This is a genomic window from Rhizobium sp. CB3090, from assembly GCF_029714285.1.
Taxonomy (GTDB): domain Bacteria; phylum Pseudomonadota; class Alphaproteobacteria; order Rhizobiales; family Rhizobiaceae; genus Rhizobium.
Window position 1 is genome coordinate 3,420,059 of the sequence record NZ_CP121662.1, and the last position, 57,671, is coordinate 3,477,729.

The 57,671-nt window shown below is 59.4% G+C and carries 54 protein-coding genes and 1 pseudogene (2 of these 55 running past the window's edge); 33 read left to right on the top strand and 22 right to left on the bottom strand.

Translation table 11 applies throughout. The annotated features are described in order from the left end of the window. Positions 1–367: the beginning of a hypothetical protein gene (locus tag QA646_RS16420; RefSeq protein ID WP_283056470.1), read on the bottom strand. It extends 602 nt beyond the left edge of the window; only the first 367 of its 969 coding nucleotides appear in the window; the start codon lies at positions 365–367; the stop codon falls past the left edge of the window. Between the two features lie 162 nt (positions 368–529). On the opposite strand from QA646_RS16420, the gene QA646_RS16425 reads away from it, so the two are divergent. Continuing rightward, positions 530–967 carry a metallopeptidase family protein gene (locus QA646_RS16425; RefSeq protein WP_283056471.1) on the top strand — a complete coding sequence of 146 codons (438 nt, stop codon included), beginning with the start codon at positions 530–532 and terminating at the stop codon, positions 965–967. 19 nt (positions 968–986) lie between these two features. Here the strand turns inward: QA646_RS16425 and QA646_RS16430 are convergent, their stop codons facing one another. After that, a complete protein-coding gene (locus tag QA646_RS16430; RefSeq protein WP_133708732.1) occupies positions 987–1,193 on the bottom strand; it encodes a DUF1737 domain-containing protein in 207 nt (68 codons plus the stop codon). 28 nt (positions 1,194–1,221) lie between these two features. Beyond that, a complete protein-coding gene (locus tag QA646_RS16435; protein ID WP_283056472.1) occupies positions 1,222–2,154 on the bottom strand; it encodes a CoA ester lyase in 933 nt (310 codons plus the stop codon). A gap of 111 nt (positions 2,155–2,265) precedes the next feature. Between QA646_RS16435 and QA646_RS16440 the strand changes: the two genes are divergently transcribed. From QA646_RS16440 to QA646_RS16450, 3 genes are all read left to right on the top strand, one after another. Continuing rightward, on the top strand, positions 2,266–2,496 hold the full coding sequence (locus tag QA646_RS16440) for a hypothetical protein (RefSeq protein WP_283056473.1): 231 nt from the start codon (positions 2,266–2,268) through the stop codon (positions 2,494–2,496). Between the two features lie 190 nt (positions 2,497–2,686). Beyond that, positions 2,687–3,295 carry a 3-isopropylmalate dehydratase small subunit gene (gene leuD / locus QA646_RS16445; RefSeq protein ID WP_283056474.1) on the top strand — a complete coding sequence of 203 codons (609 nt, stop codon included), beginning with the start codon at positions 2,687–2,689 and terminating at the stop codon, positions 3,293–3,295. Between the two features lie 189 nt (positions 3,296–3,484). Further along, positions 3,485–4,303: a sugar phosphate isomerase/epimerase family protein gene (locus QA646_RS16450; protein ID WP_283056475.1), complete on the top strand. Its 819-nt coding sequence runs from the start codon at positions 3,485–3,487 to the stop codon at positions 4,301–4,303. Between the two features lie 78 nt (positions 4,304–4,381). Here QA646_RS16450 and QA646_RS16455 read toward each other — a convergent pair whose 3' ends face one another. Next, complete coding sequence (locus QA646_RS16455) at positions 4,382–5,347, bottom strand: IS110 family transposase (RefSeq protein ID WP_283056476.1); 966 nt, start codon at positions 5,345–5,347, stop codon at positions 4,382–4,384. Between the two features lie 620 nt (positions 5,348–5,967). Between QA646_RS16455 and leuB the strand changes: the two genes are divergently transcribed. From leuB to QA646_RS16500, 9 genes and pseudogenes are all read left to right on the top strand, one after another. After that, on the top strand, positions 5,968–7,080 hold the full coding sequence (leuB, locus tag QA646_RS16460) for a 3-isopropylmalate dehydrogenase (protein ID WP_283056477.1): 1,113 nt from the start codon (positions 5,968–5,970) through the stop codon (positions 7,078–7,080). Positions 7,081–7,185: 105 nt separating this feature from the next. Further along, positions 7,186–7,968, top strand: coding sequence for a phosphatase PAP2 family protein (locus QA646_RS16465; RefSeq protein WP_283056478.1), 783 nt, complete (start codon positions 7,186–7,188; stop codon positions 7,966–7,968). Between the two features lie 96 nt (positions 7,969–8,064). Beyond that, complete coding sequence (gene lpxE, locus QA646_RS16470) at positions 8,065–8,808, top strand: lipid A 1-phosphatase LpxE (RefSeq protein ID WP_283056479.1); 744 nt, start codon at positions 8,065–8,067, stop codon at positions 8,806–8,808. Between the two features lie 318 nt (positions 8,809–9,126). Beyond that, positions 9,127–9,420, top strand: coding sequence for a helix-turn-helix domain-containing protein (locus QA646_RS16475; RefSeq protein ID WP_107109913.1), 294 nt, complete (start codon positions 9,127–9,129; stop codon positions 9,418–9,420). A 159-nt stretch (positions 9,421–9,579) separates the two neighbouring features. After that, entirely contained in the window at positions 9,580–10,329 is a 750-nt protein-coding gene (locus QA646_RS16480; protein WP_283056480.1) for a glucose 1-dehydrogenase, read from the top strand. A gap of 301 nt (positions 10,330–10,630) precedes the next feature. Continuing rightward, a complete protein-coding gene (locus QA646_RS16485; RefSeq protein WP_283056481.1) occupies positions 10,631–11,140 on the top strand; it encodes a DNA starvation/stationary phase protection protein in 510 nt (169 codons plus the stop codon). A 12-nt stretch (positions 11,141–11,152) separates the two neighbouring features. After that, a pseudogene (locus QA646_RS16490) lies at positions 11,153–11,358 on the top strand (hypothetical protein). A gap of 111 nt (positions 11,359–11,469) precedes the next feature. Further along, on the top strand, positions 11,470–12,504 hold the full coding sequence (locus QA646_RS16495; RefSeq protein ID WP_283056482.1) for an aspartate-semialdehyde dehydrogenase: 1,035 nt from the start codon (positions 11,470–11,472) through the stop codon (positions 12,502–12,504). Positions 12,505–12,793: 289 nt separating this feature from the next. Further along, complete coding sequence (locus QA646_RS16500) at positions 12,794–13,615, top strand: lytic transglycosylase domain-containing protein (RefSeq protein WP_283056483.1); 822 nt, start codon at positions 12,794–12,796, stop codon at positions 13,613–13,615. Between the two features lie 74 nt (positions 13,616–13,689). Here the strand turns inward: QA646_RS16500 and QA646_RS16505 are convergent, their stop codons facing one another. Continuing rightward, the gene (locus QA646_RS16505) at positions 13,690–14,331 is read right to left on the bottom strand and encodes a carbonic anhydrase (protein WP_283056484.1); all 642 of its coding nucleotides are present in this window, start codon (positions 14,329–14,331) and stop codon (positions 13,690–13,692) included. 72 nt (positions 14,332–14,403) lie between these two features. Then, on the bottom strand, positions 14,404–15,279 hold the full coding sequence (gene pdxY, locus QA646_RS16510) for a pyridoxal kinase PdxY (protein ID WP_283056485.1): 876 nt from the start codon (positions 15,277–15,279) through the stop codon (positions 14,404–14,406). A 296-nt stretch (positions 15,280–15,575) separates the two neighbouring features. On the opposite strand from pdxY, the gene QA646_RS16515 reads away from it, so the two are divergent. Then, the gene (locus QA646_RS16515) at positions 15,576–20,363 is read left to right on the top strand and encodes an NAD-glutamate dehydrogenase (RefSeq protein ID WP_283056486.1); all 4,788 of its coding nucleotides are present in this window, start codon (positions 15,576–15,578) and stop codon (positions 20,361–20,363) included. Positions 20,364–20,512: 149 nt separating this feature from the next. Then, complete coding sequence (locus QA646_RS16520) at positions 20,513–21,916, top strand: MFS transporter (protein ID WP_283056487.1); 1,404 nt, start codon at positions 20,513–20,515, stop codon at positions 21,914–21,916. A gap of 141 nt (positions 21,917–22,057) precedes the next feature. Here the strand turns inward: QA646_RS16520 and purH are convergent, their stop codons facing one another. The 4 genes from purH to htpX form a co-directional block, all read right to left on the bottom strand. Then, positions 22,058–23,674 (bottom strand): bifunctional phosphoribosylaminoimidazolecarboxamide formyltransferase/IMP cyclohydrolase, encoded by a 1,617-nt coding sequence (gene purH / locus QA646_RS16525; protein WP_283056488.1) that lies wholly within the window; start codon positions 23,672–23,674, stop codon positions 22,058–22,060. 89 nt (positions 23,675–23,763) lie between these two features. Next, complete coding sequence (locus tag QA646_RS16530) at positions 23,764–25,389, bottom strand: heparinase II/III family protein (protein ID WP_283056489.1); 1,626 nt, start codon at positions 25,387–25,389, stop codon at positions 23,764–23,766. 269 nt (positions 25,390–25,658) lie between these two features. After that, a complete protein-coding gene (locus QA646_RS16535; RefSeq protein WP_283058894.1) occupies positions 25,659–27,059 on the bottom strand; it encodes an RsmB/NOP family class I SAM-dependent RNA methyltransferase in 1,401 nt (466 codons plus the stop codon). Then, positions 27,050–28,036: a zinc metalloprotease HtpX gene (gene htpX, locus QA646_RS16540; RefSeq protein ID WP_283056490.1), complete on the bottom strand. Its 987-nt coding sequence runs from the start codon at positions 28,034–28,036 to the stop codon at positions 27,050–27,052. The genes QA646_RS16535 and htpX overlap by 10 nt, the downstream gene beginning before the upstream one ends. A 108-nt stretch (positions 28,037–28,144) precedes the next feature. Between htpX and QA646_RS16545 the strand changes: the two genes are divergently transcribed. Both QA646_RS16545 and QA646_RS16550 read left to right on the top strand, forming a co-directional pair. Further along, positions 28,145–28,363: a DUF1674 domain-containing protein gene (locus QA646_RS16545; RefSeq protein WP_283056491.1), complete on the top strand. Its 219-nt coding sequence runs from the start codon at positions 28,145–28,147 to the stop codon at positions 28,361–28,363. Positions 28,364–28,436: 73 nt separating this feature from the next. After that, a complete protein-coding gene (locus tag QA646_RS16550; protein ID WP_283056492.1) occupies positions 28,437–29,444 on the top strand; it encodes an alpha/beta fold hydrolase in 1,008 nt (335 codons plus the stop codon). Positions 29,445–29,512: 68 nt separating this feature from the next. Here the strand turns inward: QA646_RS16550 and acs are convergent, their stop codons facing one another. Next, complete coding sequence (gene acs / locus QA646_RS16555; protein ID WP_283056493.1) at positions 29,513–31,471, bottom strand: acetate--CoA ligase; 1,959 nt, start codon at positions 31,469–31,471, stop codon at positions 29,513–29,515. A gap of 222 nt (positions 31,472–31,693) precedes the next feature. On the opposite strand from acs, the gene QA646_RS16560 reads away from it, so the two are divergent. Both QA646_RS16560 and QA646_RS16565 read left to right on the top strand, forming a co-directional pair. Next, entirely contained in the window at positions 31,694–32,401 is a 708-nt protein-coding gene (locus QA646_RS16560; RefSeq protein WP_283056494.1) for a DUF1013 domain-containing protein, read from the top strand. 164 nt (positions 32,402–32,565) lie between these two features. Beyond that, complete coding sequence (locus QA646_RS16565) at positions 32,566–32,982, top strand: hypothetical protein (protein WP_283056495.1); 417 nt, start codon at positions 32,566–32,568, stop codon at positions 32,980–32,982. Between the two features lie 39 nt (positions 32,983–33,021). On the opposite strand, the gene QA646_RS16570 is transcribed toward QA646_RS16565, so the two are convergent. Next, the gene (locus QA646_RS16570) at positions 33,022–33,681 is read right to left on the bottom strand and encodes a YggS family pyridoxal phosphate-dependent enzyme (protein ID WP_283056496.1); all 660 of its coding nucleotides are present in this window, start codon (positions 33,679–33,681) and stop codon (positions 33,022–33,024) included. Positions 33,682–33,881: 200 nt separating this feature from the next. Here QA646_RS16570 and leuS point away from each other — a divergent pair, with 200 nt between their 5' ends. From leuS to holA, 3 genes are read left to right on the top strand one after another with little or no spacing between them, the layout of a single operon-like run. Then, the gene (leuS, locus tag QA646_RS16575) at positions 33,882–36,512 is read left to right on the top strand and encodes a leucine--tRNA ligase (RefSeq protein WP_283056497.1); all 2,631 of its coding nucleotides are present in this window, start codon (positions 33,882–33,884) and stop codon (positions 36,510–36,512) included. Continuing rightward, a complete protein-coding gene (lptE, locus tag QA646_RS16580) occupies positions 36,502–37,023 on the top strand; it encodes an LPS assembly lipoprotein LptE (RefSeq protein WP_283056498.1) in 522 nt (173 codons plus the stop codon). Before leuS ends, lptE begins: the two co-directional genes overlap by 11 nt. A 15-nt stretch (positions 37,024–37,038) precedes the next feature. Then, complete coding sequence (holA, locus tag QA646_RS16585) at positions 37,039–38,076, top strand: DNA polymerase III subunit delta (RefSeq protein WP_283056499.1); 1,038 nt, start codon at positions 37,039–37,041, stop codon at positions 38,074–38,076. A 65-nt stretch (positions 38,077–38,141) separates the two neighbouring features. Here holA and QA646_RS16590 read toward each other — a convergent pair whose 3' ends face one another. The 8 genes from QA646_RS16590 to hemE all read right to left on the bottom strand — a co-directional run bounded on the left by QA646_RS16590 (position 38,142) and on the right by hemE (position 47,027). After that, positions 38,142–39,026: a ParB/RepB/Spo0J family partition protein gene (locus QA646_RS16590; protein ID WP_283056500.1), complete on the bottom strand. Its 885-nt coding sequence runs from the start codon at positions 39,024–39,026 to the stop codon at positions 38,142–38,144. A gap of 31 nt (positions 39,027–39,057) precedes the next feature. Further along, positions 39,058–39,855, bottom strand: a complete 798-nt coding sequence (locus QA646_RS16595; RefSeq protein WP_107106366.1) for a ParA family protein — start codon at positions 39,853–39,855, stop codon at positions 39,058–39,060. Positions 39,856–39,874: 19 nt separating this feature from the next. Continuing rightward, entirely contained in the window at positions 39,875–40,492 is a 618-nt protein-coding gene (gene rsmG, locus QA646_RS16600; protein WP_283056501.1) for a 16S rRNA (guanine(527)-N(7))-methyltransferase RsmG, read from the bottom strand. 25 nt (positions 40,493–40,517) lie between these two features. Continuing rightward, the gene (gene mnmG, locus QA646_RS16605; RefSeq protein WP_283056502.1) at positions 40,518–42,398 is read right to left on the bottom strand and encodes a tRNA uridine-5-carboxymethylaminomethyl(34) synthesis enzyme MnmG; all 1,881 of its coding nucleotides are present in this window, start codon (positions 42,396–42,398) and stop codon (positions 40,518–40,520) included. A 109-nt stretch (positions 42,399–42,507) separates the two neighbouring features. Further along, entirely contained in the window at positions 42,508–43,827 is a 1,320-nt protein-coding gene (mnmE, locus tag QA646_RS16610) for a tRNA uridine-5-carboxymethylaminomethyl(34) synthesis GTPase MnmE (RefSeq protein WP_283056503.1), read from the bottom strand. 148 nt (positions 43,828–43,975) lie between these two features. After that, on the bottom strand, positions 43,976–45,241 hold the full coding sequence (gene rho / locus QA646_RS16615) for a transcription termination factor Rho (protein WP_283056504.1): 1,266 nt from the start codon (positions 45,239–45,241) through the stop codon (positions 43,976–43,978). A 201-nt stretch (positions 45,242–45,442) separates the two neighbouring features. Beyond that, on the bottom strand, positions 45,443–46,036 hold the full coding sequence (gene hemJ / locus QA646_RS16620) for a protoporphyrinogen oxidase HemJ (protein ID WP_283056505.1): 594 nt from the start codon (positions 46,034–46,036) through the stop codon (positions 45,443–45,445). After that, complete coding sequence (hemE, locus tag QA646_RS16625; protein ID WP_283056506.1) at positions 45,993–47,027, bottom strand: uroporphyrinogen decarboxylase; 1,035 nt, start codon at positions 47,025–47,027, stop codon at positions 45,993–45,995. Before hemE ends, hemJ begins: the two co-directional genes overlap by 44 nt. 98 nt (positions 47,028–47,125) lie before the next feature. Between hemE and QA646_RS16630 the strand changes: the two genes are divergently transcribed. From QA646_RS16630 to dnaQ, 6 genes are read left to right on the top strand one after another with little or no spacing between them, the layout of a single operon-like run. Continuing rightward, positions 47,126–47,425 carry a hypothetical protein gene (locus QA646_RS16630; RefSeq protein ID WP_283056507.1) on the top strand — a complete coding sequence of 100 codons (300 nt, stop codon included), beginning with the start codon at positions 47,126–47,128 and terminating at the stop codon, positions 47,423–47,425. A gap of 1 nt (position 47,426) precedes the next feature. Further along, the gene (locus QA646_RS16635) at positions 47,427–48,248 is read left to right on the top strand and encodes a pyruvate, water dikinase regulatory protein (protein WP_283056508.1); all 822 of its coding nucleotides are present in this window, start codon (positions 47,427–47,429) and stop codon (positions 48,246–48,248) included. Positions 48,249–48,280: 32 nt separating this feature from the next. Continuing rightward, positions 48,281–48,880, top strand: coding sequence for a Maf-like protein (locus tag QA646_RS16640; RefSeq protein WP_283056509.1), 600 nt, complete (start codon positions 48,281–48,283; stop codon positions 48,878–48,880). Next, positions 48,873–49,730: a shikimate dehydrogenase gene (locus QA646_RS16645; protein ID WP_283056510.1), complete on the top strand. Its 858-nt coding sequence runs from the start codon at positions 48,873–48,875 to the stop codon at positions 49,728–49,730. Before QA646_RS16640 ends, QA646_RS16645 begins: the two co-directional genes overlap by 8 nt. Then, a complete protein-coding gene (coaE, locus tag QA646_RS16650; RefSeq protein WP_283056511.1) occupies positions 49,730–50,347 on the top strand; it encodes a dephospho-CoA kinase in 618 nt (205 codons plus the stop codon). The genes QA646_RS16645 and coaE overlap by 1 nt, the downstream gene beginning before the upstream one ends. Further along, the gene (dnaQ, locus tag QA646_RS16655) at positions 50,348–51,064 is read left to right on the top strand and encodes a DNA polymerase III subunit epsilon (protein WP_283056512.1); all 717 of its coding nucleotides are present in this window, start codon (positions 50,348–50,350) and stop codon (positions 51,062–51,064) included. A gap of 84 nt (positions 51,065–51,148) precedes the next feature. On the opposite strand, the gene secB is transcribed toward dnaQ, so the two are convergent. Together secB and QA646_RS16665 are read right to left on the bottom strand one after the other, a co-directional pair. Next, on the bottom strand, positions 51,149–51,631 hold the full coding sequence (secB, locus tag QA646_RS16660; RefSeq protein ID WP_107106376.1) for a protein-export chaperone SecB: 483 nt from the start codon (positions 51,629–51,631) through the stop codon (positions 51,149–51,151). Positions 51,632–51,725: 94 nt separating this feature from the next. Beyond that, entirely contained in the window at positions 51,726–52,256 is a 531-nt protein-coding gene (locus QA646_RS16665) for an FxsA family protein (RefSeq protein ID WP_283056513.1), read from the bottom strand. A gap of 144 nt (positions 52,257–52,400) precedes the next feature. Here QA646_RS16665 and QA646_RS16670 point away from each other — a divergent pair, with 144 nt between their 5' ends. The 5 genes from QA646_RS16670 to gyrB all read left to right on the top strand — a co-directional run. Further along, on the top strand, positions 52,401–53,102 hold the full coding sequence (locus QA646_RS16670) for a Tim44/TimA family putative adaptor protein (protein ID WP_283056514.1): 702 nt from the start codon (positions 52,401–52,403) through the stop codon (positions 53,100–53,102). After that, the gene (locus QA646_RS16675) at positions 53,099–54,217 is read left to right on the top strand and encodes a murein transglycosylase A (protein ID WP_283056515.1); all 1,119 of its coding nucleotides are present in this window, start codon (positions 53,099–53,101) and stop codon (positions 54,215–54,217) included. Before QA646_RS16670 ends, QA646_RS16675 begins: the two co-directional genes overlap by 4 nt. Further along, positions 54,217–54,792, top strand: a complete 576-nt coding sequence (locus QA646_RS16680) for a Smr/MutS family protein (RefSeq protein WP_283056516.1) — start codon at positions 54,217–54,219, stop codon at positions 54,790–54,792. The genes QA646_RS16675 and QA646_RS16680 overlap by 1 nt, the downstream gene beginning before the upstream one ends. After that, entirely contained in the window at positions 54,789–55,154 is a 366-nt protein-coding gene (locus QA646_RS16685; RefSeq protein WP_283056517.1) for a helix-turn-helix domain-containing protein, read from the top strand. The genes QA646_RS16680 and QA646_RS16685 overlap by 4 nt, the downstream gene beginning before the upstream one ends. Positions 55,155–55,303: 149 nt before the next feature. Beyond that, on the top strand, positions 55,304–57,671 hold the 5' portion of the coding sequence (gene gyrB / locus QA646_RS16690) for a DNA topoisomerase (ATP-hydrolyzing) subunit B (RefSeq protein ID WP_283056518.1). It continues 68 nt past the right edge of the window; 2,368 of the gene's 2,436 nt are visible here — the first part of the coding sequence; it begins with the start codon at positions 55,304–55,306; its stop codon lies off the right edge, out of view.

Genomic DNA, 57,671 nt, shown 5'->3' on the forward strand with positions numbered 1-57,671 from the left:
CGCCGATCCATAAAACCGGCGATACGGCCGTGGTTTTGCCGGCGGCTTGCGCCCCACGCCGCCCGGCAAACACTCTGAGCCGAGCAGCGAGAGCGAGGGTGAAACCGCTCGCCGCTCCGGCATCACGCAAAGCGAGCGAACGGATCTCCGTCAGCGTATCGAGCGGCACGCCGCCCTGCATCGCCTCGTCGAGATCGGCAACTCCTGTCGCAAGCGGCTGGACAGCATCGGCCGAACCGGCGTTCGGCTCCGCCGCCCGTGCCTCATGCGCCACCGCTGCCAGCGCCGGTATCGGCCTGCCTTCCAGTCGGGCAATGGTTTCACGCAGGGCAAAAAGCGTCTCCCGCGCCACGGCGGCCTCGGCCATGACGTTAGCTCCAGATCAATTATGTTCCTGTTATGTTCTTATGGATTCCAGAGGTCGGCAGAAGAGTCAACATCATTTTATGAGAAAATATTCCTCTGCCTGAATCCTCTCTCGAAAAATCGAAACAAAGGCTCTATATGACAGCTAAGGAAGGAAGCATTCATGGCCCGCATTGACCAGAGCGAGGATTGGCGGGACCGCCATGCCCCCTCGATCAGCACATTCGAATCCTTGGCCGCGGAGGCTTACGGCCACCTGCCGGACGAATTCCGTTCGCTCACCGGCGATCTCATCATCCTCATCGAAGATTTCCCCGACGATGATGTGTTCGAGGACATGGCGCTGGAAACGCCCTTCGACCTTCTCGGCCTGTTCGAAGGCCGTGGCATATCGGAGCGTTTCACCGCCCAGACCGGGGAAATGCCGAACAAGATCCGTCTCTATCGCCGGCCGATCATCGACTATTGGGCGGAAAACGACGAAACCCTCGGCGACATCATCACCCATGTCCTGATCCACGAAATCGGCCACCATTTCGGCCTGAGCGACGAGGATATGGAGCGCATCGAGGCGAGCGCCGAGGAAGCGACGGACCGCTGAGGAAGCGATCCTGTTACGCTTACTGCTCGGAAAGCTTCATTTCCGGATCGTAATCCTTGCCCGCGACTTCTTTGACGACCGCCTGACCGCACTGCATCAGGCCGGTCGCCGCATTGAAGGCATAGGTCGGCGAGCCCGAGAGTTCCCAGCCCTTGTTGAGGGCAGCGGTTACCTTGTGACAAAAGGAGGAATCGTCCGGTCCGCTGAGGAAGCGATAAAGTTTCATCAAATCGCCTTTCGTAGCATGCTGCCCCTCATCCTGAGCTTGTCGAAGGACGAAGGCGCTCTGAAATCAGGCGAGCTTTATGGACCAGTCTCTCCGCCTGGACAAGATGCAGCCGCTCGACCATGCGCCCGCCGAGGTTCACGACGTTGAGGCCGGCCGCCGCCGGATCGGCGAAAGCGGCGATGATGGCTTCCGCTTCGGCAAGAGCGGCCTCATGTGGCCCGAAATGCCGGTTGGCGGCCTCGATCTGGTTTGGATGAATCAGCATCTTGCCGGCAAAACCCATGGCCCGGCCTTTGGCACATTCGGCGTCGAAGGTTTCCACATCCTTGAAATCGTTGAAAACGCTGTCGATGGCGTCGAGCCCGTAGGCGCTGACGGCCAGGATCACCTGCATGAGCCAGGGCACGAGATAGGCGCGGCCCGGCTGCGGCAACACACCGGTTTCCTTGCGCAGATCGTTGAGACCGACGGTCAAACAATCGAGCCGGCTTCCCGGTGTGCGGCCGGCCTCGGCGATTGCTGCGGCATTCAAGACGCCGCGCGGCGTCTCGATCATCCCCCAGATGCGCAGGCTCTCCGGCGCATCCGCCTCGCCGAGCCTGTCGCTGACAACAGTCACATCCTGCGGCTCGTCGACCTTCGGCAGAAGAACCGCATCGGGCTGGAGCGCCAGCACCAGCTCCAGGTCTTCGGCACCGAAGCCGGAGGACAGCGTATTGATGCGGATGATGCGCTCCTTGCCGGCCTCTTCTTTGCTAGTTGGTAGGCTGGAGAAGAAGGCGCGCAAATTCTCCCGCGCTTCCGCCTTTTTCTCGGGCGCGACGGAATCCTCGAGATCGAAGATGACCGCGTCGCAATCGAGATCGGCTATCTTGTGAAGTGCACGGCGGTTGATCGCGGGGACGCTCAGCACCGAGCGGCGCAGACGGACGGAACGGGGAGGGGCGGGACGGCTCATGACGCAGTTTTGCCGCGCTTTGCCCCGTCAGGCAAGACAACAAAAAGCCATGCTCCTCTTGCAGAGAGAAGGAGAGAGGACCACATTGCCGTGAGTAGAGAGGTCTCGACCATGCAGAATATCCGTTCCTTGTTCATCGCGCTTGCCGGCATCACCGTGTTTGCAGCTTTGGCGCTGTTTACCGTTTCGCTCACGCTCGCTGTCGGCGGCATCCTCACCGTGCTTATGGTGGGCCGCGCGATTTCGTTGCGGATGAAACCTGCTCCGGTGCGCGCCAAGGCGAATGCTCAGCGCGAAATGCGCGTTTGGAACGACGGCCGCGGCACGATCATCGATCTCTAAGCCAAGATCAGGGCAGAGCGGCCACCCGCCGCTCTCCAATGCGCTCATGTCAGCGCAATTCCTGAATTGAGGAACTGCGGCCAAGGCGCCCGGTTTCAGAGCATTCCCAAGATTCCCCTTCATTTTTGCAGGGATTTGCTCTATTGGCAGGATAATTCGTGCATAGACGAAAATTGAAGGCAGGACCCCCATGGACAAGTTCGTGAAGTTGACCGGTGTCGCAGCACCCCTCCCGGTCGTGAATGTCGATACCGACATGATCATCCCGAAGGACTATCTGAAGACCATCAAGCGCACCGGTCTTGGCACGGGATTGTTCGCTGAAGCCCGCTACAATGAGGATGGCTCGCCGAATCCGGATTTCGTGCTGAACAAGCCGGCCTATCAGAATGCCAAGATTCTCGTCGCCGGCGACAATTTCGGCTGCGGCTCCTCGCGCGAGCATGCCCCGTGGGCGCTGCTCGACTTCGGCATCCGCTGCGTCATTTCGACCAGCTTCGCCGACATCTTCTATAACAACTGCTTCAAGAACGGCATCCTGCCGATCAAGGTCAGCCAGGAAAATCTCGACAAGCTGATGGACGACGCCTCGCGCGGCTCCAACGCCATCCTGACGATCGATCTGGAAAACCTCGAGATCACCGGCCCGGACGGCGGCTCGATCAAGTTCGACCTCGACGAATTCAAGCGCCATTGCCTGCTGAACGGCCTCGACGATATCGGCCTGACGCTGGAAAAGGCCAAGGCGATCGACAGCTTCGAAAAGACGAACGCCGCATCCCGCCCCTGGGCTGCCTGATCGATTTCATCATCACATTTGCGTGTCGAAGCCGGGCTGAAAAGTCCGGCTTTTTCTTTTGATGCCATGGCAAGCTCACGACTTTGCCGGCTGTAATATGCCCGACAAAAAGGGGGATCATATAACCTCTGCGGAGCCCTTCAGGCCGCTCCCGCTCCCTCCATTTCCTCCTCCCAATCGGAGCATTTCATGACCTCCCTTCCTATTGTCGGCGCCGCCATGACTCTTGCCGACGTCGAAACCCATCGCAATTGGCTGCTTGAAAAGCCGCGCGATCTGGAACTGCAGAGCTTCGTCGAAGCCGATGTCCTGAATGGCGACTGGTCGCCGCTTGCCGAGCGCGCCAGAAAACTGCTCGACGGCCATCAGGGCCGCCTCGGCATCCATGGCCCGTTCTGGGGCTTCATCATCGCCTCGCACGACCCGGAGATCCGCGCCGTCGTCACAAAGCGCCTGCTGCAGGCGCTCGACGTCTGCGCCAATATCGGCGCGACGCAGATGGTCATCCATAGCCCCTATACGTCGTGGTCCTACAACAATCTCGACAACAACAAGAGCGAACGCGAGAAGATCATCCAATACACGCATCTGACGCTGAAGGACGCCGTGAAGCGCGCTGAAGACATCGGGCTCACCATGGTCATCGAGAACATCGAGGATAAGGATCCCCATATCCGCGTCGGCCTCGCCGACAGCTTCAATTCGCCCGCCGTCGCCGTTTCGATCGACACCGGCCATGCCCATTACGCTCACGGCTACACCGGCGCACCGCCGGTCGACTATTATGTCAACGCCGCCGGCAACCGCCTGCAGCATGTCCATCTGCAGGACGCAGATGGCTATGCCGACCGCCACTGGAGTCTCGGCGAAGGCAATATCCGCTGGCATTCTGTCTTTGCCGCCCTTGCCAAGCTCGACAGCAACCCGCGCCTGATCATCGAGATCAAGGACAAGTCCAAGATCCCGGCATCGGCCGCCTATCTCGCTTCGCTTGGATTGGCTGAGTAAGAATAAAGCAACGCAAACCACCCGCCCTCGTGGTTCGAGACGGCCCTGCGGGCCTCCTCACCATGAGCAACCATTAGATCAAGCAGTCCAAGGGATATTTCTGGCAAGAACGGTGTTGACGTAGATCACGAGTTTTCTAGCGCAAGCGACAAGGGCGCATTTGTGCTTCTTGCCTTTTGCGATGAGACGGTTGTAGAGGGCGACGAGCTGCGGGTTCCATTTGAAGGCGGCTGGCAGTGCTGCGGCATAGAGGGCCTTGCGGGGCCTTGCGCGTCCGCCGGCGATATGGCGCAGGCCGCGCTGATTGCCGCTGTCGTGATCGAAAGGTGCCAGGCCGATGAGGGCGGCGGCTTGTTCGCGCGACACATGGCCCAGTTCCGGCATATCGATGACCATCGACAGCGCGGTGGGCTTGCCGATGCCGGGAACGGAGCTTGCCAGATCAAGGCGTCGAGCGAGATCGGGATGGACACGGACTTCTTTTTCGAGTTGGCGGCGTTCACTGGCGATCCGTCTATTCAAGGCAGCGATGTCGTCTTTGATTTCCGCAATTAGACGCGGATCGCGGCGATGCTCGAGGCGTGTCTTCAGGCGGGCGACGTCTTCGACCATGTCGTCGATGTGGACGAGATGGTCGTGCAAGGCCTGCAGGACGGCGTTTTGCGTGACGTCGGCGATCTTAGGCCGCGGCTCGGTGATCGCCGTGAAGGCGGCGATGATCGAGGCATCAAGCCGGTCGTTCTTGGCCCGGCGCAGCTTTAGGCGCGCGTATAGGCGCACCTGAAGCGGTTGATGCACGAGAACTTGCAACCCGGCCCGGTGCAGTGCCGCGACCGCCTCGCGCTCGTAGCCACCCGTCGCCTCGATGCCGACCCGTTCGACACCCGCCGTCGAAAGCCGCTCGACAACCTCGGTGAAGCCCGCCGCCGTATTGAGCGCCCGGAAGGACGCCTGTTCCACCCCTGTCGCCGCGTCGAGGATCGCCACGTCGAGAAATGCCTTGCCGGTATCTATCCCGGCAACTGTCGTGATAAGCTGCTTCATCTTCGTCGACCCATCCTTGCTATGCGAACCCATGGTTCCTGCAACCATCCGGGTCCGATGAAGAAACGGAGACGATCTTGCTCATGGACAGCCAAAGGCTTCGCCAAGGCTAAGGGCTGAACGATCCATCCCCGTCGCCGGGACCTGGACCGTCATCCAGATCCCGGCATCCGTAAGGATGCACCACTAAAACACAGCCGCCTAATACAAGGGCTAATCTTCTCGTCCAGCTTAAAGCTCACTTCGCCCTCAATCCTGCGCTTGTCGAAGGATGAGCTTATCGAGAGATGAACTGGGCAAGGGATCTGGATGTGCCCCGTGATGACGCACTCCCTCCGCCCTAATGGTGAGGTGCGAAGCCCAGAGCGCAGCCTCGAACCACGAGGGTCGGCCCCAAAATCCCGGTTATTTTCGCGCAGGTCCATGCCGAAGCAGCCTTTGGTTAAGCGCAACAGATCAGCCCTCATGGTGAGGAGGCCCGCAGGGCCGTCTCGAACCACGAGGGCGGTGGTTGCTCTCAAAAGCCCCAAAACCGTACCGCTTCACCGCCTTCCTCGCTTGAAAAGCCGCATTTGCAGGTCTAAGAACCCGCAACCTATTTTTTTGCGGAGGCTTTTCCCATGACAGTGCGCAATCTCTTCCTCCTGCCGGGCGACGGCATTGGTCCTGAAGCCATGGGCGAAGTCCGCAAGATTATCGCTTATATGAATGAGGCGAAGAATGCCGGTTTCGTCACCGACGAGGGTCTTGTCGGCGGCAGTGCCTATGATGCGCATGGCGCCGCCATCTCCGAAGAGGATATGCAGAAGGCGCTGGCGGCCGATGCCGTGCTCTTCGGCGCCGTCGGCGGCCCGAAGTGGGATAGCGTGCCTTATGAAGTACGCCCGGAAGCCGGCCTGCTGCGCCTGCGCAAGGATCTCCAGCTCTTCGCCAATCTGCGTCCCGCCATCTGCTATCCGGCGCTGGCATCGGCCTCCTCGCTGAAGCCTGAGCTGGTCGACGGCCTCGATATCCTCATCATCCGCGAGCTCACCGGCGGCGTCTATTTCGGCGAGCCGAAGGAAATCATCGACCTCGGCAACGGCCAAAAGCGCGGTATCGACACCCAAGTCTATGACACCTACGAGATCGAGCGCATTGCCGGCGTCGCCTTCGAACTGGCGCGCACCCGCAACAACCGCGTCTGCTCGATGGAAAAGCGCAACGTCATGAAGTCCGGCGTGCTCTGGAACCAGGTCGTCACCGCGACGCACAAGGAAAAATATGCCGACGTTCAGCTCGAGCATATGCTCGCCGATGCCGGCGGCATGCAGCTCGTGCGCCAGCCGAAGCAGTTCGACGTCATCGTCACCGACAACCTCTTCGGCGACATGCTCTCCGACGTCGCCGCCATGCTGACCGGTTCGCTCGGCATGCTGCCGTCAGCCTCGCTCGGCGCTCCGGATGCCAAGACCGGCAAGCGCAAGGCGCTCTACGAGCCCGTGCATGGCTCGGCACCCGATATCGCCGGCAAGGGCATCGCCAACCCGATCGCCATGATCGCCTCCTTCGCCATGTGCCTGCGCTACTCCTTCGGCCTGGTGGCCGATGCCGATGCGCTGGAAAAGGCGATCGCCAACGTGCTCGACAGCGGCATCCGCACCCGCGACATCATGTCGGCTGGCAGCCGCCAGGTCGGCACCGCCGAAATGGGCGATGCCATCCTCGCCGAATTCAAGGCTCTGTCGGCATAATCGTCACCTGATATTTCACGTGAAACATCAAAGGCCCTCGCTCTCAGCTTGCAGAGCGAGGGCTTTTTGTTGAACTCGTCGCGGCATACTCCTATTTCCCGTTGCATGAGAACGGAAACGACACCGCCGCCAGTAAGCACAATCCAGAGGCAATTACGACTTTGGCAAAGGCTGGCGCGGCGCTATGACCTTCGCCGCAACCGTCATGGCCGCCTTCCTTGGCTCGGCTATGCGCTGACAACAGTCAATATCGTCATTCTCGCCTTCCTCGTCTTCGATACACCGCTTGGGCAGGCTGCAAAAAACCTCTCGCCGCAACTGATCGCGGTCGCAGGCGACATCACCGATATTGGCAGGCTTGCCTGGATCCTCGCCGCGATCGCCGTCGTGTTTGCCGTCGGCCTTTTCATCGCTCGGCGCTCGCCGACGCGTGGCCGTTACCGGGCCGCCCTTTTCATCCGGATGGTCGCCTATGTCGGCCTGTCCGTTCTGACGACCAGCATTGTCGTGAATCTTCTGAAATACGCGATTGGCCGCGCCCGGCCCCTCCTCTATGATCAATACGGCATTCTCGGCTTCGAGCCGTTTCACGGGGGCTTCCTGTTTCAGAGCTTTCCCTCGGCGCATTCGGCCAATGTCGGCGCGCTCTTTGCCGCGCTGGCTCTGCTTTTCCCGCGATTCCGGCTGCTGTTCATTGGCATCGGCATCTGGCTTGGCGCTTCGCGCATCATCATTGGCGTCCATTATCCAAGCGATGTCGCCGCCGGTTTGGCACTCGGCGCTTGGATCGCCTTCGCCGTTGCGATCCTCTTTTCCCGTTTCGGCCTGGTCTTCTCGACAGGACAAGATGGTTGGCCGCGGCTCCGGCTGAACCATGGACTTCGCTGAACTGTCGACCGTCATGGATCCGTAAAAAAACTGTTGCAGGAGCCTGTTACGGGTTACTGTCGATTTAGCGGGAGTATCGACGACAGGCGGGTGTATATGCAGGCAATCTTGGCGTCCCTGGAGAGGCGGTGGCGGCGAAACAAAAACGGTTTCGCACCGTCGCATTGGAAGATCTGTCTGTTCCTGACCGCCAATGTCGTCTTGCTCGCGGCCTTGCTGTTCGATTGGCCGGTCGGCGCGAACATCAAGAATATCGCACCACCCATTCATTTTTTCGGCAAGCTGCTCACCAATTTCGGCGAATCCGGCTGGATCATCCTGGTCAGCGCTTTCCTATTCTTCGAAGGCTGGGCCGGTAGCCGGCTACTGCAATTGCCGCGCTGTCGCTGTCAAGCCCTGCGCATTTGTCAGATCGGCGGCTATCTGCTGACGACCATCGCGCTTTCGGGCATCATCGCCAATCTCCTGAAACGTGCCATCGGCCGTGCCCGCCCCATGCATTTCGAGGATTGGGGCCCTTTCGGTTTTTCGCCCTTCAACGGCCATGCCGGCTTCGAAAGCTTCCCGTCCGGTCATGCGACCACCATCGGCGCTTTTTTCGTGGCGCTTGCCTTTCTCTTCCCGCGCTATCGTTACATCTTCATCGTCTGCGCCCTTTGGCTGGCGACGACGCGAGTGATGGTCGGCGCCCACTATCCGAGCGACGTTATCGCCGGCCTCGCCCTCGGCGGCTGGTTTTCCTTCATGGTAGCGATCGTCTATTCCCGCTACGGCCTGCTCTTCCGCATTGGCGAGAGCGGCTGGCCGGTGCCGAGATGGCCGGTGCTGAAAGGGAAGTAACCTCTTTGTCGTGGCCTTCGGGCCACCCTCGTCCTTCGACAAGCTTAGGATGAGGGTGGAGCGCATACCGCACCCAGCCGCCGGGCATAAGTCCTTCACTCCGAGGAGCGGGAGCCAAAGGAGGTTAGCCCTCATGGTGAGGCGGCGCGCAGCGCCCTCGAACAAGGAGGGCGAATGAGGGAAAAGAAAATTTCCTTCATCAATATGCCATGCAACGCACCATCACACCCCGAATGGTTGCCAAGCATTCGCTGCATTCATATATCTGAAGCGGCGAATTTGCGGGGAAACCAATCCCGTTCGAGTGTGGCGAAGACGATGACCGATGCAGGACAGACGCGACTGAGCGAAAGGCAACTCGGGTTGATTTCCCGGGCGCTTGCCGAGCCGCGCCGTGTGCAGATCCTGAAGGAAATCGGCGGTCGCGCCGAACCCATGCCTTGCAGCATCCTGACGCAGTGCCATGCTGTCAGCGCCGCGACGATATCGCACCACATCAAGGAACTCGAAAACGCTGGCCTTATCGAGATCGTGCGGGAAGGCAAGTTTGCAAACCTGCTGCTTCGGCGCGATGTCCTGAATGCCTACATGGCGGAACTTGCCACCATCTGACAATTCTTTCTCTCCGCGCCGCAATGGTGCCCTTGTATCAGTTAGATGATTATCTAAATATCAAATGGGCGGGATGAAGGCCAACAATGTAGGGCCTCGTCTGCGCCATCAATTCGATAGTTATAAAATTATCTAACAACCTTCTCGATAGGAGATAACATGAGCAAGCTGGCAGGCAAGGTCGCGATCGTGACCGGAGCATCGAAAGGTATCGGCGCGGGCATCGCCAAAGCATTGGGCGAGGCGGGGGCTGCCGTCGTGGTCAATTATGCGTCGAGCCGCGAAGGCGCCGACAAGGTCGTGGCCGAAATCACCGCCAAGGGCGGCAAGGCGATCGCAGCGCACGGCGACGTTTCGAAAGCCGCCGACGTGAAGCGGCTTTTTGCCGAAACCAAGGAAGCCTTCGGCGGCCTCGATATCCTCGTCAACAATGCCGGCGTCTATCAATTCCAGGCGCTGGAAGAGATCACCGAAGAAGAATTCCATCGCGAATTCAACATCAATGTTCTCGGCACGCTGCTGACGACGCAGGAGGCGGTAAAGCATTTCGGCCCTGAAGGCGGCAATGTCATCAACATCGCCTCGACCGCAGTCACCATGAACCTGCCGACCGCCGCGGTCTATACGGCGACCAAGGCCGCCGTCACCTCGATCACCCAGATCCTCGCCAAGGAACTCGGCCCCCGCAATATCCGCGTCAACACTATTTCGCCGGGCGGCGTCGAAACCGAAGGCGTTATCGCGGCAGGCATCATCGGCAGCGATTTCGAGAAGCATATGGTCTCGCAGACGCCGCTTGGCCGCCTCGGCCAGCCGACCGATATCGCCCCGATCGCCGTTTTCCTCGCTTCGAAGGATTCCGGCTGGCTGACCGGCGAAACCCTTTATGCCGGCGGTGGTCTGAAATAACCGCTTATCCGCAGAGCCGCTTTCCTCCCGACGAGGGAAGCGGCCTTCCTCATGCCACGGTTCCGATCCGGTCAGTCGCCTCCGGCGACAATTGCCAAAACGCCCCCGTCTTCATACTATGATTGCCGTTCGGGTTTTTACGTAGACCCGCGGCCGGTTTTGCTGCAAGCGACATCTTGACCGCGAAAACTTTCAAGACAGATCCTATCTGCAATGCGATCCCTGGCGGGCCAACGCCGTGAATTCCCATGAAAGTCTCTGAGAGATCGCTGTTGCGACCAACGAAACGGAGCACGTCATCATGAATACCGCCAATACCAAGTCGAAACTGGGCACCCGCACCAATCTCAGCGAAGAAGCGACACGCGATATTTCCGCAGCACTGAATTCGCTGCTGGCCGACGTCTTTTCCCTTTATCTCAAGACCAAAAATTTCCATTGGCATATGAGCGGGCCGCATTTTCGCGATTACCACCTGTTGTTGGACGAGCAGGGCGAGCAGATCTTCGCCATGACGGACCCGATGGCCGAACGCGCCCGAAAGATCGGCGGCACCACGCTGCGTTCGATCGGCCACATCGCCAAGCTGCAGCGTATCGCCGATAATGACGCCGAATATGTCGATGCTCAGGACATGCTCGCCGAGCTGGCCGACGACAACCTCAGGCTTTCCGCCGAAATCCGCGCCGCTCACGATGTCTGCGATGAATATGGCGATGTCGCCACCGCCAGTCTCCTTGAAGTCTGGCTGGACGAGACGGAACGCCGCACCTGGTTCCTATTCGAATCCACCCGCAACACCAACCGCTGAAGGCCGAAGCCGATTTCCGCGTTCCCGCCTCGGCGGGAACGCAAAATCCTTGACTCCTGTGGAAAACCCCGTAGAACCGGCGGCGGAAAAGGAAGACCTCCATGGTTCGCTTCGAACAAATCGATAATTTCGGTCACCTGGCAGAATTTGCCGGGCAGGAGTTCCGTTTTCCGGTTTCTTCCAAAACCAAGGCCAAAACGACGACGAAAACCGTCTGACGTCTCTGGCCTGCCGCTCTCTCCCCGGCTCGGCCGGGGACAGGAACCGGTCTTCATTGGCCGTGGTTCCCCCCTCGCCGAAGAGGAGAGAAGAGAAAGAGAGCTTGAGAAATGGGTTTCAAAGTTGCAGTTGCGGGCGCGACCGGGAATGTCGGCCGTGAAATGCTCAATATCCTATCCGAACGCGGTTTTCCGGCTGACGAGGTCGTAGCGCTCGCATCGGCCCGCTCGCAGGGCACCGAAGTTTCCTTCGGCGATCGGACATTGAAGGTTTCGAACCTGGAGAATTACGATTTCTCCGACACCGACATCTGTCTGATGTCGGCCGGCGGCGATGTCTCGAAGAAGTTCTCGCCGAAGATCGGCGCCCAGGGCTGCGTCGTCATCGATAACTCCTCGGCCTGGCGCTATGACGCCGACGTGCCGCTGATCGTGCCGGAAGTGAACCCTGATGCCGTCACCCAGTTCACCAAGCGCAACATCATCGCCAACCCGAATTGCTCGACCGCGCAGCTCGTCGTGGCGCTGAAGCCGCTGCATGACTTCGCCAAGATCAAGCGCGTCGTCGTCTCCACCTATCAGTCCGTCTCCGGCGCCGGCAAGGACGGCATGGACGAGCTCTTCAACCAGACCCGCGCCGTCTTCGTCGCCGATCCGATCGAGTCGAAGAAGTTCACCAAGCGCATTGCCTTCAACGTCATCCCGCACATCGATGTCTTCATGGAAGACGGCTACACCAAGGAAGAATGGAAGGTGCTGGCCGAAACCAAGAAGATGCTCGATCCGAAGATCAAGGTCACCTGCACCGCCGTACGCGTGCCGGTCTTCATCGGCCATTCGGAATCGGTCAACATCGAGTTCGAAAACGAGATCACCGCCGATCAGGCTCGCGATATCCTGCGCGAAGCACCGGGCTGCCTCGTCATCGACAAGCGCGAAAACGGTGGCTACATCACGCCTTACGAGTCCGCTGGTGAGGACGCGACCTATATCTCGCGCATCCGCGAGGATGCGACGGTTGAAAACGGTCTCAACATCTGGGTCGTCTCGGACAATCTGCGCAAGGGCGCGGCGCTGAACGCCATCCAGATCGCCGAACTCCTGATCAACCGCGGCCTTGTCAAGCCACGTAAGCAGGCGGCATAAACGGTTTATAAACCATTTACGGTTTTTCAACCTTTGCTGGTTAAGCAGGATCAAAAGAAAAGCCTCGTCATTTCGGATCGAAAGACGAGGCTTTTGCGAAGCTGCGTTAGGTACGATGTTTCACGTGAAGCGAAAATATTGATCGCGGAACCGTGATAATGACAGAATTGCCGGATACTGGCATGGTCCGGTCACAGTAGGACCGCGCATAGGCCTGGAAAATTGGAAGGCTTATGCGCCATCAAAAACCGTTACCGCGTCTCGCGCGGTAAGAATTCGGGGACTCTGAATGCGCATGACAAAGTCTGGAATGGCAACTCTCGTGGCAGGCGGATTGCTGTTGGTGACGCCGTTTGCGGCGAATGCGGCAGCTTGCGGCAACTCATCGGCTGGTTTTGAGAATTGGGTGCAGGAATTCAAGCAGGAAGCCCAAGCCCAGGGCGTCAGCGCCTCCGTTCTCGACCGAGCCTTTGCCAATGTTCACTACAATCAACCGACCATCCGCGCCGATCGCGGCCAGAAAAGCTTCAAGCTCTCCTTCGAAGATTTCATGAGGAAGCGCGGCGGCCAGACGATCATCAGCCGCGGCAAGAGCATGAAGCAGGCCAATGCCGCATTGTTCTCGAGAATCGAAAAGCGCTATGGCGTGCCGGCCGGCCCGATCATTGCCATCTGGGGCATGGAAACCGGTTTCGGCGGCTTTATGGGCGACCAGCATACGCTTTCCGCCGTGTCGACGCTCGCTTATGACTGCCGTCGCTCGGATTATTTCACCGATCAGCTCTATGCCGCCCTCAAGCTCGTCGGCGAAGGCTATCTCAGCCCGACTGCCCACGGCGCAGCCCATGGCGAAATCGGCCAGACCCAGTTCATGCCGAAGAACGTCGTCAATTTCGGTGTCGATGGCGATGGCGACGGCAAAGTCGATCTGGTCGGCTCCCGCGCCGACGCGCTGGCCTCGACCGCAAACTTCCTGAAGGGCCATGGCTGGCAGCCGGGTCTAGGCTATCAGCCCGGCGAGCCGAATTTTGCGGCGATCGGCGGTTGGAACGATGCAGCCGTCTACCAGCAGGCAATCGCCTATATCGGCAAGCAGATCGACGGCCAATAATCACCGCGATAAATCAAAAGAAGGCGCTCGGCCGAATAGCCCGGGCGCCTTTTTCGTTTGCGCCTATCGAACTCTCAGATTTCAGGCCGGATAAAATCGCGCGTCTCCGGATCCATCACCCAAAGCTCGCCCGTCGAGATATCGAACCATGCGCCATGCAGGTTCAATTTCCCTTCCTCTTCCAGCGCCTTGATGTCGGGAAAGCTACGCAAATTGTTGAGCGAATTACGGATGGAGATGCGCTCCAGCGCCGTCTGCCGCTCGGCAGGCGTCATGACGTCATTGCTCTGGATCTGCTCGGCGGCCGGCTTTACGAGGCCCATCCAGCGGCCGATGAAATCGCCCGGCGACAGCGGCTCGGCATTCGGGTCCAACGCCGCACGGATACCGCCGCAACGACCGTGCCCCATAACGACGATATCCGAGACCTTCAGCGACTGCACCGCGAATTCCAGAGCTGCGGACGTCGAGTGAAAATGACCATCCGGCTCGTAGGGCGGCACCATATTGGCGACGTTGCGAATGACGAAAAGCTCTCCGGGCCCGGCATCGAAAATGGTCTCCGGTGCCGAGCGGCTATCGGAACAGGCGATCACGAGGGTTGCAGGCTTCTGCCCTTCCTCAGCGAGATTGCGATAGCGATCGCGTTCATCGACGTAACGCCCGCTCATGAAGTTGCGATAGCCGTTCAGAAGAGAGTTAGGAAAGGTCAGCATGATATTGAATTACAGCGCACTGCGGCCGATGGCAACTATTGCGCTTCAAAAACCTATCGCCGGAGCCGATCGCTATTTCTTCCGCCGTTGCGCCGGGTGCAGCAGGCGCCGCATCTGCACCATAGCCATGGGTGTCGACAGGCTGGAAGCATCGGCGGCGAGCGTCAATTCGTCGCTACCGCGCTTGACCGCCCGCGCCAGTACTTCATAGACGCTGGCGGTCGTCAATTGCAAAGCTCGCTCCTCATCCATCCCCGACAGCAGCCGTGACAGAAACACGGCCGAGAGCAGGTCGCCGAGCCCATTCGGTGCCTTGTCGATGCTGCGATGTTCGGCAAACAACGCGTTACGTCCGCTGAGATAGAGATTGCCGGTGCCGCCGGTCATCATCGGCACGGCCGATGTTACCAGCATGCGGGACGGCCCCAACGCCAGGGCAGCCTCCATGACGGCATTGTTGTCCTCGAGCGGCGCGCCGGCGAGCCAGGCAAGCTCGTGGCGGTTCGGCGTCGCCAGCGATGCGAGCGGAATGAGGTGGTTGCGGATCGCTTCCGCCGTTGCTTCGGGCACGTAAAGCCCCCCGGAATCGCCGATGACGGGATCGCAGGCATAAAAGAGATCGGGGTTCTTTTCCTTGAGCGCCGTTACCAGCCGCGCAACGGAACGTGCCTGCGCGGCATTGCCGAAATAACCCGACAGTACCGCCTTCACCTCCGTGAGCCAAGGCGCGGCGATGAGATCGTTGATCGCATGATCGAAATCCGCCTCGGCAAAGGTCAGCCGCGTCGAGCGGCCGTGACCGGGGTGCCAAGGCAAGACGATAGTCGGCAGCGCCCAAACGGGGTGACCGAGGGTTTCCAGCGCGAAGACGGCGGCGCGATTGCCGACGGAGCCTCTGACGACATGGCTGGAGATGACGATAACGGCGCCTGCCGCAGTGTCCGACATGATGCTTGCTTCCAGTTCCGATCTTCGGGCCTCGATGGCGCCGGTGATGATCTGTTTAGCGTCATTCTGTCAACCACGCTTCACAGAGTCATGAAAACCTCTGTTGAGGACACGATATCGCCAATTCTGCGCCAATTTTCACACGGTTTGCATCAAAGATCACCAAAACCAGCATGGTTTTTCAAAATTTGAGACCAAATCGGTCGAAAAGCGATGAAATCCGCATTCATTTTGCCAGTTTTTTCGATAAACCTTCTGATAAGGTCACCAAAACTCGGAAATAGGGGAGGAATTTCATGGCACCCAGGACCAATCCGAAACGGGAAAAACAGATCGAAGCAGCGCGCAAGATCGCCGCCGCCACCGGCGAGGCGCATCTCGATCCGGAAATCCTGTTCGGCCGGGCGAGCAATGACGATTTGGAGCGCTACAGCCCGGAAATGCTTGCTCTCGCCGCCGTGCATGCGGCGGGTGAGCTGGCGGCCTGGAGCGGCACGTCTCCTCGCGTCACCATCGCGCAGGTTGCAAACATCGACCCCGAAGGCGCGCCCGTCTCGATCCTATCGATAACAGACCATAACATGCCCTTCCTCTACGAATCGGCCATGGGCGAGGTGACGAGCAGCTACCGCGACCTTTATATGGCGGTACATCCGATCCTCGTCATCGAAGACGGCAAGCAGCCCACGCTTTATTCCGCCGATCATCCAAGCAATCCCGCCGATCGCGTCAGCCATATTCAACTGCATCTATCGCCGCTGAGCGCAGCACAGGCAGCAGACCTGATCAAACGCGTGCAAACCGTGCTCGACCAGACACATCTGACCGTTTCCGACTGGAAGCCGATGCTGACGCGGCTCGATACGGTGATAGCGGAGCTTTCCACCTACGAGGCCACCGGCCGCCGCAAGGCGGATCGCGACGAGGCGCTGGCCTTCCTCGCTTGGCTGCGCGACGGCAATTTCACTTTCCTCGGCATGCGCGAATATGTCTATTCCGGCAAGGGTGCAAACGCCAAGGTTGAGCGCGACCGCGGCGCCGGTCTCGGCATCCTCTCCAATCCCGACGTCCTCGTCCTGCGCCAGGGAAAAGACGCCGTCACCACGACGCCGGAAATCCTGGCCTTCCTCGATGGACCGGATTTCCTGATCGTCACCAAGGCCAATGTGAAGTCGGTCGTCCACCGCCGTGCCTATATGGACTATGTCGGCGTCAAGCGTTTCGATGCCGACGGCAACGTCACCGGCGAATTGCGCATCGTCGGCCTTTATACGTCCACCGCCTACACCAGCGCCGCCGCGGAGGTGCCGCTGTTGCGGTCCAAGGTCCAGAAAGTCAAGGACCATTTCGGCTTCGACCCGGCCAGCCATTCCGGGCGCATGCTGGATAACACGCTGGAATCCTATCCGCGCGACGATCTTTTTCAGATCGACACGACATTGCTCGCAAGCTTTGCCGAACAGATCAACGACCTTGCCGACCGGCCGCGCGTACGCGCACTACCGCGCATCGACCATTTCGACCGTTTCGTCTCGGTCATCGTCTACGTTCCGCGCGAAGAATATGATTCCGTCGTCCGGGAGAGGATCGGCAATCATCTGAAGACCGTCTATGACGGCCGCGTCTCCGCCTATTACCCAGCTTTCCCGGAAGGCGGCGTAGCACGCGTGCATTTCATCATCGGCCGCAGCGGCGGCAAGACCCCGCACATTCCGCAGGCGAAGCTTGAAGCGGCGATCCGCGCCATCACCGCCCGCTGGGACGACCGCTTCGAAATGCTGGCCGGACCCAAGGCGCCGCATATCTCCGTTAGCCAGGCCTTTCAGGAAGCCTTTTCGCCGGAAGATGCCGTTGCCGACCTGCCCAATATCACGGCCATTGCCGGTGCCGGCCAGATCCGCATCGCCTTTTACGTCCGCAAGGACGAAGGGGGGGATATCCTGTCGCTGAAGATCTTCCACGGTGAAGGCAATCTGGCGCTGTCGCGCCGCGTGCCACTGCTCGAAAATCTCGGCTTCAATGTGCTGAGCGAGCGGACCTTCGACATATACGTCGCGACCAAGGACAGTAAGAACGGCCATGTCGTTCTCCATGATATGGAGCTGGAAGCCCGCGGCGGCGCGATCGATCTCGCTCGCCACGGTGCGGCGCTGGAAGAAGCCTTTCTCGCAGCCTTCGCGGGCACGATCGATAATGACGGCTTCAACCGGCTGATTATCTCCGCCGGCCTTTCCGCCCGCGAAACCAATGTGCTGCGCGCCTATGCCCGTTATCTCCGCCAGGCCGGTATCGCCTATTCGCAGGATTATATTGCCGCGACGCTGGACAAATATCCGCGCATCGCAGGCTCGATTTTCCGGCTGTTCCACGATACGCTCGACCCGAAGCTCAGCGAGAAAAACCGCACGAAGAAACTCAGCGAATTGCATGCGACGATCGAGATGGAACTCGCCGATGTTCCAAGCCTCGACGACGACCGCATTCTCCGCCGCTATGTCAACGCCGTCGATGCGACGCTGCGTACCAACTATTTCCAGAGAAACCCGGAAGGCACGCCAAAGGCCATGCTTGCCTTCAAGCTCGATCCGAAACTCTTGGATGGCCTGCCGGAACCGCGGCCTTTCCGCGAGATCTTCGTCTATGGCGTCGAGGTGGAAGGCGTGCACCTGCGCTTCGGCAAGGTCGCCCGCGGTGGTCTGCGCTGGTCGGATCGCGCTGAGGACTACCGCACGGAAGTTCTGGGCCTTGTAAAGGCGCAGCAGGTGAAGAACGCCGTCATCGTGCCCGTCGGCGCCAAGGGTGGCTTCTATCCGAAGAAACTTCCGGTCGGCGGCAGTCGCGACGAGATATTCAACGCCGGCCGCGAGGCCTATAAGACCTATATCCGCACCCTGCTGTCGATCACCGACAATATCTCCGGTACCGATATCGTGCCGCCGCCGGACACGGTGCGGCAGGATGGGGACGACCCTTATTTCGTCGTCGCCGCCGACAAGGGCACCGCTACTTTCTCCGACACCGCCAATGCCCTGGCGCAGGAAGCCGGTTTCTGGCTGGACGACGCTTTCGCCTCGGGGGGCTCGGCAGGCTACGACCACAAGAAGATGGGCATCACGGCGCGCGGCGCCTGGGAGACTGTCAAGCGGCATTTCCGTGAAATGGATATCGATATCCAGACGACGCCCTTCACCGTCGCCGGCGTCGGCGACATGTCCGGCGACGTCTTCGGCAACGGCATGCTGCTGTCGCCGAAAATCCGCCTGCTCGCCGCCTTCGATCATCGCGACATCTTCATCGATCCCGATCCGGACATGGCAAAGACGCTCGCCGAGCGCCAGCGACTCTTCAATCTCGCCCGTTCGAGCTGGCAGGATTTCGACAAAAGCGTCCTGTCAAAGGGCGCGATGATCATCTCGCGTTCGGCGAAATCGGTAACGCTGACGCCTGAAGCCGCGGCCGCTATCGGCATCGACAAGACCGTGGCGACACCCTTCGAGATCATGACGGCGATCCTGAAGAGCCCGGTGGATCTGCTGTGGTTCGGCGGCATCGGCACCTATGTCAAGGCGCCGGCCGAAACGGATTCGGAAGTTGGCGATCGCGCCAACGATCCGATCCGCATCACCGCGGAAGAGGTTCGCGCCAGGGTGATCGGCGAAGGCGCCAATCTCGGCGTCACCCAGAAGGGCCGCATCGCCTATGGCCTTAAGGGTGGGCGCTGCAATTCCGACGCCATCGACAATTCGGCGGGCGTCAACACCTCGGACGTCGAGGTCAATATCAAGATCGCGCTGGCATCCGCCATGTTCGATGGCCGCCTGACGCGCGCCAAGCGCGATACGCTGCTCGCCTCGATGACCGACGAAGTGGCGGCGCTGGTGCTGCGCAACAACTATCTGCAGTCGCTGGCGATCTCGCTGACGGAACGCAAGGGCACCGGCAACGGTCTGGAGCTCAGCCGCTTCATGAGCGTTCTCGAAGGCACAAAGCAGCTCAACCGCAAGGTCGAGACACTGCCGGACGACCAGACCTTTGCCGAGCGCTACGCCAATGGCCGGCCGCTCAGCCGCGCCGAAATCGGCGTCCTGCTCTCCTATGCCAAGATCGTCCTGTTCGATGCCCTGGCGGCGAGCGATCTGCCGGACGACCCTTATTTTGCCGCGACGCTCAGCCGATATTTCCCGGCGAAGATGCAACGCGTCCATGCCGCCGATATCGCCGGCCATCGGCTGCGCCGCGAAATCATCGCAACGGCATTGGCAAACGAAGCGATCAACCGCGGCGGACCGGGCTTTGCCGTCAGCATGATGGATGCGACCGCCGCCTCGGCCGCCGAAGTGGTCAAGGCCGCCGTGCTCGCCCGCGACGGCTTCGACCTCGACAGGTTGTGGAACGAGACGGATGCGCTTGATGGCAAAGTCGGCGGCCAGGTGCAGAACCGCGTCTATGGCGAAATCACCGAAGTCTATACGGTGTTGACCCGCCTGCTGCTGAAAACCGGAGCGGCCAAAGGCGACATAACGGAAACCGTTAGCCGGCTTCAGGGAGCATTGAAGCGGCTGCGGCCGGTCTTCCTCAGCCAGATCCCGGCGGATTTTGCAGCCGAGATCGCGACCCGGCAGGCGGATTATCAGGCCGCCGGCTTACCCGAAAGGCTCGCTTCCGAGATCGCGACGATCTACGCGCTCGTCCTCGTGCCGGAGATCATGCAGATCGCCGAGCGCACGGGCGATACGCTCAACCGCGCCGCCGAAAGCTACTTCACCGTGTCGCAGACCTTCCGGGTCGGCCGTCTGCTGCTCGCCGGCAGCCGGATTATCACCGGCGATCATTATGAAAGCCTGGCGCTGGCCCGCAGCCTCGACCAGATTGCCGGCGCCCGCCGCGATATCGTCATCTCGGCGCTCAGCAATCATCCGAAGGACAAGCAACCGATCCTCGCCTGGCACGCCGAAGACCGCATCCGCATCAACCGCATTGCCGAAGAGCTTGCGGGCCTCAGCGAAAGCGGCGATCCGAACCTGGCCCGGATCACCGTTGCTGCTGGCCTCCTGACCGACCTTGCGCATGACCGGGCGAGATGACACAGTCCGCCCGGCGCGATTGAGCAATTCCAGGAAAAGTGCGAAGCGGTTTTCCGTCCGGAATGCGTAAAAACAAAGGACAGAGCGGCGAAGCGATTCTGTGAAACGCTGAGCCGCTCTGGACGCGCTATGGAATCAGGGGCAGGCATTTGGTGGCTACAGAAATAAGGGACGATGCGCCGGCAAAGGTGCCGGCGCGGGGCATCTGGGGGTGGATGTTCTTCGACTGGGCGGCACAGCCGTTCTTCACCGTCGTCACCACCTTCATCTTCGGTCCCTATTTCGTCGCGCGGCTGACGGCGGATCCGGTGGCTGCGCAGACGACGTGGAGCAATATGGCGACGATCTCCTCGGTGATCATCGCGGTGTTGTCGCCGGTACTCGGCTCCATTGCCGACCAGTCCGGCGCACGCAAACCCTGGATCGCCTTCTTTGCCGTCATCAAGATCGCCAGCCTCTTCTGCCTCTGGGGAGCCGCACCCGGTTCGCCGGTGATCTATCCCATCATCTTCATGATTCTCGCTTCCATTTCGGCCGAGTTCTCGATCGTTTTCAACGATTCGATGATGCCGCGGCTCGTCAGCAAGGAAGATATCGGCCGGTTGTCGAATGCCGCCTGGGGGCTCGGCTATCTCGGCGGCATGATCGTGCTCATCGCCGTCGTGGCGCTTTTGGCCGGCAATCCGCAAACCGGCAAGACCATCCTCGGCCTGACACCGCTCTTCGGCCTCGACGCCACACTCGGCGAAGATGCCCGCATCACCGGACCGATTTCCGCTGTCTGGTATTTTCTCTTCATTCTTCCGATGTTTTTCTTCACGCCGGATGCCGCCCGTGGCTTGCCGTTAGAAACCGCGGTTCGCTCCGGCCTGCATGAGCTCAGAATGACCCTCGGCGAACTGAAGCGCCGCCAGGGTATCAGCCTTTTCCTGATCGCGCGCATGGTCTACCAGGACGGCGTCAACGGCCTGCTGATTCTCGGCGGCACTTTCGCCGCAGGTATGTTTGGCTGGGCGACCATCGAGATCGGCATTTACGGCATTATCCTCAACGTCGTCGCGATTTTCGGCTGCTTTATTGCCGGCTATGTCGACCGCTGGCTGGGTTCTAAGAAAACGGTCGTGATCAGCCTGACCATGCTGCTCCTGGCTGCGCTCGGCATCATTTCCACCGGGCCGGGCTTTACCCTCTTCGGCCTCGTGCCGCTCTCGACCGTCGATTCCGGAGGCTTGTTCGGCACTGCGGCGGAGAAGGCCTATATTGCCTATGGCCTGCTGGTCGGTCTCGCCTTCGGCCCTGTGCAGGCCTCATCGCGCTCCTATCTTGCCCGCAGCGTCAGCCTGAGCGAGGCAGGCCGCTATTTCGGCATCTACGCACTCTCCGGCCGCGCAACCAGCTTCATGGCGACGCTATTCTTCTCGCTGATGACCTATTGGAGCGGCTCTGCGCGCCTCGGCATGGCAACGCTGATTATCTTTCTCGCGGGAGGGCTGCTGCTCTTGCTGCCGACACCCTATCCGGCTGATAAGGGAAATAAAATATCCCTCTTTTGATAAGGGATATACCAGCGAGATGATCAGCCCATGGTGAGGAGGCCCGCAGGGCCGTCTCGAACCACGAGGGCGGGTACCCAACTATGGGGTCACCCTCGTCCTTCGACGAGCTCAGGATGAGGGTGGAGTAGCTGCAGGATATTAGTGACGGAAATGGCGTACGCCGGTAAAGACCATCGCGACATTGTGCTCGTCAGCGGCATCGATGACTTCCTGGTCACGCATCGAGCCACCCGGCTGGATGACGGCCGTAGCGCCCGCCGCAATCGCCGAGAGCAGGCCGTCGGCAAACGGCAGGAAGGCTTCGGATGCGACGGCTGAGCCGCGCGTCAGCGGCTCGGCAAGCCCCATGGCCTTGGCAGCTTCCTCCGCCTTGATAGCAGCGATGCGGGCCGAATCGACGCGGCTCATCTGGCCGGCGCCGATACCGGCCGTCTGACCATCCTTGGCGTAAACGACGGCATTCGATTTCACGTGCTTGGCAACGCGGAAGGCAAACTTCATGTCTTCCAGCTCCTGCGCCGTCGGCGCCCGCCTGGTCACGACCTTCAGCTCCATGTCTTCGACCAGTGCATTGTCGCGGTTCTGCACGAGCAGGCCACCGGACACGGTCTTGGCTGTCAGGCCGGATGCCCGCGGATCGGGCAGGGCGCCAACCGAAAGCAGGCGGAGGTTTGGCTTGCGAGCGATGATCGCCTTGGCTTCTTCGCTGACCTCTGGCGCGATGATGACCTCGGTGAAGAGCTTGACGATCTCTTCGGCCGTTTCCGCATCGAGCAGGCTGTTCAGCGCGATGATGCCGCCGAAGGCGGAGACGGAATCGCAGGCAAGCGCCCGCTTATAGGCCTCGACGAGGCTGGGGCCGGTAGCAACGCCGCAAGGATTGGCATGCTTGATGATCGCGCAGGCCGGACCCTTTTCCGGCAGGAACTCGGCAACGAGTTCATAGGCGGCGTCGGTATCATTGATGTTGTTGTAGGAAAGCTGCTTGCCCTGGATGAGCGTTGCCGTCGAAACGCCGGGGCGGTTCTCGCCGGTAACGTAGAACGCCGCCTTCTGATGCGGGTTTTCGCCGTAGCGCATCTCCTCACGCAACATGCCGCCGATGACGCGGTGGCGTGGCGTGGCAATATCCAGCGCTTCGGCAAACCAGTTGGAGATCATTGCATCATAAGCAGCGGTGCGGGCGAAAGCCTTGGCGGCCATGCGCTGACGGAAGGCATAGGCGGTCTGACCCGCATCGGCCGAAAGCTGCTTCAGCAGCTCGGGATAATCGGCCGGATCGGTCAGGATCGTCACATAGGCATGGTTCTTGGCCGAAGCACGGATCATCGCGGGGCCGCCGATGTCAATATTCTCGACTGTCGTCGGATAATCGCCGCCGGCCTTGCGGACATCCTCGAAGGGATAGAGATTGATGACGACGAGGTCGATGCCCTCGATGCCGTGCTCCTTCATCGCCGCCTGATGCTCAGCATCATCACGGATAGCGAGCAGGCCGCCATGCACCTTCGGGTGCAGCGTCTTGACGCGGCCGTCCATGATCTCCGGAAAACCCGTCACGTCGGACACATCGGTAACGGCGAGGCCCGCGGCCGCAATGGTTTTGTGCGTGCCGCCGGTCGACAACAGCCGCACGCCCTTTGCGCTGAGTGACCGGGCAAGCTCGACGATGCCGGTCTTGTCCGAGACGGACAGAAGCGCGGTCTTTACCTTCACTTTGTCGGGGGCTGGGATTTTTTTGGAAACGACGGCCATGGCTTTCTCCAGTCTAGCATGAGGAGATGTCCGGCAAGAACGGTGCGGGACAATATGCCCGCCCCGTTAACACAGCTTAAGCACTTAGCCTATGGCCGATGGGATAAAAACCAGCGGATTTCCGGCTTTTCGGCGATAGGGAAAACGATCTCGAGCTGGTCGGAGGAGCGCATGCCGGAAGCGTCGGCAAAAAAGATATCCTCAGCCACCAGCACCTCGTTGCCCGGCGAGGAGAACACCCAGGTCTCGCCATCCGGCGCAATCAGCAATGCGGCGTCGGTTTCGGTCTGCAGCAGGCTGATGGAAGGATGGATGTGAAAACGTGCGGAGGCCAGACCATCGCCCTTCAGCAGCGATTTCTTGCCTTCCGGCACGAAAAAGCGGTCGCGACCGGCGAGAATGGTGCCGCTGGCATTCAGGCTCAGCTCACGCTCATGGGCATAGCCATAGCTTGAGAGATAGCCGTCATGCACTGCCCGGACATAATCGCGGCCATCTTCAGTTTCGGCGCGCTCGACGATGACCTTCTTCACGCCGCTGACCATCACCGGGCCGAGCGTTTTCGACCTGGAAAACAGGCTCGACGACGTATCGTCGAGTGTCACGGTGGAATGCGCCGCCGTGGCGCGTGCCGCCTGGATATAGCGGTCGCCGGCAAAATTCGGCGAGCCGGAATTGACGATGAAACGGTATTTGCCGGAAGACATTTCGAAGGACAGGCAGCCGGCATGCGCCGTACGGCTGAGGTCGGCGGAAGCAGGGGCCCCGGTATCGATGATGACCACGGCCTGCCCGGCCGCCAGCCGATGATATTTCGTATGCGGCAGCGCCTTGAACACCTGGCCGGCAGTTTCGTCATAGCGTAGCACCGACATCAGCTCGTTGGCGAGCGTCGAGGTCGCGCCGTTGAACAGTGCGAGGTCGCCATCCTGATGCCGGAAGAAGCGCAGGGCTGGATACATGCGGTCGATGCCGGGGATCAACCGCGCCGGCGCATCATGACCGAGATTGACGTAGGTCTGGCGCAGCGGCAACAAATCAAGCAGCAGCTCCAACGCCACGCGCGGATTGCGGGAGATATGTCCGCCATCGGGGAGAATCTGCCGGTCGATTTCGCGGTCGAGCGCCTGGCCGGCGCGCTTCAGCGTCGAGGCACCGTTCGGCATGGCGACCGAGGACATGGCGAGCGCTATCCGCACCCGGAACCGCGTCTCGCCATCCCGTGTCGTTGCCGCCACGCGGCGGAGATACCGGACATGGAAGACCAGCATACGCATGAAACGGCGATAAAAGCCGCCATCCGTGCCCTGCAGCACCACGGGCGAATGCGACAGCCAGGCGATCAGCCGCTGGGCGGCGATATCGGGTCCCCACGCTAATCCCTGCAGCCGACGGCCGTGAACTACCATCCAGTCGTTGAGAATGGAGCGCGCCAAGGCCGAGGCCCGATCGCTTTTTTCCGCCCGCAAATGCCGTAGCCAGCGGAAACTATGCAGGCGGGCGGCGAAGGCCTGCGACGGCAGCTCCAAGGCGAAGGGAGATTTCCCCTCCGTTTCCAGCACGCGGCCGGCCAACAGGATGCGGCCATTCAAAAGCTCTTCGACAAAAAACGGATCAACGCTCCGCAGATCCGTCGGAGCCACGATCAACCGTTCCGGCACACGCATCGTGTGGCGGGTGAGACGCAATCGCGTCAACGCCGCGCGGCGCGACATTCGCCGCCATGCTTCCCGCATGTTTAAACTCACCGAACCCTGCCGGAAAAACTGCATATTTGCTTATGCTTACTCTCTATATCGGTGGTTAAGAAGAGGTTAGGAATATGCCAAATAAGGACATTGTGCCGTCCTTTTGGTCAATCCGAACGTAAGCGCTCCAAAGCATGTCGCGCCAAAGGGTGCAGCGGTTCTGCGATAACGATATGCGCAAAATCAAAAGCGCAGGGTGCGACTCCGGGAGATCGCGATGCCCTTTAGCCTCGCCACTATCGCGTGCGGCGGAGCACCACGGCGAAGAAACCGTCCAGCCCGGAAGCAAAACCGCCGGCAAGCGGCAGCATGTCGGGTGTGGTGCGGAAAGCGCCGAGAGGCGAGATCGCGGCTTCGAGACCGGGCCAATCCTCAGGCTTGATCGGCACCCGCTCAGCCGTGCCCGTGTCAGCCAGAACGCGCGCGACGAGATCCTCGCCCTCTTCCGGATCGAGCGAACAGTTGGAGAACACCACCAGCCCGCCAGGCTTGACCAGGGTCAGCGCGTGACGAAGCAGGCGCTCCTGCAGGGCGGCAAGCTTGGCGATGTCCTCGGGACCCTTGGTCCAGAGCACGTCGGGATGCCGGCGCGTCGTGCCCGTCGACGAACAGGGCGCATCGAGAAGAGCGGCATCGAAGAGATCATCGGGCTGAAACTTGGCCATGTCGGCAACGACGGTTTCCGCTCCCAGCCCGAGCCTTGCCAGATTGGCGGAAAGCCGCTTGAGGCGATTGGCGGATTGGTCGAGTGCGGTCACTTTGCCGCCGGCGAGAATGAGCTGCGCCGTCTTGCCGCCCGGCGCGGCACAGAGATCCACGACGTTGAGCCCGGAAAGCGAACCGAACAGTTTTGCCGGAATGCTGGCGGCAGCATCCTGGACCCACCATTCGCCTTCCGAAAAGCCGTCGAGCGAGGGAATGGAGCCTTCGAAGGCGGCGAGTCGCACCCCGCCGGTCGGCAAAACAACGCCATTCAAGCGCTTCGCCCAGCCTTCGGTATCGGATTTCACGGTAATGTCGATCGCCGCCGGCTCCAGTTGCGTGTCCGAAATCCTGGACGCGGCTTCAGCGCCATAAGCCGCTTCGAGACGCGCCAGGAACCAGGCCGGCATGGCCGGCACATCGGCAACCCGGGTCAGAATCTCCTGCTTCTCCCGCCCGATTCGCCTGAGAATGGCGTTGACCAGCTTGGCAAAGCGGCGATTGCGCGGATCCTGGTTGGCCTGCTCGACGGCGATATCGACGGCGGAATGATCCGGCACGTCGAGATAGAGCATCTGTGCGGCCCCGACCACCAACACATGATGCAGGGCGCGGGCGCCTTCCGGCAGCGGCGAATCCAGCAACGAGGCGATCGCGGCCTCGATGCGTGGCAAATGCCGTAGCGCCGAATTCAAAATGGCACGCACCAGCGCCCGGTCGCTTTCGCCAAGCGCCCTATAGGCAGGATTGCCGCCTTCGGCATCCAACATGCCATCGAGCGGCGTCCTGCGGTCGATGACGGCGGCGAGAATCTTCGTCGCGGCAGCGCGCGCCGCAAATCCCGGTTTGGCCGGACCCGAATCATGCGGCCGGCGATTGCCGGATGGTCTTCTGTCTTTGTTGAAAGGCTTCTTATTGTTGGAATTCAAGACCAGGGTCCCTTCGGCGGTTGCGAACCACCGCGACCCGTATTCGGTACGGAGCGCGATTTGCGCACCGGATTAGCAGTGAAGACCGGTCCCGTCGAGCCAAAGCCGGGCTGCATGTCGGCGGCATGGCCGCCGCCACCGCCGTAGCGCGCCATCTCATGGAGCGCGGCGATGCGGTTTTCCGTATCCGGATGCGTGGAGAATAGATTGTCCATGCGCGCACCGGAAAGCGGATTGATGATGAACATATGCGCCGTCGCCGGATGACCTTCGGCCTCTTCATTGGGGATATGCTCCGCTCCACGGGCGATTTTACCGAGCGCCGAGGCGAGCCAGAGGGGATTGCCACAGATTTCCGCGCCGCGGCGGTCTGCCGAATATTCGCGCGTGCGGCTGATCGCCATTTGCACCAGCATGGCGGCCAGCGGAGCGACGATCATCGCGACCAGCACGCCGACGATTCCAAGGGGATTGTTGTTGTCGCGGCGCCCGCCGAAGAAGAAGGCGAAATTGCCGAGCATGGAGATGGCACCGGCGAGCGTCGCGGTGATCGTCATCGTCAGCGTATCGCGGTTCTGCACATGCGCCAGTTCATGCGCCATCACGCCTGCGACTTCCTCCGGTGTCAGCGCATTGAGCAGGCCGGTCGAGGCGGCGACGGCAGCATTTTCGGGATTGCGGCCGGTGGCAAAGGCGTTCGGTTGCGGGCTGTCAAAGAGATAGACTTTCGGCATCGGCAGACCAGCATTGCGCGCCAGGTCGCGGATGATGCGGTAAAATTCCGGCGCGCTGCGCTCGTCCACCTCCTGGGCATTATAGGTGGAAAGCACCATGCGATCGGAATTCCAGTAGGAAAAGAAATTCATGCCCGCAGCGACGACAAGCGCGATCATCATGCCGGCTTGGCCGCCGATCAAATAGCCGACGCCCATGAACAGGGCAGTCATGAAGGCAAGCAGCATGGCGGTACGCATAAGGTTCATCTGATGTCTCCATCACATCGTCAGTCCGAACCTTTCTCTTTGCGGCCGGACGCACTATGATTTGGCTATTCACCAGCCTATTTCAACGGTTCCGGGCCGCATCACGCCATGCAGACTGCAGATAACGATAATAAAAACGATGTCGACGCCCACACGGCGCCTCGCAAACCACTCTCGCCAGCCGCCAAACGAGCGCTCGCGGAAGCCGAGGAGCGCCGCAAGGCCCAAACGCAACCCGATCTTCCCCCCGAAACCGGCGGCCGCGGCGGCGCCGAGCCCTCCCGCTTTGGTGACTGGGAGATCAATGGGCGCGCAATCGATTTTTGAAAGTGGCTTTAAAAGCCGCTCGGCATGAGCCGTCCTCACGCCGATAATCGGGGTGCCGCTGTAAAGGAACGCAATGCCCGTAGGCTTTCGTCAGGGTCTCTCTTTCGATGCGAATCGAACGAACTGGGATGGCACCGGTCCGCGTCCACTCGCTTGGTCCGCCTGGTATCCTGCGGTCGATGAGGCTATCGAGGTTCCATCATCCACGCCCTCTTGGTTCAAACACCAAACAGTAGCGCTCGGCGCGCCAATCAAACTATCTCCCAATCCGCGACCTCTGGTGCTCTTGTCTCATGGCTCTGGTGGTGTCGCTGCCGGATTGGAATGGCTCGGCCATCGGTTGGCGCAATCCGGCTTCGTAGCTCTGGGCGTCAACCATCATGGTCATACCGGCAGTGAGCCATATAGACCCGAAGGTTTCCTATGTCTTTGGGAGCGGGCGTCCGACCTCAGCGCCTTGCTCGATACTGATGATTGGAAAGAGGCCTTAGGCGGGACATTCGAGAACCATGTCTATGTCGCGGGCTTCTCCGCCGGCGCTTACACCGCCATGCTGGTCTCGGGTGCCCGCGTTGCCTACTCACAGTTCGAGCCGGATAATCCGCAAAAGAGTCCCATACGGGGCCCCAGAGAATTCCCTGATCTGGCCGATCATATTCCTTCGCTGCTTCAGAACGGAACTTTTCTGGAATCATGGAACCGGCGAAGGAACAGCTTCAAGGATGACAGATTCAAGACTGCTTTGGTGATCGCGCCAGGTCGTTCGGTCTTCGGCTTTACCGAAGAAAGTCTCGAGCAGATAAAGATACCTGTTCACATCATCGGAGGCGACGCGGACACCATCGCGCCCGCCACCGAATGCTGTTCTTGGCTCCACAACAAGACGCGGTCGAGTTCCCTGGATATCATGCAGGGAGGAGTGGGCCACTACACTTTTTTGCCAGAACCCACGCTTGAAAGCATGGAAGCAGAGCCGGAAATCTTCCGGGACGCCGCCGGCTTGGGGCGAAAGAGCGTGCATGATCAGCTTGCCCGCAAAGCGGTCGCCTTTTTCAACGCTTGCAGGCGAAACCAAGATTAGGCGAGAGATAAACGCTCGCCTAATCCTGAGAAATCGCTATCCCGCCACCATGGAGCGAGATAACCGGCTCAAGCCGCATCCGCCTTGTTCTGCCTGTTGGCAATCAGATCATCGACAACAGCCGGATCGGCCAGCGTCGACGTATCGCCGAGCGCGCCGAAATCGTCTTCGGCGATCTTGCGCAGGATGCGGCGCATGATCTTGCCGGAACGGGTTTTCGGCAGGCCGGGGGCGAACTGGATCTTGTCGGGCGAGGCGATCGGCCCGATTTCGGTGCGTACATGTTTCACCAGCTCCTGCCGCAGCGCATCCGAACCTTCCTGGCCCGCCATCAGCGTCACATAGCAATAGATGCCCTGACCCTTGATCGCATGCGGATAGCCGACAACGGCGGCTTCCGAGACATGGTGGTGCGAGACGAGCGCCGATTCGACCTCCGCCGTGCCCAGACGGTGGCCGGAGACGTTCAGCACGTCATCGACGCGACCGGTGATCCAGTAATAGCCGTCCTTATCGCGCCGGCAGCCGTCTCCGGTGAAATACTTGCCTTTATAGGTCGAGAAGTATGTCTGGATGAAACGCTCGTGATCGCCATAGACCGTACGCATCTGGCCCGGCCAACTGTCGGCTATGACCAGATTGCCGTCAGCCGCCCCTTCCAGCAGATTGCCCTCATTGTCCACCAATTGCGGCTGGATGCCGAAGAAAGGCAGGGTCGCGGAACCCGGCTTCAGATCGGTGGCGCCCGGCAGCGGCGTGATCATGTGGCCGCCGGTCTCCGTCTGCCACCATGTATCGACGATCGGGCAGCGGCCGTCGCCGACGACATTGTAATACCACTCCCAGACATCCGGATTGATCGGCTCGCCGACCGTGCCGAGCAGGCGCAGGCTGGAGCGCGAGGAGCGCTTGACGAAGTGGTCGCCAGCCCCCATCAGCGAGCGGATAGCCGTCGGCGCCGTATAGAAAATATTGACCTTGTGCTTGTCGATGACTTCCCAAAAGCGGCCCTGATCCGGGAAATTCGGCACGCCCTCGAACATCAGCGACGTCGCGCCGTTCGCCAGCGGTCCGTAGACGATATAGGAATGACCGGTGACCCATCCCACATCGGCCGTGCACCAATAGATATCGCCGGGATGATAATCGAAGACATATTCATGCGTCATCGCCACATAGACGAGATAGCCGCCTGTCGTGTGCAGCACGCCCTTCGGCTTGCCGGTAGAGCCTGACGTATAAAGGATGAACAGCGGGTCTTCCGCCTTCATCTTCGCGGGCGGACAATCCGCCTTCACCGTCGCTACTTCCTGGTGGTACCAGAGGTCGCGGCCCGCCGCCCAGCCGGTCTTGCCGCCAGTGCGGCGAACGACCAGAACCTTCTCGACATTGACATAGTGCCGGCCAGCAATGTGGATCGCCGTGTCGGTATTGTCCTTGAGCGGCACCGGCTTGCCGCCGCGCAGGCCCTCGTCGCAGGTAATGACGAAGGTCGACTGGCAATCGATGATGCGGCCGGCCAGCGCCTCCGGCGAGAAGCCGCCGAAGACCACGGAATGCACCGCGCCGATACGGGCGCAGGCGAGCATTGCGTAAGCGGCCTCGGGGATCATCGGCATGTAGATGGTGACGCGATCACCCTTCTTGACGCCATGCTTCTTCAGGACATTCGCCAGTCGGCAGACATGCTCGTAGAGCTCGTTATAGGTGATCTTCTTGTCGATATAGGGATTGTCGCCTTCCCAGATGAAGGCCACATCATCGCCGTGCTTCTTCAGGTGACGGTCTATGCAGTTGTAGGAAACATTGGTTAGCCCGTCTTCGAACCATTTGATCGAGACTTTCCCGGTGAAGGACGTATTCTTGACCTTGGTATAGGGTTTGAACCAGTCGATCCGCTGGCCGTGTTTGCCCCAGAAAGTGTCGGGATCCTCGACGCTCTGCCTGTACCATTTCTGATATTTTGCCGCATCGATCAAGGCGCGTGCTTTAACCGGCTTTGTGACCGGATGAATCTTTTCCGACATGGTTTCCTCCTCAACCTTGGCACCCTCTGTCGAGATCGCGGGTGCTCATCCCATGCAATCAATAGCAGCTCAAGTTACGACAGCAATTAGACAAAGCGCATTTCATCGGCAAAGAATTGCAATTCCGCAACACTGCGGTTATATAGGGCCATATTTCCCGGACAATGTGGTGTTACACCCCGGACCGCGACACCGGCGCGGACTGACAGAAGGACTATATCCATGGCTCAACAATTGCTCATGCCAAAGGCAACAGCCATCTGGCTTGTCGACAATACGGCCTTGTCGTTCGACCAGATTGCACAGTTCTGCAAGCTGCACCCGCTCGAAGTCAAGGCGATTGCCGATGGCGAGGCCGCCCAGGGCATCAAGGGCCTCGACCCGATTGCAACCGGTCAGCTCTCCCGCGACGAAATCGCGCGCGCCGAAGCCAATCCGAACTACAAGCTGAAGATCTCCGAACCGAAAGTTCGCGTGCCTGAATCCAAGCGCCGCGGCCCACGCTACACGCCGGTCTCCAAGCGCCAGGATCGGCCGAACGCCATTCTCTGGCTGGTGCGCAATCATCCAGAGCTGAAGGACGCACAGATTTCCCGCCTCGTCGGTACCACCAAGTCGACCATCGAGCAGATTCGCGACCGCACGCACTGGAACTCGACGAACCTGACGCCGATGGATCCGGTGACCCTCGGCCTCTGCAGCCAAATCGACCTCGACATGGAAGTGGAAAAGGCCGCCAAGGGTCGTCCGCTGCCGACCGCCGCCGAACTCGGCGCGACGCTGCAGCCGGCCCAGGAAACCGAGAAGCTCGGCTTCAGCTATGACCGCGACGAAGAGAAGGAAAAGGAAATCGACGCCGACGCTGTCTTCGCCAAGCTGAAGTCGCTGAAATCCTCCACGCCCGACGATGATGACGACGACCGCTACTGAGAGACGATCGATCCTATGATTCGAAGCCCCGGTGAGAGCCGGGGTTTTTCATATCGGATTATGGCAATGCTTCTGATCCATCTTGCTGCGTCCTTATGCAGCGAGGACAACCTATGAGGCATTGTATATGCTCTCGCTACACAACCACGCGAGATGAACCTGCAATGTCGATCTTGGCCATCGGATATTACAACTACGCGTCCGGTTTGCTGGCCGCCATGGTGGCCGCATTGCTGACAAGACGGAAGGTCCTGCAAGGGCGTTTTGGAAAATTCGCCATATTCGAGCACATCATACTGCCGGCCATCTTTATTATGGCTGGTGTCATCATCGGCTCGCTTGTCGAAATCGACAAGGTTGCCGTAACCGGCATCATTTTCACATTATCGGTTTATATATTGGCCATGCTGATGTTCTTCGGGCCATACCTGTTCCTAGCGGGTGCATTTCTCGCCTATGCTTTCATCACCTCCTGGGAACAGATAGCACAGATTGCCGCCGCCTCCTTCGTCGGCGTAACGATAGGAAACATGATTGGCTTTGGATTGGGATTCCGGGCTCGGACGGCGGCGGCACGATAGCGGAACCCCATTCCGACATTTTTGGCTTTAACAGCGGATCTACCGCGCCCCGAAAATCGCGGAACCGACGCGAACGCTTGTTGCGCCAAAGGCAACGGCAATTTCGTAGTCGCTCGACATGCCCATCGAAAGCTTTTCGACGCCAGCCTTGGCCGCGAGTTTGGCGAGCAATGCGAAATGCGGCCCCGGATTCTCATCCGCAGGCGGAATGCACATAAGCCCCTCGATCGAGAGTCCAAGCTCCTTCCGGCAGAAATCGACGAAAGCAAACGTGTCGTCAGGTGCAATCCCGGCCTTTTGCGGCTCCAGGCCGGTGTTGACCTGCACATAAAGCCTCAGCACCTTGCCCTGACGTTTCATCTCATCGGCCAGGGCGCGGGCGATCTTTTCCCGGTCGACCGTTTCGATGACGTCGAACAGCGCCACCGCGTCCGCCGCCTTGTTCGATTGCAGCGGCCCGATCAGGTGCAGCTCGATGCCCGGTGTTTCAGCCTTCAATTCAGGCCACTTGCCTTGACTCTCCTGCACACGGTTTTCGCCAAACACCCGCTGGCCGGCCAAAATCGCGGGACGGATCGCTTCGGCATCGAAGGTCTTGGAAACCGCGACGAGCTGCACGGCACCCGCCGGCCGGCCGGCCTGACGCTCCGCCGCCGAGATATGGCCATGAACCGCGTTCAATCGCTCTTGAAGTTCCATCTTTTCGCCTCGATATTTGCGACTGTTCCTGACACTTTGCAGTAATGAGGCAGTCGGCCTTTGCCAAGGCCCGATGCCACGGAATCCGGCTTTGCTTTGCAAGATAAGGCACTTGCCGCCCCCACTAAACTTGACGCTTGGTTGGTTTCGTGATGAAGGTCACGGCCAACTCCCCATGATTTTCCGGAATACAAGATCAGATGGCTACCGAACGTTATAATCCGCGCGATGCCGAGCCTCGCTGGCAGCAGAAATGGAACGAGGAAAACGTCTTCCTCACCGACAACGCCGATCCGCGCGAGAAATATTACGTCCTCGAGATGTTCCCGTACCCGTCGGGCCGCATCCATATGGGCCATGTGCGCAATTACGCCATGGGCGACGTCGTTGCCCGCTACAAGCGCGCCCGCGGCTATAATGTCTTGCATCCGATGGGCTGGGACGCCTTCGGCATGCCGGCGGAAAACGCCGCCCGCGACAATAAGGTGCATCCAAAGGAATGGACCTACCAGAACATTGCCTCGATGAAAGCACAGTTGAAGGCCATGGGCCTGTCGCTGGACTGGAGCCGCGAATTCGCCACCTGCGATGTCGACTATTACCATCGCCAGCAGATGCTCTTCATCGACATGATGAAGAAGGGCCTGGTCTACCGCAAGAAGTCCAAGGTCAACTGGGACCCGGTCGACAACACCGTGCTTGCCAACGAGCAGGTCATCGACGGCCGCGGCTGGCGCTCCGGCGCTTTGGTCGAACAGCGTGAGCTGACGCAATGGTTCTTCAAGATCACCGAATTCAGCCAGGAACTGCTGGACGCGCTGGATACGCTCGACCATTGGCCGGAAAAAGTACGGCTGATGCAGAAGAACTGGATCGGTCGTTCCGAGGGCCTGACGATCCGTTGGGAGATCGTGCCGGAGACCTCGCCGAATTCCGACCGTGAAATCACCGTCTATACGACTCGTCCGGATACGCTCTTCGGCGCCTCCTTCCTGGCGATTTCGGCCGATCACCCGCTGGCGAAGGAAGCCGCGGCAGTGAATCCGGCTATCGATGCCTTCTGCGAAGAATGCCGCCGCGCCGGCACCTCGCTTGCCGCGCTGGAGACCGCCGAGAAGAAAGGCATGGACACGGGTATCCGCGTCCGCCATCCGCTCGACCCGTCGTGGGAGCTGCCCGTCTATATCGCCAATTTCGTGCTGATGGACTATGGCACGGGCGCCATCTTCGGCTGCCCCTCCGGCGACCAGCGCGACCTGGATTTCGCCCGCAAATACGGCCTGCCGGTCGTGCCCGTCGTCATGCCCAGGGATGGTGACGCAGCCAGCTTCACCATCGGCGATATCGCCTATGATGGCGACGGCATCATGATCAATTCCCGTTTCCTCGACGGCATGAGCATCGAAGAAGCTTTTGAGACTGTGGCAGCAAGATTGTCGGCGACAAGCCTCGGTAATGCACCGCAGGCCGAACGCAAGGTGAATTTCCGCCTGCGCGACTGGGGCATTTCGCGCCAGCGCTATTGGGGCTGCCCGATCCCGGTGATCCACTGCGACGATTGCGGCGTGCTGCCGGTGCCGAAGCAGGATCTGCCCGTCAAGCTGCCTGATGATGTCACCTTCGACCAGCCGGGCAATCCGCTCGACCGCCATCCGACATGGCGGCATGTCGCCTGCCCGCAATGCGGAAAGGATGCCCGCCGCGAAACCGACACCATGGATACCTTCGTCGATTCGAGCTGGTATTACACGCGCTTTACCGCGCCATGGGAAAACGAACCGACCGACAAGGCCGCGGCCGATCGCTGGCTGCCCGTCGATCAATATATCGGCGGCATCGAGCATGCGATCCTGCATCTGCTCTATTCCCGCTTCTTCACCCGAGCCATGCGCGAGACCGGCCATGTCGAGGCGAAGGAACCCTTCAAAGGCCTGTTCACGCAAGGCATGGTGGTTCACGAGACCTATAGCCGCGGCAATGGCTTGACGCGCGAATGGGTATCACCGGCCGACATCCGCATTGAGGAAACCGATGGTCAGCGGCGCGCAACTCTGCTGTCGACCGGCGAAGAGATTGCCATCGGGGCCATCGAGAAGATGTCGAAGTCGAAGAAGAATGTCGTCGACCCCGACGATATCATCGCTTCTTACGGCGCCGATACGGCTCGGTTCTTCGTGCTGTCCGATTCGCCGCCCGATCGCGACGTGATCTGGTCTGAAGCAGGCGTTGAAGGCGCGCATCGTTTCACGCAGCGCACATGGCGCCTGGTGTCGGAAGCAGCGGACGCGCTGAAAACTGTCACCTCGACTCCGGCTAAGGAAGGCGAGGCGCTGGCGGTTTCGCAAGTTGCCCATCGGACGCTGAAGGCGGTTCAGGGCGATTACGACAAGCTCGCCTTCAACAAGGCCGTCGCGCGCATCTATGAATTCGTCAACGCACTGGCTGCGCCGCTGGGCAAGGTCGCTGCCGGCAACACGGATGCCGGCTATCGTTCGGCAGTGCGTGAAGCGGTCGAGATCCTCATCGCCCTGGTCGCACCGATCACGCCGCATCTGGCAGAAGAATGCTCCGCAGCGCTTGGCAACACGCATCTGGTCGCCACGAGCGCTTGGCCGAGCTACGACGAAGTGCTCGTCATCGAGAATGAGATCGTGTACCCGGTGCAGGTCAACGGCAAGAAGCGCGCCGAATTGACAATTGCGCGCGATGCAGATCAGAATGCCGTACAAGAGGCTGTACTCGCCCTGGATGCCGTCGGAAGCGCATTGAATGGTCAGGCGCCAAAGAAGATCATCGTCGTTCCACAGAGGATCGTGAACATTGTCGTCTGATAATCTCTTCAAGCTCGCTCGCGTTGCAGGCGTAGCGTCTCTGGTTGCCGTTGCCGGTCTTTTGTCCTCCTGCCAGGTGCGGCCGCTGTACGCGGAAAGCACCGGCGTAACCCAGAAACTCGCCGACGTTGCCTTTTCCGACGCCGGCACGCGCGTGGGTCAGCAGGTTCGCAATCAATTGATCTTCATCGCCGGCCGCGGTGCCGGCGAAACGAAGACGCCGAGATATACGGTGGATCTGAGCGTCAGCTCGGGCACGGGCGGCGTTATCTACCTGCCGTCTTCCGACACCTCGGGCGCAGGCCGCACCACTGTCACGGCATCCTTCACGCTGAAAAATGCCAGCGACGGCAAGGTTCTGAAATCCGGCAGCCGATCGGTCACGTCGCTGGTGGACTTCCCGACCCAGGAATTTGCCAAGTCCCGCGCCATCCGCGATTCGGAAGACCGCGCCGCGCGCGAGGTTGCCGAGCTGGTGGGAGCCGACATCGCTGCCGCGCTCAGCCGCTGATATGAGCTGCGCGGCATGGCAGAAATCAAATCTCACGAGTTTGACGGATTTCTTCAAAACGCCGCGCGCAATTACCGCCTTTTTGTCATCTACGGTCCTGACCGCGGCCTTGTATCCGAGCGGGCAGGGCAGATCGCCGGCAAGACCGGCGTCGATTTGAATGATCCTTTTTCCCTGATCAAACTCGATGTGAGTGATCTTCAGAGCGATGCCTGTCGCTTGCTCGACGAAGTCAATGCTATCGGCCTGTTCGGCGGGCAAAAGCTGGTATGGATCCGCGGTGCCGCCAACGAGAAGGTTCTTGTCGATTCGCTGCAGATCATTGCCGACAACCCGCCGGATGCCAGTTTTGTCGTCATCGAGGCCGGTGATCTGAAAAAAGGCTCCGGCCTGCGTAAGGTGGCCGAGACCTCCAAAGCCGTCGCAACCATTCCTTGCTATACCGATGACGTTCGCGCATTGAACGGCCTTATCGACACTGAACTGGCCAATGAAAATCTGCGTATCACACCTGCGGCGCGTCAACTCCTATTGGAATTTCTGGGCGGCGACCGCATCGCCTCGCGCAATGAGGTCCGCAAACTGGCGCTGTACTGCCGAGGGCAGGGGACAATCGAAGAGGATCATGTCACCGATATCATCGGCGACGCCAGCGCCATTTCGGCAGACGATGCCGTCGACGCCATTCTCAAGGGCGATTCCGAGGCGTTTCTGCATGCCATGCAGAAAATCGCTTCCTCCAAGACACCGATGTTTCTCGTTTTGCAGGGTTGCCTGAGGCAATTTCAATTGTTGGACGTGATGCGTACGGAAATGGACGAAAAGCGCGTGTCGCCGGCACAAGTCATGCAGACACTCGGCCGGCATCTGCACTTCCGGCGCAAGCCGATCATTGAGCAGGCTCTGAAGAGCTGGACGGCTCCGGCAATTGCGCGAGAAATGAACCGATTGCAAGCCGCTATTCTTCAAACACGGCAGCGGGCCAGTCTGGAAGATACGATCGCCACACAGACACTGCTGGCGACCACGCTGCAATCAGCCCGCAAGGGCTAGAGCAGCCCGCTTTCAGGCGGCATCACCTGCAAGCGGATAAGATGCTCTAGTTCACGCGAAACAGCTCAACGCCGCTCCAGCAACCGGCAAATTTCTTCGAGCTGCTCCAGGGTTTTGTATGAGATCTTAACTTGGCCACCGCTGCCGCGATGATTGATCGTGACATCCAGCCCCAGCGTGTCGGACAAGGTTCTTTCCAACGCCAGCGTATCGGAATCCTTCTCATCCTTGCGAGCACTTGCAGGGCGAGGGTCGTTCTGGGCCTTGATATCGTTCTGCGCCAGCCGCTCGGCATCACGCACCGACATGCCCTTGGAAACGATCGTACGGGCTAGTGCGGCCGGATCAGAGGTGGAAACAAGCGCACGTGCATGGCCCGCCGAGAGGCTGCCGCCGGCAAGCATATCGCGAACCGGCTCCGGCAGCTTCAGCAGGCGCAGCGAATTGGCGACATGGCTGCGGCTTTTGCCGATGATCTCGCCAAGATCGTTTTGCGTATAGCCATGTTCGGCAATCAACTGCTCATAGCCCAGCGCCTCTTCCAGGGGATTGAGATCGGCGCGCTGAACGTTTTCGACAATGGCGATTTCCAGGGCGGTTTTGTCATCGACATCGCGCACGATAACAGGAATTTCGACCAAGCCGGCCAGTTGCGCCGCGCGCCAGCGCCGTTCTCCGGCTATGATTTCATAGCGATCGATCGAGACGGTGCGCACGACCACCGGCTGAACGATGCCGTGCTGCCGAATGGAGCTGGCAAGATCATGCAGCTCGGTTTCGTCGAAATAGCGACGAGGGTTCTTCGGGTTGCGACTGATGAATTCGATCGGCACCAGGCGATCCGGATTGACGCTCGGCCTGCCGGCATCTACCGGTGTCGGCTGATCCATCTCTCCGATGAGAGCTGCCAAGCCTCGGCCAAGGCGCCGTTTCGAAAGATCATCATTCATCGCAATTACTCACTCCAGAACAAACAGTGAATCAAGCCGCCGCCTTACGCTGCCGCTCGCGCTGGATCACTTCCGACGCGAGCTGCAGATAGGCTTGGCTACCGGCGCATTTCAGATCGTAAAGGATCGCGGGCTTGCCATAGGAGGGCGCTTCTGACACGCGAACATTGCGCGGGATCAACGTATGGTAGACTTTCTCGCCCAAATGAGTCCGCACGTCGTTGACGACCTGTTGCGCAAGATTGTTGCGCGAATCAAACATGGTTAAAACGATGCCCTGAATATCGAGCAACGGATTAACGGTGCGGCGCACTTGGTCGACCGTTTCCAGCAACTGGCTGAGACCTTCCAAAGCGAAGAATTCGCACTGCAGCGGCACCAGAACCGAATGGGCCGCCGCCATGGCATTCATGGTCAGCAGATTGAACGATGGCGGGCAATCGACCAGGATATAGGAGAAAGCGGTGGCGCCTGCACCATTCAGAGCGCGACGCAGCCGGAAGACGCGGTCGGCTTGCTGTGCGATTTCCATCTCGATGCCGAGCAAATCCATCGTCGAGGGAACGATGTAGAGATTGGGAACCGCCGTCTCCTGAACCGTATCGAGGATCGTATGGGTCCCTACCAAGAGATCATACGATGATACTTTTCGATCCCGCCGCTCGATGCCCAAACCGGTGCTGGCATTCCCTTGCGGATCGAGGTCGACGATCAGGACACGTTCGCCGATAGCGGCCAGCGCCGTGGCCAGGTTGATCGCCGTGGTTGTCTTGCCGACACCGCCCTTTTGATTTGCGATAGTAATAATCCGGTTTCGCTCGCCGATCATCGCCGCATATCCATTTTGGTTAAATTCGACGTCGAGGGCGATTTAACTCCAAGATAACTGATTCTCGCTCGACAACGCTGTTGTGTTTTACCAGATCGAATTCCCACCGACCACGGGCTTTCTCCAGTTCGCGTTCGTAATCCCGGCCTTTATGTAGCAGCAAACATATATTTTCGTTGCGTTCCGCCCAAGGCGCTACGTAGTCCAGCAGCACGTCCAGCTCGGCGAGCGCTCTTGCCGAGATCAGGTCACAATGAGGAATGACTTTCGGTGCTTCTTCGATGCGGATAGCATGGACAACGCCGCGGGCTTCACATTCCCTAAGGCAGACCCGCAAGAAAGCAGCCTTTTTCTGGTTACTCTCCACCAGGTCGACATGGCCATCTGCCTGTTCCGCCAGAAGAATCGCCGTGATGACGCCGGGAAATCCGCCGCCGCTTCCGAGATCGACCCATCGGGCCGGCTTCGGGTGAAGTTGAAAGATCTGCGCGCTATCGGCAATATGTCTCTGCCAGAGATCATTGATCGTGGAAGGCGCGACCAGATTGATGGTCTTTGCCCACTTCTGAAAGAGCTCAGCAAAGTGCTGCAGACGCCTTTGTGTTTCACGTGAAACACGCACACCGTTTAATTCCATGGCAGGACTCTCACACCTTGCAATATCAAGAAACGAGCTTCTGCTCTTCCGCTCCGATCTGCTTCCGCAGATGAGCCAGCAAAAGCGATATTGCTGCCGGCGTCATCCCGTCGATCCGCGACGCCTGCGCAATATTTTTGGGTCGTGATACCGTCAATTTCTGTTTGAGCTCATTTGACAGACCGGATAAGGCAGAGAAATCAAAGTCCGCGGGAATCTGCCGTTCTTCCTCGCGTCGTACCTGTACGATGTCGGAGGCTTGGCGGTCCATATAGACCGCATAGGCAGCCTCGATTTCAACGGCTTCAACAACACGTCCCTCGATCGAGCGCAATTCCGGCCACAAAGCAGAAAGCGATTCGACGGACTGTCCTGGATGGGACAGGAGATCATAGGCCGATCGACGCTGGCCATCCTTATTCAGATGCAACCCGGCTTTTGCCGCTTCCGAGGGCGTGACGTTCAAACCCTTCAATTGAGCGCGCGCCCGCTCCAGCTTCTCCATATGTCGATTGAACCGCACGGCACGATTCACGCCAACGCAGCCAATGGACATGCCAAGCGGCGTCAGGCGAACGTCGGCATTATCCGCACGCAGCGATAAGCGATACTCAGCGCGCGATGTGAACATGCGATAGGGCTCGGCCACGCCGCGAGACGTGAGATCGTCAATCATAACACCGATATAGGATTCTGTCCGGCTGAGCTGCACAGCCTCCCCACCGGATGCCAGGCGAGCAGCATTCAACCCAGCTACCAAGCCCTGCGCCCCAGCTTCTTCGTAACCGGTCGTCCCATTGATCTGTCCCGCCAAAAACAGGCCCGGAATTTTCATCACTTCAAGCGACGGCTTCAACTCACGTGGATCGACATGGTCATATTCAATGGCATAACCGCTTTGCAGAATCCGGACTCGTTCCAGGCCCGGAATGGTTCGGATAAAGGCGTCCTGCACCTCCTCGGGAAGCGAGGTCGATATTCCATTCGGATAAATGGTCGTGTCGTCCAGTCCCTCGGGTTCCAGAAAAATCTGGTGACCGTCCCGTTCGCCGAACTTAACGATCTTATCCTCGATCGACGGACAGTAACGTGGCCCGACGCCCTCGATCTGGCCTGAATACATCGCCGAACGCATGAGATTGTCAGCGATGATCCTATGGGTTTCTGGGGTGGTCCGCGTCACCCCACATTCAATTTGCGGATTGATGACAACATCCGTCATGAATGAAAACGGCACTGGCTCATCATCGGCGCCCTGACGACCCACTGCATCCCAATCAATAGTCGTGCCATCCAGCCGCGCCGGCGTACCGGTCTTCAAACGGCCAAGCGTCAAGCCATAGCGTTGCAGTGTGGCGGACAGGCCTATCGAGGGTTCCTCGCCAACGCGGCCGGCCGGAATCTTTTTGTCGCCAATATGGATCAAGCCACGGAGAAAAGTGCCGGTCGTCAGAACGACAGCACCACATCGCAGAACACGGCCGTCCTTCAGAACAACCGCCGAAATGCGATCGTTCTCGATGCCAAGATCAAAGGCATCGCCTTCGATCACATCCAAGTTCTCGATTGCACTGATCTCAGCCTGCATGGCGAGACGGTAAAGCTTACGATCGGCCTGGGTACGGGGGCCCCGGACAGCGGGCCCTTTCTTCCGGTTCAGCATACGGAACTGGATACCCGCCGCATCGGCGACTCGACCCATCAAGCCATCAAGCGCGTCGATCTCACGAACCAGGTGACCTTTGCCAAGACCGCCAATCGCCGGGTTGCAGGACATTACGCCGATCGTGTCGCGCTTATGGGTAACAAGAGCTGTTAGCGCGCCCAAACGAGCCGCCGCGGCCGCAGCTTCACTGCCCGCGTGCCCACCACCCACGACTATTACGTCATATATTTTGTCGAGCATTGTCAAAACCTCGGTATTGCCGTCTGTTTGGCACACCAAATTCAGGAGTCAAGAAGGTTTCACGTGAAACGTTTTTCGACGATGTTTCTGACGTTGTGTTTCACGTGAATCATTTGCCGATACAAAATTCCGAGAAGATGACATCCAGCAGATCCTCGACGTCAACCCTTCCGGTGATCCGGCCCAAACTGTGCGCCGCTCGTCGCAGGAATTCTGCTCGTATATCCAACCCTGCAGAAACAGAGGTGACGGCCTGACCCAATGTTTCAAGGCTATCCGCCAACAGCCTCCGATGCCTTAACCGACTCGGCAGCGCCAGTGACAGCGCTGCGGATCGCGTTAGCAAATCATTAACCAACAATTGATGCAGCTCCGTCAGACCTGAGCCCGTTGTTGAGGAAATGCAGAGATCGTAGTTCTCATCATCGATGGGATGGATGTCCGACTTCGTCCCAACACGAAAGACTTTCCCACAAAACCCAGGAAAGTCAGTTTGCGCGGCAATCCCTATCTCCGCGAGCGACAGGATAATATCCGCTTCCGCCGCCGTTTTCAGCGCTCGCCTAATCCCTTCTCGTTCAATGACTTCCTCGGTATTTCGCAAGCCGGCCGTATCATACAGCCGAACCGCATATCCTTCGATATTGAGATCGATATGCAAAACATCGCGTGTCGTCCCGGCAATATCGGTCACGATCGCCACCTCGCGACGCGCCAATGCGTTCATCAGGCTCGACTTGCCGGCATTTGGCGCACCGGCAATGACCACCTTCAAGCCATCGCGGACGATCTCGCCGAAGTCGGCGCCGGCGAGGTGTGCAGACAACTCGGATTGCAGTTTCGCCATATCTGCCCAGACCAGATCGGATACTGATCCTGGAACATCGTCTTCATCGGCAAAATCCAACTCCGCCTCGATCAGGGCACGCGCACGCGTCAGACGATCCGCCCATCCCTCATAAAGCTTGGAAAGGCCACCCGCGGCGTGTTCCACGGCCAATCGCCGCTGCATTTCCGTCTCGGCGGCAATGAGATCCGCCAGGCCCTCAATTTCGACGAGATCCATCTTGCCATTCTCAAGGGCGCGGCGCGAAAACTCGCCATGTTCCGCCATCCGGCATCCTTGAAAGGCTGCAAGCTCTTCCAGAAGCGCAGCAACAACAGCTTTACCTCCATGAAGGTGAATCTCGGCACAGTCCTCGCCGGTAAAGGAAGCCGGAACAGGGAAAACAAGAACCAGACCACGGTCGATGATAAGACCGTTTCGAGCCCGAATCGTTTTCAGCGCCGCTTGCCGTGGCTTAGGTAAGGTCCCCACCAGAGCCTTGGTCGCAACCAGCGCCTGGGGGCCGCTAATCCGCACAACCCCGACACCAGCCGGCAGGCCGCCGCTGGAAAGCGCAAAGATCGTGTCGTTGAAATTCTGCATTGGATTGATCCGCATCCGAATCGATTTGGCCGAGAAGACCTTCGAAGCTTAGACTCTTGCTTACAAACAAAATCGGGCCGCATAAAGCGACCCGATAGGTTCCATTCAAATTTCCTCGCTCCGGAGCGAGGATGAATCCGGCTAAGGATTACGTATTCATCGAGTCGAAGAAGTCCGGATTGTTCTTCGTCTGCTTCAATTTGTCGATGAGGAATTCGATCGCATCGGTCGTACCCATCGGAGCAAGGATACGGCGAAGAACAAAGATCTTCTGCAGATCCTGGCGCGGCACGAGCAAGTCTTCCTTACGGGTGCCGGACTTGAGAATATCCATTGCCGGGAAGATACGCTTATCGGCAACCTTGCGATCGAGAACGATTTCCGAGTTGCCGGTACCCTTGAACTCTTCGAAGATCACTTCGTCCATGCGGCTGCCGGTGTCGATCAGGGCGGTCGCGATAATCGTCAACGAGCCGCCTTCTTCGATGTTACGGGCGGCACCGAAGAAGCGCTTTGGCCGCTGCAATGCGTTGGCGTCGACACCGCCGGTCAGAACCTTACCGGAGGAGGGAACGACCGTGTTGTAGGCTCGGCCGAGGCGCGTGATCGAGTCGAGGAGGATAACGACGTCACGGCCGTGTTCGACAAGGCGCTTGGCCTTCTCGATGACCATCTCGGCGACCTGCACGTGGCGAACGGCCGGCTCGTCGAAGGTGGACGAAATGACCTCACCGCGCACGGAACGCTGCATGTCCGTCACTTCCTCAGGGCGTTCGTCGATCAACAGAACGATCAGATAGCAGTCTGGATGATTGGCAGTAATCGAATGGGCGATGTTCTGCAGCAGCACCGTCTTACCGGTGCGCGGCGGTGCAACGATCAGACCGCGCTGGCCCTTGCCGAGCGGCGCCACGAGATCGATGACGCGCGGCGACAGATCCTTGGAGGTCGGAATGTCGAGTTCCATGCGGAACCGCTCGTTCGGATAAAGCGGCGTCAGATTGTCGAAATGAACCTTGTGACGGATCTTTTCCGGATCGTCGAAATTGATGGTGTTGACCTTCAACAGGGCGAAATAACGCTCGCCTTCCTTCGGTCCGCGGATCGGCCCCTCGACCGTATCGCCCGTCTTCAGCGAGAAGCGGCGGATCTGCGATGGCGAGATATAGATATCGTCCGGACCGGGCAGATAATTGGCGTTGGCGGAGCGCAGAAAGCCGAATCCGTCCTGCAGAACCTCGACAACGCCTTCGCCGATAATTTCCACGTCCTGGCTGGCAAGCACCTTCAGAATGGCAAACATCAGTTCCTGTTTGCGCATCGTGCTCGCATTCTCGACCTCGAGCGATTCGGCAAAGGCCAGGAGATCGGTCGGGGACTTATTCTTAAGTTCTTGAAGCTTCATTTCAGCCATGAAGGGATTTACTCTGTTTTAGAAGGGGAAAGGCAATGTTGGTCGTATTCAGAACCGCGAGGGGGGATGTTCGCGAGCGACAGAACTGAGACATGCCACGAAGAAGAGATGGCGGGAAAATAGCGATTCACTTTGTACCCCGCAAGGGGGGCTGACAAAATGAAGGAAATTTAACGTCAGCGCTAAGTTCTGCTTCTTATTTCATGCAAACGGCTTCACCACAACCAAAATGACGATCAGTATCATCAATACGGTCGGCGCCTCGTTCATGAACCGCCAGTAACGGGCCGAATGTTGGTTTTCATCGCGTGCAAAGGTGCGAACGGCGCGGCTGAAGACCATGTGGACGCCCGTCAGCAGCACGACAAGGCCAATCTTGGCATGCAGCCATCCGCCGTGGAAATCATAGACCGACCAGGCGAGATAGAGCCCGAAAATCCAGGTCAACATCATGGCCGGCGTCATGATCACCCGCAAAAGCCGCCGCTCCATCACCTTGAAGGTCTCCGACTGCTGCGAGCCGGGCTCGGCATCGGTGTGATAGATGAAAAGCCGCGGCATATAGAAGAGCCCGGCCATCCACGAGATCACCGCAATGATGTGGAACGCCTTGATCCAGAGATAGAGATTGTCCGGATGCCAGGCAAATAGGCCGATCGCCAACGCCGCGAATAGCAGGATCATGAAATAGGCGCGCCGGCTGGCATAGGCACCCGGACGAGGATCTATCTGCTTTTCCTCGTTCACCTCGTCACCCTTTCCATGCACGCACATGCTCGACCAGAGCAGTGACATGAGACGGATCGGCCTGCGGGGTAATGCCATGGCCAAGATTGAAGATCAGCGGGCCATGGCCCAGGTTCTGCAGGACCTCGTCGATCCCATCCCTGAGCGCCTTGCCGCCGGCGACGACACGCATCGGATCGAGATTGCCCTGCACCGGTCCTTCCCGTTGAAGCTCCCTGGCGAAGGCAAGTGGCACAGACCAGTCGAGACCAATTGCATCGGCCCCTGTCTTCCGCCGGTAGGTCTTCAGCAGATATCCGGCGCCCTTGGCAAAGGCGATGATTTTTGCTTGCGGCCTCCGAGCCTTGATGGAGGAGATTATTCTCGCAACCGGCTTGACGGCGAAAACTTCGAACTCCGTCTCGCCGAGCACACCAGCCCAGGAATCGAAAATCTGCACGGCATCGGCGCCGGCGTCGATCTGCGCCACCAGGTAATCGGCGGATATATCGGCAAGCAGCATCAACAGATGCTCGAATGCCTTTGGGTGCCGATAGGCGAAAAGCCGGGCAGGGGCCTGATCGGGGGTGCCGTGGCCTGCAATCATATAGGTCGCAACGGTCCAGGGCGCTCCACAAAATCCAAGCAGCGTTGTCTCCTCAGGCAGCTCGCTGCGCAAGCGCCGCACCGTCTCCATGACGGGAGCCAGATAATCCACTACGCCGTCGCCCTTCAGCGCCTGAATGCCGGCTTCATCGATGGGATCCATCTCCGGACCATGCCCCTCGGTATAGCGGACATTGCGCTTCAGCGCGTCGGGGATCACCAGGATATCGGAAAACAGGATCGCCGCATCAAAGCCATAGCGCCGGATCGGCTGCATCGTCACTTCGACCGCATGCTCCGGATTGTAACAGAGGTCGAGAAAGCTCCCAGCCTTTGCCCGGGTTTCCCGATATTCCGGAAGATAGCGGCCAGCTTGGCGCATCAGCCAGAGAGGGGGAGGGGTCAGCGTTTCTCCGCTCAGCACCCTCATGATCTTCCGGCGTTCATCGCTCAATGGCGTCATCCCTTATAAAACCAAACATATATTTAAGGTTTCTATTTCTTAGAGTCGGTGACTATCAAGGATTAAAATCCATCCACGACCGATCCAAAATGTCGCGCACCCGCCAGCATCCAACAAAGAGTTCGGGCCAAGCGCTGGATATGTGGAAAAGAGAAAACTTCGCTCAATCATTTGAAGGACTTGGCTTGTATTTTATTTCAGAGTCACTTGGGGATAAATTGGGGAGGCTTGCTGGCGAGCGCAAATTATCCACATTGCCCACAATCCCGGCAAACCGTCTTCGTCAAAATTCGAAATGTGGAAAAGTTGGCGGTTTTCCACTTGCCCCGGACGGGCTGGTTCCCGTACCTCTCTTCTCTCCCGAGATATCAACAGGTGATGGAAAGTAGCGTGGAAAACCGGACAAGCTTCTTTCATCTGCATCTGATTTCTGACTCAACGGGCGAGACTCTGATTTCCGCCGGCCGCGCCGCTTCGGTGCAATTCCACACCAGCCAGCCACTCGAGCACGTCTACCCGCTGATCCGGAATCGCAAGCAGCTCCTGCCGGTTCTGGAAGCGATCGACCACAGCCCCGGTATCGTGCTTTATACGATCGTCGACCGAGAGCTTGCCGATTTCATCGACGAGCGTTGCCGCGAGATGGGCGTGCCCTGCGTCAATGTTCTCGAGCCGGTCATGAATGTCTTCCAGACCTATCTCGGTACGGCGTCCCGCCGCCGGGTCGGCGCCCAGCATGTGATGAACGCCGATTATTTCGCGCGCATCGAAGCGCTGAACTTCACCATGGATCATGATGATGGGCAGATGCAGGATGACTATAATGATGCCGATGTTGTCATTATCGGCATCAGCCGGACATCGAAGACACCGACCAGCATCTATCTTGCCAACAGAGGCATCAAGACGGCCAATATCCCCATCGTCCATGGCGTGCCCTTGCCCGAGAGTTTGATCCGGGCAACCAAACCGCTGATCGTCGGGCTGGTGGCGACCACCGACCGGATATCGCAGGTTCGGGAAAATCGCATTCTGGGGGCGACGGCGGGTTTCGACCGCGGCGACTATATCGATCGAGCGACCATCTCCGAAGAGCTGAAATATGCCCGCTCGCTCTGCGCCCGGCACAATTGGCCCGTCATCGATGTCACCCGCCGCTCGATCGAAGAGACCGCGGCCGCCATTGTTGCCCTGCGCCCGAAGCTACGCTAAGCGAATAGTATGATTTCCGAGGTTCGTTCGATATGACAGCGCCGCTCATCCTTGCTTCTTCCAGTCCCTTCCGACGGATGCTGATGCAAAATGCCGGCCTGCATTTCCAGGCGGTTGCGGCTGAGATCGACGAGCGTGCGATCGAAGCGCCGCTGGAGCAGGAGGGAGCCAGCCCGGATGCCGTGGCATTGGTGCTCGCCAAGGCCAAGGCGAAAGAGGTGAGCGATCGCTTCCCCGGTTCACTCGTCATCGGCTCGGATCAAACGATGTCGCTCGGCGATCAGGTCTTCCACAAGCCGAAAACGATGGCGGACGCCGAAAGCCATCTGCGAACTCTGTCCGGCAAGACCCACCGTCTGAACAGTGCCATCGCGCTGGCCCGCAACGGCGACATCATCTGGGAACATGTGTCCCATGCTGAATTGACCATGCGCGATCTCTCCCCCGATTTTATCCATCGTCATCTGAGCCGTGTCGGTGACAAGGCGCTGTCGAGCGTCGGCGCCTATCAGCTCGAGGGCGAGGGGATACAGCTTTTCTCGAACATCGACGGCGATTATTTTACCATCGTCGGCTTGCCGATGCTGCCGCTCCTCCAGCAGCTTCGCGAACTGGGAGTGATCGATGGGTGATTCACGTGAAACATTCGGCCCCAACGTCTTCGTTACGGGCTTTCCCGTCAAGCATTCCCGCTCGCCCCTCATTCACGGCTATTGGCTGCGCACGCTTGGTCTTGCAGGCAGCTATCGCGCCCATGAAGTCTCGCCGGATGATTTCCCAGGTTTCATTGCTTCCTTGAAGGACGGCTCTAGCGGCTTCGTCGGCGGCAACGTGACGATCCCGCACAAGGAGACGGCATTCAGGCTGGCGGATCGGCCGGATGAATTGTCCGAGGAGCTCGGTGCTTCGAACACGCTCTGGCTTCAGGACGGATTGCTGCATGCGACCAATACCGATGGCCGCGGTTTCACGGCCAATCTGGATGAGCGCCATCCCGGTTGGGATCGTAGCGGGCGAGTTGTTATCCTGGGTGCGGGCGGCGCCAGCCGCGCCATCATCCAGGCGGTGCGCAATCGTGGCATCGGGGAAATTCACGTCGTCAACCGTACCGTCGAGCGGGCGCGGGAACTGGCGGATCGGTTCGGCGCGCGTGTCCATGCCCATCCGATGGCGGCGCTGAACGAGGTGATGCGAGATGCCGGTCTCTTCGTCAATACGACCTCACTTGGCATGGATGGCGAGGCGGCACCGCAGATCGATTTTTCGCCGTTGGCCAAAAATGCTGTCGTCACCGATATCGTTTATGTGCCGCTGAAGACGCCGTTGTTGACCCAGGCAGAAGAACAGGGCTTCGCCATCGTCGATGGTCTTGGCATGTTGCTGCATCAGGCTGTACCGGGCTTCGAAAAATGGTTCGGCACGCGTCCGGTGGTGGATGAGGCGCTGCGGGCGCTGATCATCGCCGATATGGAAAAACATTGATGATCCGCGTCGGCCTCACCGGATCGATCGGCATGGGAAAATCGACGTCGGGAAAACTCTTCGCCGAAGCCGGCATCCCCGTGAATGATGCCGATGCAGTGGTGCATGATCTCTATAGTGGCGAAGCCGTGCCCTTGGTCGAAGCCGCGTTTCCGGGAACGACGAAGGACGGAGCTGTCGATCGCCAGGAACTTGGCCGTAAACTCGCCTCCGATCCCTCCGGTTTTAAACGACTGGAGGCCATCGTCCATCCGCTGGTGCGGCAGCGCGAACGGGAGTTTTTGGATGAACAGACTGCCGCCGGTGCGGATATCGTCGTGCTCGACATCCCCCTGCTGTTCGAGACCGGTGCCGATAAAAGGGTGGACAAGATCGTCGTCGTCAGTTGCGATCCGCAGATTCAAAAGGAAAGAGTGCTTGCCAGGCCGGGCATGACTGAGGAAAAATTCAATATGATTCTCTCCCGCCAGATGCCGGATGCGGAGAAGCGGGCACGGGCCGATTATATCATCGACACCGGCGGCAGCATCGATGCGGCGCGGAAGCAGATAAAAGACATCATAGCCGACCTACGAAAGCGGCCGGTAGACAACGGATCGACAGGCGGAGAGTCCTGAATGCGCGAAATCATTTTCGATACGGAAACGACCGGTCTCGACAATAGAGCCGACCGTATCATCGAAATAGGCGGTATCGAACTCTTCAATCACTTCCCGACCGGCAAGACCATCCATATCTATATCAATCCCGGCGACCGCAAGGTTCATCCGGATGCGCTTGCCGTTCATGGCATCACGGACGAATTCCTGAAGGATAAGCCGTTTTTTGCTGATGTCGCCGACGAGATCCTTGCCTTTTTCGGCGAAGCGAAGTGGATCGCCCATAACGCGACGTTCGACATGGGCTTCGTCAATGCCGAATTCGCGCGCCTCGGCCGTCCGCCGATTCTGCCCGACACGGTGATCGACACGCTGGCCATGGCGCGACGCAAACATCCGATGGGGCCGAATTCGCTAGATGCACTCTGCCGGCGCTACGGCATCGACAATTCCCACCGCACCAAACACGGCGCGCTTCTCGACTCCGAATTGCTCGCCGAAGTCTATATCGAGATGATTGGTGGCCGGCAGACGGCCCTTGGTCTTGGCAGCATCAACGGCTCATCTGCACGGTCCCGCCAGGTCGACGATATCGAAGAGACTGCTGCGGATATCCTGGTGCGACCAAAGCCGCTGGCAAGCAGATTGAGCGACGCCGAACTGGAAGATCACGCCGCGCTGATCGCCAAACTTGGCGAAAAAGGCATCTGGTCGAAATACCGTGCCGTGAACTGAAAGCATAATTTCAAGCGCCCAAAAGAAAATGCCCGGATCGAAATCCGGGCACTCCTATTTCCATCGATGGAATAAATCGAAGGCTTAGTTCGGAACTGCTTCGACCTGGGCGCGGGCCTGTTCTTCGGCGACGCGCTGGGTGAACATCTGCGCGAAATCGATCGGGTCGATCATCAGCGGCGGGAAGCCGCCATTACGCGTGACGTCGGCGATGATTTGACGAGCGAACGGGAAGAGCAGGCGAGGGCACTCGATGAAGAGCAGCGGCAGCATGTGTTCCTGCGGGAAACCGGTGACGCGGAAGACGCCGCCGTAGACCAGCTCGGTGTGGAAGAGAACCCGGTCACCATCCTTGGCTTCGGCATTCAGCGTCAGCACGACGTCGAAATCCGATTCCGACAGCGGATTGGCGTTGACGTTGACATTGATGTTGATATCGGGGGCGTTTTCCCGGGCCTGCAGCGAGCGCGGAGCACCAGGATTTTCGAAGGAAAGATCCTTGGTGTATTGAGCAAGGATGGAAAGGCTCGGGCTGGCTGCGCCGTTACCGCTGTTCTCGTTGGCCATGGGGGTTTCCTCTGACGTCATTGGGTGTCGCCATCTAGCATTTCGTATAAGGGCTTACAACCCTTGAGGCTTTGGCCATCTTTGGCCGCTTTGCCTACTCTTCAAGGCGTTTTTTGTCAGACCAAGGCGAGTTGCGATTGGGCTCGCGATGGAAATCGGTCTCGTCCAGATCGACGACATTGCCGGGTCCATGCGGTCGTGTTTGCGGGCCGGAAGCTGAACCCGCGCCTGGTCCGGCTCCGCGCCGGAAGGCGCGCGAACTGCCGAGAACGACGATGCGTTTCCGCAGGACCTTCCAGGCGAGCTCACGGATCGCCGGAATGAAGAGCAGCAAACCGATAATATCAGAGATGAAGCCCGGTAGCATCAGCAGGAATGCGGCAACGACAATCATGGCGCCATGCACCATCTCGCGTCCGGGATCACCGCCGTTACGGCTCTCGGCCGAAATGCGTTGCAGGATACCGATGCCCTGGATTCTGAGAAGCGCAACACCCAGAAGTGCGCTGAGGATCACCAGCCCCAATGTCGCCCAGACGCCGACCATCTTGCCGACGATGACGAAGCCGGCGATTTCCGCAAGCGGCATCAGAAAGACGACGATAGGAACAAGGGATATGCGCATGTTAACGTGTCCTGGAAGCGGCTTATGCGCTTAGCGTTAGTCTATCGCGCATAATAAAGATACCGGTCCGCTATTTGAATGATAGATCGATGCGGACTATATGGGGATTGAAACTCTCAATTTTAACGGCGGTTCCGATACGAGATGGGTGCAAACGACTTTGTGACGATCTTTTTCCTGGTGGCGGCGGTGCTGATCTTCTTTCAGCTCCGGAGCGTTCTTGGCCGCCGTACAGGGAATGAGAAGCCGCCGCGCGATCTCTATGGTTCTCCCGATTCGGCCACGGGTCCGACCGTACCGGATGCCGGCAAGGTGGTGACCCTGCCGCGCCGCGACTCTGCCGAGGACGAAGATCGCTTTGCCGCCATAGATGCCTTTGCCCCAGCCGGTACGCCGCTCAATGACTCGTTGCGCGAATTGAGCAAGGCCGACCCCACCTTCAATCCGAAGGAATTCGTCAACGGCGCGCGCATGGCCTATGAGATGATCGTCATGGCCTTTGCCGATGGCGACCGCAAGGCGCTGAAGGGGTTGTTGTCGCGCGAGGTCTATGAGGGCTTCGATGCAGCCATTACCGAGCGCGAAACCAAGGGCGAAAAAGTGAAGTCCACCTTCGTCGGCATCGACAAGGCCGATATCGTCACCGCCGAGATGAAGGGCACGGAAGCCCTCGTGACGATGCGCATCGTCAGCCAGATGATCTCGGCGACCTACGACAAGGCCGGCGCATTGATCGATGGCGACGCAGAAGCCGTCGCCGAGATCAGCGATCTCTGGACCTTTTCCCGCGATAGCCGTTCGCGCGATCCGAACTGGAAACTCGTGGCGACTGAATCCGAACAATGACAACTTCATCGCAGGATTTCAGGCTTGAGCCGGCAACCTTCGCCGATCTGAAGGGCTGGAAGGACGATGATCCTTCCGGCCTTTTTCGCGCCATGGAAAACTGTCGAGCTTATATCAGAGATGTAAAGCCCTACCGCACCGGCGCAGTCGGGCTGACCGCAAATGACCTCCTGGCCCTGCTTGACGAGGCCAAAGGTTATGAGCCCAAGAATGCCGCCGAGGCTCGTGCCTTCTTCGAAGAACGCTGCCAGCCCTTCTTCATTCGCCGCGGCGACGGCGGCAGAGGTTTCGTCACCGCTTTCTACGAGCCGGAGATCTCAGTCTCCACAACGCCGGACAAGACCTATCGTTATCCCTTCTATCGCCGACCGGACGATTTGATCGATATCGACGACACCAACCGGCCAGCGGATCTCGATCAATCCTATTTGTTCGGCCGTCTGAAGGATGGGATTATTTCCGCTTATCCCGATCGCGGCGAGATCGATCGCGGATACCTGGAGGGCAGGGGCCTGGAGATCGCCTGGGCCAAGTCCAAGGTCGATGTCTTCTTCGTGCATGTCCAGGGAGCGGCGAGATTGCTCTATCCCGATGGACGGATGGGCCGCATCACTTATGCCGCCAAGGCCGGTCATCCCTTCTCGGCCGTCGGCCGTCTGCTGATCGAACGTGGCGTGCTCGATCGCGCGACGATTTCGATGCAGACGATCCGCGATTGGCTCTATGCTCATCCGCAGGAAGTCGATGAGGTGTTGTGGCACAACAGGTCCTATATCTTCTTCCGCGAGGCCGACGTCAGCGATGCCTCGCTCGGCCCGATCGCTGCGGCGAAGGTGCCGCTTCTCGCCGGCCGCTCGCTGGCGGTCGACCGGCTGATCCACACCTTCGGCTTTCCTTTCTTCATCCAGTCGGAAAGCCTGACGCATCTCGACGACGGCAAGTCTTTCGGTCGGCTGATGCTGGCGCTCGATACTGGCTCGGCGATCGTCGGCCCGGCGCGCGGGGATATCTTTACCGGTTCCGGCTACGATGCCGGAGAGCTTGCCGGTACCGTGCGCAACGATGCGGATTTTTATATACTGGTTCCGAAGGCGGCAGCTCAGAGGTTTGGCTGATGGCTTCAGAACGACAGACCAAGGAACGAAAGCTCAGCACGGACGAACGCATCCTTTGGGGCAAGGTGGCGAAAAGCACCCGGCCCATGCCAGGACGGCTCGCTGATATCGAGGCTTTCGACGAGGTCCTGGCGGCGGAGGCGCAAGCGGAAGAAGCGGCACGCGCCGGAAAGGCGGCAGTCTCTGCCGAGCCGCAAACTCAGCCGGCACCAGCCAAACAACCCTCCGGCACGCACCATCTGTTGGAACGCCCCGTCAAACGCAAGATCGCCAAGGGTAGACTGGCACTGGAAGCGCGGATCGACCTTCACGGGCTGATCCAGAGCGAAGCGCATGCCATGCTCCTCGATTTTCTGCTGCGGGCGCATCAGCGCGGCCTTCGTCATGTGCTCGTCATCACCGGCAAGGGCAGTTCCATGGGCAGCGAAGGCGCCTTGAAACGCGCCGTGCCGATGTGGTTTTCCAAGCCGGAATTCCGCTTCCTGATCTCGTCCTATGAGACGGCGGCGCAGCACCATGGCGGCGATGGCGCCCTCTATATCCGCCTGTCGCGGCTGAAAGGGGAGAGGCTGTGACCCCCTTCGGCGAAGCGGTGAGAAAGCTGAGGGCACGCAAGGGTGTCTCGCAGAAGGAAATGGCTGCGGCCTTGAATGTGACTCCGGCTTATTTATCCGCCTTAGAACATGGAAAGCGCGGCACGCCGACTTTCGATCTGCTGCAGCGTGTCGCGGGATACTTCAACATCATCTGGGACGAGGCCGAGGAGTTGTTCCTGCTGGCACGCTTTTCCGACCCGCGCGTCGTCATCGACACCTCAGGTCTTGCGCCGGAATATACGGCCTTCGTCAACAAGTTGGCAGGCCGGATTCGGGGTCTCGATGCAGCGACGATCAGGGAGTTGTCCCAGCTTCTCGAAAATGCCGGTAAAAGCGGCTGAAAACCGCCGTAATCCCCTGCTTTATGCCTGATATGAGGGGCCTTCCGTTTGGAAGTTCGGGGAGAAACATCCTATATTCAGGGAAAGAAAAGCCGCTGATTCGGTAGTGATCGGCAGGGTTCTCTAAAACACTGGAAAGACTTCAATAAATGACCGACATATCCGTAACCGAAAACGGCGGCAATGCCGAGTATGGCGCAGATTCCATCAAGGTTCTGAAGGGCCTTGATGCTGTGCGTAAGCGTCCCGGCATGTACATCGGCGACACGGATGATGGCTCGGGCCTGCATCACATGGTCTATGAGGTCGTCGACAACGCCATCGACGAGGCGCTGGCCGGCCATGCCGATATCGTCACGGTGACGCTCAATCCTGATGGCTCGGTGACTGTCACGGACAACGGCCGCGGCATCCCGACGGATATCCACACCGGCGAAGGCGTTTCCGCTGCCGAGGTCATCATGACCCAGCTTCACGCCGGCGGTAAGTTCGACCAGAATTCCTACAAGGTCTCCGGCGGCCTGCATGGCGTCGGCGTCTCCGTCGTTAACGCATTGTCCGTCTGGCTGAGGCTGAAGATCCGCCGCCAGGGCAAGATCCATGAAATGAGCTTCACCCACGGAGTCGCCGACGCGCCGCTCAAGGAGACCGGCGATGCCGGCACCGAGACGGGCACGGAAGTCAGTTTCATGCCGAGCTCGCTGACCTTCACCATGACGGAATTCGACTACGCGACTTTGGAGCATCGTCTGCGCGAGCTCGCGTTCCTGAACTCCGGCGTCCGCATTCTCTTGACCGACAAGCGCCATTCCGACGTCAAGCAGGAAGAAATGATCTATGACGGCGGCCTCGAGGCTTTCGTCGCCTATCTCGATCGCGCCAAGAAGCCGCTGGTCGAAAAACCGGTATCCATCCGCGGCGAAAAGGATGGCATCACCGTCGAAGTGGCGATGTGGTGGAATGACAGCTACCACGAAAACGTGCTCTGCTTCACCAACAACATCCCGCAGCGCGACGGCGGCACGCATATGGCAGGCTTCCGAGGTGCGCTGACGCGCCAGATCACCTCCTATGCCGACACCTCCGGCATCACCAAGAAGGAAAAGGTGACGCTGACGGGTGACGATTGCCGTGAAGGACTGACCGCGGTGCTTTCTGTAAAGGTACCGGACCCGAAATTCTCCTCGCAGACCAAGGACAAGCTGGTGTCGTCGGAAGTGCGTCCGGTGGTCGAAAGCCTCGTCAACGAAGCGCTGAGCACTTGGCTCGAAGAACATCCGGCCGATGCGAAGGTGCTGGTCGGCAAGGTCGTTGAAGCCGCCGCCGCCCGCGAGGCCGCCCGCAAGGCACGCGAACTGACCCGGCGCAAGGGCGCTCTCGATATCGCGTCCTTGCCCGGCAAGCTTGCCGACTGCTCCGAACGCGATCCGGCCAAGTCCGAAGTCTTCCTCGTGGAGGGTGATTCGGCAGGTGGTTCGGCCAAGCAGGGCCGTTCGCGCGAAAATCAGGCGATCCTGCCGCTGCGCGGTAAGATCCTCAATGTCGAGCGCGCCCGCTTCGACAAGATGCTGTCGAGCCAGGAAATCGGCACGCTGATCACTGCCCTTGGCACCGGCATCGGCAAGGACGAGTTCAACGCCGACAAGCTGCGCTATCACAAGATCATCATCATGACGGACGCCGACGTCGACGGCGCCCACATTCGCACGCTGCTGCTGACCTTCTTCTTCCGGCAGATGCCCGATCTCATCGAGCGCGGTCATCTCTATATCGCCCAGCCGCCGCTCTATAAGGTGACGCGCGGGAAATCGGTGCAATATGTGAAGGACGAGAAGGCGCTGGAAGAATATCTGATCGGCCAAGGCCTCGAGGATGCCAGCTTGCATCTCGGCACCGGTGAAGTCCGCGCCCGCCAGGATCTGCGGGAGGTCATTTCCGATGCGCTCCGCCTGCGCACCCTACTCGACAATCTGCATTCGCGCTACAACCGCGCCGTCATTGAACAGGCGGCAATTGCCGGCGCTCTGAATGCCGAGCTCGTCAGCAATCCGGCGCGGGCCGAAAACCTGGTGAATGATGTTGCCAAGCGGCTCGACATCATTGCCGAAGAAACCGAACGCGGTTGGAGCGGCGGCCTCACCAGCGAAGGCGGCTTGCGTTTCGAGCGCATGGTGCGGGGCGTCAAGGAAGTCGTCATTCTCGACATGGCGCTGATCGGCTCGCAGGACGCACGTCTTATCGATCAACTCGCCTTGCGTCTGAAGGAAATCTATGACCTCCCGCCGAAGCTCGTTCGCCGCGACGGCGAAACCGAGATTTCCGGTCCGCGCATGCTGCTGGAAACCATCTTCGCCGGCGGCCGCAAGGGTCTCACCATGCAGCGATACAAGGGTCTCGGCGAAATGAATGCCGAGCAGCTTTGGGAAACGACGCTCGATCCGAACGTTCGTTCGCTTCTGCAGGTTAAGGTCGCCGATGCGACCGATGCCGACGGTTTGTTTGCCCGGCTCATGGGTG

Coding starts and splice junctions, on each gene's coding strand:
- QA646_RS16425 (WP_283056471.1), top strand. CDS start 530: ATGGCCCGCATTGACCAGAGCGAGGATTGGCGGGACCGCCATGCCCCC.
- QA646_RS16430 (WP_133708732.1), bottom strand. CDS start 1,193: ATGAAACTTTATCGCTTCCTCAGCGGACCGGACGATTCCTCCTTTTGT.
- QA646_RS16435 (WP_283056472.1), bottom strand. CDS start 2,154: ATGAGCCGTCCCGCCCCTCCCCGTTCCGTCCGTCTGCGCCGCTCGGTG.
- QA646_RS16440 (WP_283056473.1), top strand. CDS start 2,266: ATGCAGAATATCCGTTCCTTGTTCATCGCGCTTGCCGGCATCACCGTG.
- leuD (WP_283056474.1), top strand. CDS start 2,687: ATGGACAAGTTCGTGAAGTTGACCGGTGTCGCAGCACCCCTCCCGGTC.
- QA646_RS16450 (WP_283056475.1), top strand. CDS start 3,485: ATGACCTCCCTTCCTATTGTCGGCGCCGCCATGACTCTTGCCGACGTC.
- QA646_RS16455 (WP_283056476.1), bottom strand. CDS start 5,347: ATGAAGCAGCTTATCACGACAGTTGCCGGGATAGATACCGGCAAGGCA.
- leuB (WP_283056477.1), top strand. CDS start 5,968: ATGACAGTGCGCAATCTCTTCCTCCTGCCGGGCGACGGCATTGGTCCT.
- QA646_RS16465 (WP_283056478.1), top strand. CDS start 7,186: ATGAGAACGGAAACGACACCGCCGCCAGTAAGCACAATCCAGAGGCAA.
- lpxE (WP_283056479.1), top strand. CDS start 8,065: ATGCAGGCAATCTTGGCGTCCCTGGAGAGGCGGTGGCGGCGAAACAAA.
- QA646_RS16475 (WP_107109913.1), top strand. CDS start 9,127: ATGACCGATGCAGGACAGACGCGACTGAGCGAAAGGCAACTCGGGTTG.
- QA646_RS16480 (WP_283056480.1), top strand. CDS start 9,580: ATGAGCAAGCTGGCAGGCAAGGTCGCGATCGTGACCGGAGCATCGAAA.
- QA646_RS16485 (WP_283056481.1), top strand. CDS start 10,631: ATGAATACCGCCAATACCAAGTCGAAACTGGGCACCCGCACCAATCTC.
- QA646_RS16495 (WP_283056482.1), top strand. CDS start 11,470: ATGGGTTTCAAAGTTGCAGTTGCGGGCGCGACCGGGAATGTCGGCCGT.
- QA646_RS16500 (WP_283056483.1), top strand. CDS start 12,794: ATGCGCATGACAAAGTCTGGAATGGCAACTCTCGTGGCAGGCGGATTG.
- QA646_RS16505 (WP_283056484.1), bottom strand. CDS start 14,331: ATGCTGACCTTTCCTAACTCTCTTCTGAACGGCTATCGCAACTTCATG.
- pdxY (WP_283056485.1), bottom strand. CDS start 15,279: ATGTCGGACACTGCGGCAGGCGCCGTTATCGTCATCTCCAGCCATGTC.
- QA646_RS16515 (WP_283056486.1), top strand. CDS start 15,576: ATGGCACCCAGGACCAATCCGAAACGGGAAAAACAGATCGAAGCAGCG.
- purH (WP_283056488.1), bottom strand. CDS start 23,674: ATGGCCGTCGTTTCCAAAAAAATCCCAGCCCCCGACAAAGTGAAGGTA.
- QA646_RS16530 (WP_283056489.1), bottom strand. CDS start 25,389: ATGTCGCGCCGCGCGGCGTTGACGCGATTGCGTCTCACCCGCCACACG.
- htpX (WP_283056490.1), bottom strand. CDS start 28,036: ATGAACCTTATGCGTACCGCCATGCTGCTTGCCTTCATGACTGCCCTG.
- QA646_RS16545 (WP_283056491.1), top strand. CDS start 28,145: ATGCAGACTGCAGATAACGATAATAAAAACGATGTCGACGCCCACACG.
- QA646_RS16550 (WP_283056492.1), top strand. CDS start 28,437: ATGCCCGTAGGCTTTCGTCAGGGTCTCTCTTTCGATGCGAATCGAACG.
- acs (WP_283056493.1), bottom strand. CDS start 31,471: ATGTCGGAAAAGATTCATCCGGTCACAAAGCCGGTTAAAGCACGCGCC.
- QA646_RS16560 (WP_283056494.1), top strand. CDS start 31,694: ATGGCTCAACAATTGCTCATGCCAAAGGCAACAGCCATCTGGCTTGTC.
- QA646_RS16565 (WP_283056495.1), top strand. CDS start 32,566: ATGTCGATCTTGGCCATCGGATATTACAACTACGCGTCCGGTTTGCTG.
- QA646_RS16570 (WP_283056496.1), bottom strand. CDS start 33,681: ATGGAACTTCAAGAGCGATTGAACGCGGTTCATGGCCATATCTCGGCG.
- leuS (WP_283056497.1), top strand. CDS start 33,882: ATGGCTACCGAACGTTATAATCCGCGCGATGCCGAGCCTCGCTGGCAG.
- holA (WP_283056499.1), top strand. CDS start 37,039: ATGGCAGAAATCAAATCTCACGAGTTTGACGGATTTCTTCAAAACGCC.
- QA646_RS16590 (WP_283056500.1), bottom strand. CDS start 39,026: ATGAATGATGATCTTTCGAAACGGCGCCTTGGCCGAGGCTTGGCAGCT.
- QA646_RS16595 (WP_107106366.1), bottom strand. CDS start 39,855: ATGATCGGCGAGCGAAACCGGATTATTACTATCGCAAATCAAAAGGGC.
- rsmG (WP_283056501.1), bottom strand. CDS start 40,492: ATGGAATTAAACGGTGTGCGTGTTTCACGTGAAACACAAAGGCGTCTG.
- mnmG (WP_283056502.1), bottom strand. CDS start 42,398: ATGCTCGACAAAATATATGACGTAATAGTCGTGGGTGGTGGGCACGCG.
- mnmE (WP_283056503.1), bottom strand. CDS start 43,827: ATGCAGAATTTCAACGACACGATCTTTGCGCTTTCCAGCGGCGGCCTG.
- rho (WP_283056504.1), bottom strand. CDS start 45,241: ATGGCTGAAATGAAGCTTCAAGAACTTAAGAATAAGTCCCCGACCGAT.
- hemJ (WP_283056505.1), bottom strand. CDS start 46,036: ATGTCACTGCTCTGGTCGAGCATGTGCGTGCATGGAAAGGGTGACGAG.
- QA646_RS16630 (WP_283056507.1), top strand. CDS start 47,126: ATGTCGCGCACCCGCCAGCATCCAACAAAGAGTTCGGGCCAAGCGCTG.
- QA646_RS16640 (WP_283056509.1), top strand. CDS start 48,281: ATGACAGCGCCGCTCATCCTTGCTTCTTCCAGTCCCTTCCGACGGATG.
- QA646_RS16645 (WP_283056510.1), top strand. CDS start 48,873: ATGGGTGATTCACGTGAAACATTCGGCCCCAACGTCTTCGTTACGGGC.
- coaE (WP_283056511.1), top strand. CDS start 49,730: ATGATCCGCGTCGGCCTCACCGGATCGATCGGCATGGGAAAATCGACG.
- dnaQ (WP_283056512.1), top strand. CDS start 50,348: ATGCGCGAAATCATTTTCGATACGGAAACGACCGGTCTCGACAATAGA.
- secB (WP_107106376.1), bottom strand. CDS start 51,631: ATGGCCAACGAGAACAGCGGTAACGGCGCAGCCAGCCCGAGCCTTTCC.
- QA646_RS16665 (WP_283056513.1), bottom strand. CDS start 52,256: ATGCGCATATCCCTTGTTCCTATCGTCGTCTTTCTGATGCCGCTTGCG.
- QA646_RS16670 (WP_283056514.1), top strand. CDS start 52,401: ATGGGTGCAAACGACTTTGTGACGATCTTTTTCCTGGTGGCGGCGGTG.
- QA646_RS16675 (WP_283056515.1), top strand. CDS start 53,099: ATGACAACTTCATCGCAGGATTTCAGGCTTGAGCCGGCAACCTTCGCC.
- QA646_RS16680 (WP_283056516.1), top strand. CDS start 54,217: ATGGCTTCAGAACGACAGACCAAGGAACGAAAGCTCAGCACGGACGAA.